This window comes from Microbacterium sp. H37-C3 (genome assembly GCF_027157935.1).
GTDB lineage: Bacteria > Actinomycetota > Actinomycetes > Actinomycetales > Microbacteriaceae > Microbacterium > Microbacterium plantarum.
Window position 1 is genome coordinate 229,302 of record NZ_JAPVLR010000003.1, and the last position, 53,647, is coordinate 282,948.

The following is a 53,647-nucleotide window of genomic DNA, read 5'->3' on the forward strand; positions in this document are numbered from 1 at the left end:
CCCCGGCGCTCCAGGGTCCAGCGTCACCGCACGTTGACGCTGGACATCCGGCTCGTCGGCCAGACCGAGCACCACGGACCCCTCGCCCCGCAGGTCGGCGAGCGCGACGCGATCCGGCAAGGGCGGCAACCAGGGCCGACGCGCGGGGGCCGCACCCGCCGCGGCTCGCGCGATCGACTCGATGGCCGGCAACGGGCACCGGCTCACCCGGATCACGTGCGGATGGACATCAGCCGGACGCATCACCAGCGCGGTCCCGCGCTCGTCGCGGCCGCCGGGAAGCATGGCGGCGTCGCCCGAACCGAGCACGGCGCGCGAATCCGCGACGTCGGTCACGCGAAGCGCGACCCGCAACGGTGCGTTCGCGAGCACCGCCTCACGGAAGCCCGCAGCACGCTGGGTCGCGAGCACGAGGTGCATCCCGAGTGCGCGGCCTCGAGCGGCGATGTCGGCGAAGACATCGTGCATCGCGGGGTGTGTCGAGGTGAGCGCGGCGTATTCGTCGACGACGACGACCAATCGCGGCAGAGCGTCCGGCACATCCGCGATGTCGCGGGCCCGGAGGCCGGCGAGAACGCGCTCGCGACGGCGCACCTCCGCGGTGAGGCTCTCGATCGCGCGCATCGCGTTGCGCTCGTCGAGATCCGTCACGACGCCGGTCACGTGGGGCAGCGACGCGAGGGCATCGAAAGCCCGACCTCCCTTGAAGTCGATGAGCAGGAAGTTCACCCGCTCGGGCGGCAGACTCCGCGCGAGGGCGGCGATCCACGTCACGAGCAGTTCGCTCTTGCCGCTGCCCGTGACCCCCACCACGACGGCGTGCGGCCCGTCGTCGACCAGGTCGATCGCCAGCGGGCCGTCGGGCCCCGCCCCGAGGACGGCAGCGAGGCCGGCCCCTCCGACGACGGGGAGATCATCGAATGACGGAGGTGCCGCCGCGTCACCACCCATCGCCTCCGCGCACTCCCGCAGCAGGGCGGTCAGCGCAGCAGCTTGCTCCCGTCCGAGCGGCTCCGGACGGATCGGCCGCGACGAACCGCTGTACGCGAGCACCGCCGCGTCGGCGTCCCCCACGCGGAGCACGGCCGCACACTGCGGCGGCGGTGCGCCGGAGCCCGCGGAGACGATGACGATGTCGGCATCGGCAGGCGGCACCCCGGTCCCCCACCACAGGCGCCGGCCGCCCGGAGTCGATGCGTGCGGGAGGTCACGGGCCCAGTCCTCAGCGGCGCCGACCACCCACACCTCACCGGGCGGGTGGACGAGGCAGATCTGCATCACGAGAGCGCGCGCGATCGCCGCTGCCGCCGCAGCCGGTCCGACGACGGCTACTCCTGCAGTCAGTGGGATCGTGACCGGTGCATCTCGGAGCACCCCTGCGGCGTGCCGGAGCTCCGGCGTCGGCTCGCCCTCGATCCGCACACACGACCGCGCATCGCCCGCTCCCATCACGAGCACATCGCGTACCGCCCTCGGGCGCCACAGCTCGTCGGGGTCGTCGAGCAGCCGCGCGACATCCGGCGTGGCACGCCAGAGCTCCGCGCGCTCGAGCGCGTGCCGCTCGTCGACCTCGAGGCGCGCTCTGTGCATGCCCGCCGCTGCGTGCTTCGCGGCCCGCCGCCGCTCCCGCCGCGCGACGCGTGCAGAATCGAGCATGGTGGCGGTGGCTACGAGAGGACCGAGCGCAGCGAACCAGAGCACTGTCGGCGAGCCGGTCACCTGCCAGAGGATCACCGCCCCGGCGATGGGGACCACCACCGCCCACAGCGGAAAGGATGATCGCCGCGCCTGCGTCTGCGTCAGCGACGTGGACAGCCGGATGGGGTCGTCGAGTCGGGCTGAGGAGTGCACGCACCCCAGTCAAGCGATGACGAGACGCCGCCGGAGAGGCGCCACGGCCCGCGGTGGAGGATCGGGCTCAGCCCTGGTTCGGGGAGGAGTCGTCGTTCGAAGCGCGCACGTGCGCGTCGAGCACGATGACCGTGACGTTGTCACGACCCCCGTTCTCCAGCGCCGCCGTCATCATCGCCGACACGGCCGCCGCCGGATCGGCGTTCTCGAGCAGGAAGTGCAGGATGCCGTAGTCCGTGAGCTCTTTCGTGAGCCCGTCGCTGCAGATCACGAAGCGATCGCCATCGACGACATCAAGGCGAACGTAGTCGGGGGTGACTCCGTCGCTCGGTCCGACCGCGCGGGTGATGACGTTCCCGTAGGGGTGCTGCTCCGCCTCTTCGGGGCTGAGCCGGCCGGCCGCCACGAGCTCCTGCACCACGGAGTGATCCGTCGTGACCTGGGCGATCGCCTGGTCGCGCAACAGGTACACCCGCGAGTCGCCGATGTTCAACGTCGTCCACTGCGGTTCGCCGTCGACGATGTCGAGGTACACGCCGGTGACGGTCGTTCCCGTTCCGTCATCCGTCGTCTCGGGGTGATCCGCGATGTCTCCGACGGCGCGCTCGAGGGCTTCTTCGATGTCTTCGGGAGTCACCACTCCGCGCTCGGCGACACCACGGAGCCGGTCGACGGCGCTCGCGCTCGCGATCTCGCCGCCGATATGTCCGCCCATGCCGTCTGCGACGATGAACAGCGGATACTGCGCAAGGACGGCGTCCTGGTTGCTGTCGCGGCGGCGTCCGGTGTCGGTCGCGGCGGCCCACCGGAGTTCGATCGCACCGGACGGGACGTCCACGATCCGGGATTGGGTCGTGGGGTCGGGCACGCTGTCACTCTTCTTTCGTCGACGGATGGGCGTGTCACACTCTAGTGGACGCACCCGCTGAGCGTGATTTCTTCACCCCGCGGCGGGGTCGGACGGCAACGGGAAGAGCGCGTCGATCGCGGCCAGCTCGGCAGCATCGGGGTGCCACGCCGAGGCGGCTGCCGCATTCGAGTGAACCTGCTCGGGTGAGGTCGCGCCGGCGATCACGCTGCTCAGGGCCGGCTGCGCCAGGAGCCAGCCGAAGGTCGCCTGCACCATCGTGATGCCGCGCTCGTCGCAGAAGGTCCGGTACGCCTCGATGGCGTCCCAGGGAGCGTTCTCCCACAGATGACGCCGTTCCCTCGCGACCCGCGAGTCGGCGGGGATGTGGTCGCGGGTGAACTTCCCGGTGAGCAAGCCGTTGTGCAGCGGGAAGTACGGGAGGAATCCCCTCCCGAAATGCCGGACGGCCGGCAGGACCTCACGCTCGGCGGCGCGTGCGAGCAGGCTGTAGTGATTCTGCGCGGAGACGAACGGCACATCACCGCGTGCACGCGCCACGGCCTCGGCCTCGGCGATCTGCCAACCCGCGAAGTTGGAGTGTCCGATGTAGCGGACCTTGCCCTCCCGTACGAGCTCCGACAGCGCGTCGAGCGTCTCTTCGATAGGCGTCTCGGGGTCGGGGGTGTGCAGCTGGTAGAGGTCGATCCAGTCGGTCTGCAGGCGCTCGAGCGAGGCCTCCACCGCACGTCGGATGTAGGCGCGAGATCCTTTCGCGCCCGGCAGCCCGAGGTCCACGGCGCTGTGACCGAACTTCGTGGCGACCACGACGCGGTCGCGACGTCCGCGCAGGGCCTCACCCATCAGCGTCTCGGACAGACCGGGCTCGCCGCCGTAGATGTCGGCGGTGTCGAAGAAGGTGATGCCGGCGTCGAAAGCGGCGTCGAGCACCGCGACCGTGCCGTCGAGAGTCTGCGTGGGAGTTCCCCGCCGCCCGAAGTTGTTGCATCCCAGCCCGACCGCCGAGACGAGCAGGCCGGAGGTTCCGAGTCGGCGGGTGTCCACTGCGTCGTCCATCCCTCCACGCTAGACCCGAATCCGAGGGGGCGGCCCCCGCTACGGCGAGGAGCCCCCGTCATACGACGAGGGCTCCTCGGATGTTCACTGCCGCGGGGCGTCCGGAGCGGGTGGCTCGGTGGACGGAGGCGTCACGGGCGGCTGTGCTGCCGGCGGCGGGTAGGCACCGGCCGGGGGCGCCGGCGGCGCGGCCGGCGGCGGGTACGAACCGGCCGGCGGCGCGGCGGGAGCCGAGGGGGGTGCGTAGCCGGCACCGGAGGCGCCGTACGCGCCGGGTGCGGGGGCCGCGCCACCGTCGGGCTGCACCGGGATGCCCTGCCAGACCGTCGTGTCGCGCAGGAACGAGGTGCGCCACGGCGAGGGCTGCACGTGGGGGTTCCACGGCGAGCTCGAGAACGCGGCGATGCCGAGCCAGATCAGCCAGCCGAGGCCGGGGATGATGTACAGCAGCACGAGCGGCCAGTCCTTGCCGAGCTTCTGCCCGACTCGGACGCTGGCCAGAGCCAGCGCGATGATCGAGAGGTAGCTGAAGATGAACCCGATCGCCGGGATGTTGCTCAGCACGGCCGTCGCGACGAGCGCGCCCAGCATGACCCAGGGAGAGATGTCACCGAGCTTCGCGAAGACCATCTCGCGGTAGACCGGCGCCCACGCGCGCCATTTTCCCTGCACGCCGGCCTTCTCGAAGATCTTCATGTAGAAGAACGAGCTGATGATGTAGCCCGCGAGCGCGATGATCAGGATGATGGGAAGAATCAGCAGGATGAGGGCGAGGAAAGCGCCCGCACCCGCACCGTCGCCGTAGTAACCCGACATGTACGACCTCCTCAGTCGCGACCCGGCACGAAGCGCTCGCGCCGTGGGTCGCCGCTCATGCTAGCGAAACACCGGGCCCGGCGTGCGACCCCGACGGCGCCGAGCATGGGGCATCAGACGACGAGCTCGAGCTCGGACGATCCGGCCGTCTCGCGCAGCACCCATCCGTGGGACGCAGCCCACGCGAGAAGGTCGTCTCGAGAGCTCACGGTCGCGGCCGAGCGGGCGAGCGAACGCGTGAACTCACCCTTCGCGTGCTTGTTGAAGTGGTTGAGGGCACGCACCGTTCCGTCGGCGCCGGCGGAGACCACGCGGACGAACGCGGAGGGCATCGCCGCGGGGACCGGAGCCAAGGCCACGTAGGCCTCCGAGCGCAGATCGAGCACGAACGGCGCCCCGGTCCCCATCAAGGCGGCCGAGCTCGCCGCAGCCCAATGCCGGCGGAGCGGCGGGATGCCCGGAAGCGCCGTGCCCGCCGCCAGCCGATACGCCGGGATGGGATCGAGCGCGGCGACGGGACCGAAGGGCGCCGACTGGATGAGCACATGCTCGCCGAGCCAGCCCCGCGCCCCGGCGTCGAGCGCGGCCGCATCGAGAGCATCGAAGAGGACGCCGGTGTACCGGTCGACGGCGGGCATCGTCGGAGAGGTCATGAGCACGGAGTTCACCGCCACCTCGCCCAGCTGACGCGCGCTGAGCTTGAGCACCCGCGCTGCGGCGTCCGGATCCGCCGACAACGCGACGAGCGCGTCTCCGGCCGCGCGGCGCTCGGGCGCCAGCTGCGGCAGGGCCAGGGCGTCGATGTCGAGCGGCGCACCGGTGCCCCCGGCGCGTTTGGTCTCGGAAGGCGGCAGCAGGAGCAGCATCCGGAAATCTCCCTTCAACGCGAGAGACCGCACCCCGGAGGGTGCGGTCTCTCGTAGACGCAGTGCGGGTCAGGCCAGCGCGGCGTTACCCGCCACGATGGTGAGCTCGTCGCCCTCCATCGACAGGAAGCCGTCCTGCGCATTGGCGACGATCTTCTCGCCGCCGGGCTGCGTGATACGCACCTGACCTTCGGCGAGGATCGCGAGCACCGGCTCGTGACCCGCCATGAAGCCGATCTCGCCCTCGACGGTCTTGGCCACGACGAGGGACGCCTCGCCCGACCAGACCTCCGCCTCGGCGGAGACGAGCGTGACCGTCAGAGCCATGTCAGCTGTTCTCCTTCTGGATCTTCGCCCACTTCTCTTCGACGTCGCCGATACCGCCGACGTTGAAGAAGGCCTGCTCGGCCACGTGGTCGAAGTCGCCCTTGACGATCGCGTCGAACGACTCGATGGTCTCCTTGATCGGGACCGTGGAGCCCTCGACACCGGTGAACTTCTTCGCCATGTAGGTGTTCTGCGAGAGGAACTGCTGGATGCGGCGTGCACGCGACACGACGATCTTGTCCTCTTCGGAGAGCTCGTCGACACCGAGGATCGCGATGATCTCCTGCAGCTCCTTGTTCTTCTGCAGGATCTGCTTCACGGCGGTGGCCACGCGGTAGTGGTCCTCACCGATGTAGCGCGGGTCGAGGATGCGGCTCGTCGAGCTCAGCGGGTCGACGGCCGGGTACAGACCCTTCGACGCGATCTCGCGCGAGAGCTCGGTCGTGGCGTCGAGGTGCGCGAAGGTCGTCGCCGGGGCCGGGTCGGTGTAGTCGTCGGCGGGGACGTAGATCGCCTGCAGCGAGGTGATCGAGTGACCGCGCGTCGAGGTGATGCGCTCCTGGAGAACACCCATCTCGTCGGCGAGGTTGGGCTGGTAGCCCACGGCCGAGGGCATACGGCCCAGCAGCGTCGAGACCTCGGAACCGGCCTGCGTGAAGCGGAAGATGTTGTCGATGAAGAGCAGCACGTCCTGCTTCTGCACGTCGCGGAAGTACTCCGCCATCGTCAGGGCCGACAGGGCGACGCGCAGACGCGTCCCCGGCGGCTCGTCCATCTGGCCGAAGACGAGGGCGGTCTTGTCGAAGACGCCCGCCTCCTCCATCTCGTGGATGAGGTCGTTGCCCTCACGGGTGCGCTCACCGACACCGGCGAACACCGACACACCACCGTGGTCCTGCGCGACGCGCTGGATCATCTCCTGAATGAGGACGGTCTTGCCGACGCCGGCACCACCGAAGAGGCCGATCTTTCCACCCTGGACGTACGGGGTGAGGAGGTCGATGACCTTGATGCCGGTCTCGAACATCTGGGTCTTCGACTCGAGCTGGTCGAAGCTCGGCGCCTGGCGGTGGATGCCCCAGCGCTCGGTGACCTCGACGGTCTCGCCCTCGGCGGCGTTGAGAACGTCGCCCGTGACGTTGAAGACCTTGCCCTTAGTGACGTCGCCGACGGGGACCGTGATAGGGCCGCCGGTGTCGCGCACCTCCTGGCCGCGGACCATGCCGTCGGTCGGCTTCAGCGAGATGGCGCGAACGAGGTCGTCGCCGAGGTGCTGAGCGACCTCGAGGGTGATCTCGGTCGACTCGCCGTCGATCGTGATCGTGGTCTTCAGCGCGTTGTAGATGTCGGGGATCGAGTCGTGCGGGAACTCGATGTCGACGACGGGGCCGGTGACGCGCGCAACGCGGCCGACGACCGACGTGGCTTCGGCAGTGACGGTAGTCATGTCTGTCTCTTTCGGTTGGTCTTACTTGCCCGACGCCAGAGCGTCGGCGCCGCCGACGATCTCGGCGATCTGCTGAGTGATCTCGGCCTGGCGAGCGTTGTTGCGCAGGCGGGTGTAGTCGGTGATGAGCTTGTCGGCGTTGTCGCTCGCCGACTTCATCGCCTTCTGCGTCGCGGCGTGCTTCGCGGCGGACGACTGGAGCAGCGCGTTGAACACGCGGCTCTGGACGTACACCGGCAGCAGCGCGTCGAGCACCGTCTCGGGGTCGGGCTCGAACTCGTACAGCGGATAGACCGGAGCCTGGTCCGCCGTCGCCGCATCGGCCTCGACGACTTCGAGGGGCAGCAGACGGACTGATTCAGGTGTCTGCGTCATCATGCTGACGAAACGGTTGTACACGAGGTGGATCTCGTCGACGCCGCCGTCTTCGCCGCCCTGAGCGTAGGCGTCGAGGAGAGCCCCGGCGACCTGCTCGGCCGTGCTGAAGTGCGGCGTGTCGGTGTCACCCGTCCACTCGCCCGCAGCCCGCATCCGGCGGAACTGGAAGTACCCGACGGCCTTGCGACCGATGAGGTAGTAGTCCACTTCCTTGCCCTGCGACCGCAGCAGCTCGGCCAGCTCGAGACCCTCGCGGAGGATCTGCGAGTTGAACGCGCCGGCGAGGCCGCGATCGGAGGCGAAGATGACGACCGCGGAACGACGGATCGTCTCGCGCTCGGTCGTCAGCGGATGCTCGACGTCGGAGTGGGTCGCCACCGCGGAGACGGCGCGCGTCACAGCTCGCGCGAAGGGAGAGGATGCGCGGACGCGTCCCATCGCCTTCTGAATGCGCGAAGCCGCGATGAGCTCCATCGCCTTCGTGATCTTCTTGGTCGTCTGAGCAGAACTGATCTTCTGCTTGTAGACCCGGAGTTGTGCGCCCATAAGTGTGTGTCGTCCTCCGCGTCAGCCGCGGCGGCCCTTGACGATCTGCTCCTGGTTCACGTCGTCGGCCTCGGCGGCAGCGGTCTCCTCGTGGCCCGGCTTGTTGATGGCCTGGCCCTTTCCGCCCTGGAACTCGAGCACGAACTCGTCGACGACCTTCTCGAGCTCGGCGACGGTGTCATCGCCCAGCACGTTCGTCTCACGCAGCGTGTCGAGGATCGACGTGTTGCGCTTGAGGTAGTCGAGCAGCTCGCGCTCGAAGGTCAGGACGTCCTCGACCTCGATCGTGTCGAGCTTGCCGTTGGTGCCGGCCCAGATCGAGACGACCTGCTCCTCGACGGGGTACGGCGAGTACTGCGGCTGCTTGAGCAGCTCGGTCAGACGCGCACCGCGAGCCAGCTGACGACGCGACGCGGCGTCGAGGTCCGACGCGAACATCGCGAACGCCTCGAGCGAGCGGTACTGAGCGAGCTCGAGCTTCAGCGTTCCCGAGACCTTCTTGATCGACTTGACCTGAGCGTCACCGCCGACGCGCGACACCGAGATGCCCACGTCGACCGCCGGACGCTGGTTGGCGTTGAACAGGTCGGACTGCAGGAAGATCTGGCCGTCGGTGATCGAGATCACGTTGGTCGGGATGTATGCCGAGACGTCGTTGGCCTTGGTCTCGATGATGGGCAGACCCGTCATCGATCCGGCACCCAGGTCGTCGGAGAGCTTCGCGCAACGCTCGAGCAGACGCGAGTGCAGGTAGAAGACGTCACCGGGGTACGCCTCGCGGCCCGGCGGACGGCGCAGCAGCAGCGAGACCGCACGGTAGGCCTCGGCCTGCTTCGACAGGTCGTCGAAGATGATCAGGACGTGCTTGCCCTCGTACATCCAGTGCTGACCGATGGCCGAGCCGGTGTACGGAGCGAGGTACTTGAAGCCGGCGGGGTCGGATGCGGGAGCCGCGACGATCGTCGTGTATTCCATGGCACCGGCGTCCTCGAGCGCGCCCTTCACCGAAGCGATGGTCGAGCCCTTCTGGCCGATCGCGACGTAGATGCAGCGGACCTGCTTGTTGACGTCGCCCGACTCCCAGTTGGCCTTCTGGTTGATGATCGTGTCGATCGCGATGGCCGTCTTGCCGGTCTGGCGGTCGCCGATGATCAGCTGACGCTGACCGCGGCCGACGGGGATCATGGCGTCGATGGCCTTGATGCCGGTCTGCATCGGCTCGTGGACCGACTTGCGCTGCATGACGCCGGGCGCCTGCAGCTCGAGCGCGCGACGACCGGTCGTGGCGATCTCGCCGAGACCGTCGATCGGGTTGCCGAGCGGGTCCACGACGCGGCCGAGGTAACCCTCGCCGACGCCGACGGAGAGCACCTCGCCGGTGCGGGTGACCTTCTGGCCCGCCTCGATGCCGGCGAAGTCGCCGAGGATGACGACACCGATCTCGTGCTCGTCGAGGTTCTGCGCGAGACCCTCCACGCCGTTGTCGAAGCGGACGAGCTCGTTCGCCATGACGCCGGGCAGTCCCTCGACGTGGGCGATGCCGTCGGCCGCGTCGACGACGGTGCCGACCTCGGTCGCGGCGGCCCCGGTGGGCTCGTACGCGGCGACGAAGTCTTTCAGCGCGTCACGGATGACATCCGGGCTGATGGACAGTTCTGCCATGGTGTTCCTTCGGTCCTGAGTCTGAGGGTCCGGATGCATCCGGCCGGTGCGCCCCTGCGGGCGGTGAGGTGGGTCAGCCCGCCAGTCGCTGGCGGAGATCGGAGAGGCGAGAGGCGACGGTCGCGTCGATCACGTCGTCGCCGATCTCGATGCGCAGCCCCCCGACGACCGCGGGGTCGACGACGAGGTTGAGCGCGACGGGCGTGCCGTAGCGGTTCGAGAGGGTCTCGGCGAGGCGGGCGCGCTGCTGATCGCTGAGAGCGGTCGCCGTGCGAACGCTCGCGACGACGCGGCCGCGCTGGTCCGAGACGATGCGGATCGCCCGCTCGAGCAGCTGCCGCACACGGCGCTCACGCGGACGCTGCACGATCGACGAAGCGATGAGACGCGTCGCGGCACCGAAACGCCCGTCGAGAAGGCGCTCGATGAGAGCCCCCTTGGCCGAGGCCTCCCCCAGCCTGCTGCCGAGAGCGAGCTCGAGCTCGGGGTTCGCCGACACGGTGTGCAGCACACCGAACAGCTCGTTCTCGAGATCGCCCTGATCGGCGACGGCGGCGGCGCGGATCGCCAGTTCCTCGACGGCGTCGACGAAGTCGTCGACCGAGGACCAGCGCTGCGCGACGGCTGTGCGCAGCAGCGATACGGTCTGCGCCGCGAAGGCCGGACCGAACACGTCGCCGACGACCTTGTCGCGAGCCTGCGGCGAAGCCGCGTTGTCCGTCAGCGCGCCGCTCAGCTGCGGCGAGTCCGCCAGAGCCCGCGCGGCGACGAACAGCTCACCGGACACGTCGAGCGTGAGCCCGGGGGTCTCGGCGATGGCCGCCGTCGTCGCGACGAGTGCCTGAGTGGTCGCGCTGCCCATCAGTTCGACGCCTTCTCAGAGGCTTCGAGCTCGCTGAGGAAGCGGTCGACGACGGCCTGCGCCTTCTGGTCGTCGGACAGGGTCTCGCCGATGACGCCGCCGGCCAGGTCGAGAGCGAGCGTGCCCACCTCGCTGCGCAGCGACACCACGGCAGCCTGGCGCTCGGCCTCGATCTGCGTGTGCGCGGCAGCGGTGAGACGCTCGGCCTCGGCCGATGCGTTCTGCTTCGCCTCGCTGACGATCTTGCGACCGTCCTCGCGAGCGGCGTCGCGGATCTCACCGGCCTCCTTGCGGGCCTCGGCCAGCTGAGCGGTGTACTCCTCGAGCGCTGCCTCCGCCTTGCGCTGCGCCTCGTCAGCCTTGGCGATGTTGCCCTCGATGGCCGCGCTGCGCGCGTCGAGCACCGTGGTGACACGGGGCAGCGCGTAGAAGACGACGACGAGAACGATGATGACGAAGCAGACGCCCGACCAGATGATGTCGTAGTAGGCGGGCAGCAGCGGGTTGCCGGAGCCCTCTTCGGCGGCGACGGTGAGCAGTGCGTCGACCATCATGCCTCCCTCTTGGTGAATGACGAGCGGATCAGAGCGCGTTGAAGATGAACGGCGTGGCGATGCCGATCAGCGCGAGGATCTCGATGAGGCCGATACCGATGAACATCGTCACCTGGAGGCGACCGGCGAGCTCGGGCTGACGGGCCGTCGACTCGATGGTCTTGCCGATCATGATGCCGAGGCCGATGGCCGGACCGATGGCGGCGAGGCCGTAGCCGACGGTTGCGATGTTTCCGGTGACGGCGGCAAGGATCGTCGTAGCGTCCACTGGATTTTTCCTTTCGTAGGGCGAGCAGCCGGGTGGCTGATCGTCAGTGCTCTTCGGCGACAGCGAGCTGGATGTAGACCGCTGTCAGGATGGTGAAGATGTATGCCTGCAGGGCGGCAACGAAGATCTCGAACAGGGTGAAGGCGAAACCCATCGCGAGGGTACCGGCCGACAGGATCGAGAACCAGTTGAAGCTCATCAGGAAGAACTGGGTGGCTGCGAAGAACAGCACGAGCATGAGGTGGCCGACCATCATGTTGGCGAGCAGTCGCAGGAACAGCGAGAAGGGCCGCGCGACGAAGATCGAGATGAGCTCGATCAGGGCGATCAGCGGCACGATCACGATCGGCACACCGCTCGGCACGAGCGAGTTCTTCAGGAAGCGACCGAGCCCGTGCTTCTTGAGGCCGGCGTAGACGAAGACGACGTATGCGACCAGCGCGAACATCAGCGGAGCGCCCGCGACCGCGGTGCCCGCGATGTTGAGGAACGGGATGATGCCCGTGAGGTTCAGGAAGAGGATCCCGAAGAACAGCGACGTCAGGATCGGAAGGAACCGCTTGCCGTCCTTCTCGCCCAGGACCTGATAGGCGACCTGCTCGCGCACGAAGCCGAAGCCCAGCTCGAGCACGCTCTGGAAGCGTCCCGGCACGACGGTCATGCGCCGTGCGCCGATCACGAGGATGAGCACCAGCACCGCGGTGGCGATCAACTGCACCATCGAGATCCGCGTGAACGCGAACGGAGTGCCTTCGAAGAGCAGGACCTCAGGGAAGAAGTCGCTGATGGAGGGCGGGTGGAATTCGTTGTCGGCCGCCATGGCGATCATTGCCGCTTGAGTCAACGGGTTGGCTCCAGCTTCTCGTGCCAGCGTGAACCAGCTCGGTAAGTATGAGAAGAGATCTCCACGGGGCCTCAGCGTCGCCGCTGCCCACCATCCGTGAAGTGCTGTGTCAGCCTATCAAACAACCGGGCACTGCCCGTCATCCGAATGCCTGGACGTCAGACTTCGGGGTTCGTCTCCGGCAGCGTCGTGTCCGACACGTGCGGCAGTCGCATCCGCGCCATCACGACGAGATCGACGGTGATCGCGCCGATCGCCGCAGCCACCAGGGCGAAGAAGAACATCGGCGACACGATCCACTCGATGCGGCTGATGACCAGGAGCGCCACGAGCACGAGGGCGAACTTGACCACCCAGCCGCCCATCACGATGCCGAAGTAGATCGGCAGGAACGTGTCCTGCCCGTACCACCGGTTGGCGATCAGGATGCTGAGCGCGGTGAGTGCGGGGAAGATGACTCCCACCGCCGCACCGATCACTCCGCTCCACGCACCCTCGGGTCCGGCGACGACCGCGCCCGCGACGGCGGCGACGACAGCGACGACGGCACCGACGATGAGGCCCCAGGTGAGCGCGGCACGCAGGATCGGCGTGCTCGAGAGGGTCTTCTGATTCATGAGTTCTCCACGGGTGAGGCATCCCGCGCGGACCGGGCGGGGATCAGGGTGACGACGAGGCACGCGGCGACGCCGAGGATGAGGAAGCCGAGGCCGAAGAGGTAGTCCCCCGGCCAGGCGGCGGTCGTGCCGATGTACATCAGCAGCACCGAGAGGCTGACGACCGTGGTCCAGGCGTAGAAGATCAGGACGGCGTCGCGGTCGCTGTGACCCATGTCGAGCATGCGGTGATGGAGATGCTTGCGGTCGGGCGAAAACGGCGACTTGCCCCGGGACATGCGGCGGATGACCGCCATCCCGAAGTCGAGCAGCGGCAGGAGGACCACGACGACCGGCAGCAGGATGGGGATGAACGCACCCAGCAGCTGCGAGCGGCCGAACACGTCGTTGTCACCCGTGGCCGGGACGAGGGTGCCCGTGACGAGGATGGCCGAGCAGCTCATGAGCAACCCGATCATGAGCGCTCCGGAGTCGCCCATGAACAGCTTCGCAGGGTTCCAGTTCAGCGGCAGGAAGCCCGCGCAGACCCCGAGCAGCACCACGGCGAGGAAGGAGGCGAGGTTCGCGTAGCTGCTCGCACCGAAGTCGCGACCGAGCAGGTAGGTGTAAGTGAAGAACACCCCGTTCGCGATCAGTGCCACGCCCGCCACGAGGCCGTCGAGACCGTCGATGAAGTTGACGGCGTTCATCACGACGACGATCGAGAAGACCGTGATCGTGAAGCTCGCGGCGCTCGAGACGACAGTCTGCCCGCCGAGCGGGATCGTGTACATCTGCACGCCCCCGAACCCGACCACGATCGCTGCGGCGCCGAACTGCGCGCCGAGCTTGATGAGCCAGTCGAGGTCCCACAGGTCGTCGGCGACGCCGACGACGACGATGAGGGCGGTCGCCGCCAGGATGGCCCAGATGGGCTCGGGTTTGGCCCAGAAGATCGAGAAGAAGGGAATTTGCGACGAGGTCAGGATGACGGCGGTGGCGCCGAGGAACATCCCGACGCCGCCGAGCCTCGGTGTCGGTGTCTTGTGGACGTCGCGCTCGCGGATCTCCGGATAGAGCTTGTAGCGCAGACTCACCCTCAGCACGAGCCAGGTCAGCCCGAAGGTGACGAGGGCCGTGACCACGAAGGTGGCCAGGTAGAGCCTCACGCGACGCTGCCGCCGGCGGTCTCTCCGCCGGTGACACCGGCCGAGCCCGACTCCATGGGCGTGCGATTCGCCGCCTCGGCATGCTCCGGCTCGACGTCGGGCTCGAGCAGGTCGCCGAGGACGTCGCGCAGAGCCTCACGTGTAACCGCCCCGTCACGCAGCACCCGCACCGGGGCGGGGTCGGGGCCGATGAGGGGCGTCGCGTCGATGATCGTCGATGCGACGCCGGTCGCCGCGGGGCCGCCGTCGAGATAGACCGACACGCTGTCGCCCAGCATCCGCACCGCGTCGTCGATCGTGACGGCGGCGTTCATCTTGGTAAGGTTCGCACTCGAGACCGCCAAGGGCCCGCACTCCTCCAGGAGCTCCAGGGCGAACCTGTCGGCGGGCATGCGCACGGCGACGGTCCCGCGGGTCTCCCCCAGATCCCACGACAGCGACGGCTGTGCCGGGAGGACGATCGTCAGGCCGCCGGGCCAGAAGGCCTCGACGAGCCGCTCGACGGCCTCGGGCACCTCGGCCACGAGCGCGCGCATCGTCGCGATGCCCGCCACGAGGACCGGAGGCGGCGACTGGCGACCCCGTCCCTTCGCGGCGAGCAGCTTGGCGACGGCCGAGGCGCTGAAGGCGTCGGCGGCGACACCGTAGACGGTGTCGGTGGGCAGGACGATGAGATCGCCGCGACCGATGGCCTGGCGCGCCTGGCGCATGCCGGGGAGGACCTGGGTCTCGTCGCGGCAGTCGAAAACGGGAGACATGACCGCTCCAGTGTACGGCGGACCCCGGCCGCACTCAGGAGCGGACGGCCGTCGTGGTGCGGTCGCGCATCGTGAGGTCGGGATGCGTCGCGGTCGCCGACCACCCGTCGGCGGCCAGGATGCCGCGGATCGCGGCCCCCTGCAGCTCGCCATGCTCGATGACGATGCTGCCCCCGGGGTGCACCAGGCGGAGCCCGACGCGCGACAGGGTCCGCACGACGTCCAGGCCGTCCGCTCCGCCGTAGAGCGCCGCCGGCGGGTCCCACAGCCGCACTTCGGGATCGCGCGGGATCGCGTCGTCGGGCACGTACGGCGGGTTCGACACGAGCACCGAGACGGTGCCGTCGAGCTCCGGGAACGCGCGCTCGAGGTCGATGAAGGCGAGTCGGGCGTTCGGAGCCCCGACGAGGGCGAAGTTCTCCTTCGTCCAGATGAACGCGTCGACGGAGTTCTCGGCGGCGTAGACGCGTGCGTGCGGCACCTCTGTCGCCAGCGCCAGGGCGATCGCTCCCGAACCGGTGCCCAGGTCGACCGCGACAGGCTCAGGGCTGGCCGCCGCGCGCAGCAGGTCGATCGCGATCTGAGCGACCGACTCCGTCTCGGGGCGCGGCACGAACACACCGGGGCCGACGCGGAGCTCGAGGTGGCGGAACGGCGCGACGCCGGTCAGATGCTGCAGGGGCTCGCGCGACGCGCGACGCGCGACCAGTTCGGCCAGTCGCGCGGCATCCTCGGCGCTGATCGCATCGCCGCGGAAGACGGCGGCCGACAGCTCGCCGCGGCCGACTCCCAGGACGTGTGCGGCGAGGAGCTCGGCGTCGACCTGCGGGGTCGGGACGAAGGCGGCCTCGAGCTCGGCGGTCGCGGCACGCAGAACCTCGGTCAGGGTCGGTGCGGGAAGGGGCGCGGTGCTCATGGCGCCGACAAGCCTAATCACGAGTGCGGATTCGTCACATTCGGCTCCCGTGGCGAAGGGCGACAATAGGCTGGGGCGACGATCCCGCCGCGACGCGGCATCCGCTCGAAAACCCGAAAGGCAGACATGTCCGACCCGGTCACTCACGGCATCCACCCCGACATCACCACCGCGTACGGCAACACGCCTCTCGTGCGGTTGAACCGCGTCAGCGAGGGCCTGCCGGGCACGGTGCTCGCGAAGCTCGAGTTCTACAACCCCGCGTCATCCGTCAAGGACCGTCTCGGCATCGCCATCGTCGATGCGGCCGAGAAGGCCGGTGCTCTGCAGCCCGGCGGCACGATCGTCGAGGGCACGAGCGGCAACACCGGCATCGCCCTGGCGATGGTCGGCGCGGCGCGGGGCTACCGCGTCATCCTCACGATGCCGTCATCGATGTCGATGGAGCGTCGCCTCCTGCTCAAGGCCTACGGCGCCGAGCTCGTGCTCACCGACCCGTCGCTGGGCATGAAGGGCGCCGTGTCGGAGGCGGAGAAGATCGCCGCCGAGACGCCGGGCGCCGTCCTCGCGAAGCAGTTCGCCAACGAGGCCAACCCCGACATCCACCGCCGCACGACCGCGGAGGAGATCCTTCGCGACACCGATGGCCAGGTGGGCTACTTCGTCGCCGGCATCGGCACGGGCGGCACCATCACCGGCGTCGGCCAGGTGCTCAAGGAGCGCGTCGCCGATGTGAAGGTCGTCGCGGTCGAGCCGAAGGACTCGCCGCTGCTGACGGAGGGGAAGCCCGGCCCCCACAAGATTCAGGGCATCGGGCCCAACTTCATCCCGCCGATCCTCGACCAGGGCGTCATCGACGAGGTGCAGGACGTCACCTTCGACGACGCTGTCCGCGTCGCGCGCGAGGTGGCGCAGAAGGAGGGCATCCTCGTCGGCATCTCGTCGGGAGCCGCCGTCTGGGCCGCGCTCCAGGTCGCGGCACGCCCCGAGTCCGAAGGCAAGAACATCGTCGTGATCATCCCCTCGTTCGGTGAGCGCTACCTCTCGACCCCGCTGTTCGAGGACCTGCGCGAAGACTGATGGGAACGCTCCGAGCACGCATCCGCGAAGACCTGGCCGCCGCGAAGCTCCGCGATCCCGCGGCTCGCAGCGGCCTCGAGATCGCGCTGCTGTACCCGGGGCTGCACGCGGTCTGGTCGTACCGCATCACGCATCGGCTGTGGCTCCGGCGCGCGCGTTTCCTCGCGCGCGCCGGGTCGCAGCTGACCCGCTGGCTCACGGGGGTCGAGATCCACCCGGGGGCGCGCATCGGCCGCCGGTTCTTCATCGACCACGGCATGGGCGTCGTGATCGGCGAGACCGCCGTCGTCGGTGACGACGTCATGCTGTACCACGGGGTGACCCTCGGCGGCCGCACTCGTCACGCCGGCAAGCGGCATCCCACCCTCGAGGACGGCGTCGCCGTCGGCGCGGGCGCGAAGATCCTCGGTCCGATCACGATCGGTGCCCGGAGCGTCGTCGGCGCCAACGCCGTGGTCACGAAGGACGCCCCCGCCGACTCGGTGCTGGTCGGCGTGCCCGCGCGGCCGCGTGCCCGCCGCGAGGGCGAGGACACCCGCGCGGTGCTCACCGCCCCCGAGTACCACATCTGACTGCCCCTCCCCCTCTGCCCCGTCGACTCGCCAGAAACGGCGAGTGCGGGGCCAGCCGGATCCGCAGATCCTGGCGAGTCGACGCGCCGGCGGGAGGAGGGGCGGGGCTCAGTCGTCGGCGAGGGCCGCCAGGCGGGCCTCTTCGTCGGCGGCGATGCAGCTGTCGATGACCGGCGCGAGGGCGCCGTCCATCACCTGGTCGAGGTTGTACGCCTTATAGCCCGTCCGATGATCGGCGATGCGGTTCTCGGGGAAGTTGTACGTGCGGATGCGCTCGGACCGGTCCATCCCGCGGATCTGCGAACGGCGGGCGTCGGATGCCGCGGCATCCCGCTCCTCCTGCTGCTTCGCGAGCAGTCGCGCGCGCAGAACGCGCATACCGGCCTCGCGGTTCTGCAGCTGGCTCTTCTCGTTCTGCATCGAGACGACGATGCCTGTCGGCACGTGCGTGATGCGCACCGCCGAGTCGGTCGTGTTGACCGACTGCCCGCCCGGGCCGGAGGAACGGAAGACGTCGATCTTCAGGTCGTTCGGGTCGATGGTGATCTCTTCGGGCTCATCGACCTCGGGAAAGACGAGCACCCCGGTCGTCGAGGTGTGGATGCGCCCCTGCGACTCGGTGGCGGGCACCCGCTGCACGCGGTGCACCCCGCCTTCGTACTTCAGGTGCGCCCACACCCCCTGCGACGGGTCGGACGACGATCCCTTGATGGCGACCTGCACGTCTTTGTAGCCGCCGAGGTCGGACTCGTTGCGCTCGAGCAGCTCGGTCTTCCACCCGCGCGAGGCGGCGTACTGCATGTACATCCGCAGGAGGTCGGCGGCGAAGAGAGCGGACTCCGCTCCCCCTTCGCCCTGCTTGATCTCCATGATGACGTCGCGGGCGTCGTCGGGGTCGCGCGGGATGAGCAGACGGCGAAGCCGCTCCTGCGCCTCGCGCAGCCCCTCCTCGAGCGCGGGCACCTCCGCGGCGAAGGCCTCGTCCTCGCGGGCGAGCTCGCGAGCCGCCGCGAGATCGTCGGATGCCGCGACCCACGCGTCGTGGGCCGCGACGATCCGCGACAGCTCGGCGTACCGCCGGTTCACGCGCTTCGCGCGCGCAGCGTCGGCGTGCACCGCGGGGTCGGAGAGCTCCTCCTGAACCGCGCGGTGCTCGTCGAGCAGCCCCCGGACCGACTCGAACACGATCAGCGGATGCTGTTGTCGTGCCCGCCGGAGTGCGTGGTCGGCGCCGGGATCGACTTCTGCATCTGCACGAGGAACTCGACGTTGGACTGCGTCTCCTTGAGCTTGTCGAGGATGACGCCCAGCGCGTGCTGCTGGTCGAGACCCGCGAGGGCACGGCGCAGCTTCCACGTGATCTTGACCTCGTCGGAGGAGAGCAGCATCTCTTCACGTCGCGTCGAGGAGGCGTTGACGTCGACGGCCGGGAAGATGCGCTTGTCGGCCAGCTGACGCGACAGGCGCAGCTCGCTGTTGCCCGTGCCCTTGAACTCTTCGAAGATGACCTCGTCCATCTTGGAGCCGGTCTCCACCAGCGCCGTCGCGAGAATCGTGAGCGAGCCGCCGTTCTCGATGTTGCGCGCTGCGCCGAAGAAGCGCTTCGGCGGGTACAGTGCCGAAGCGTCGACACCACCGGTCAGGACGCGGCCCGACGTCGGGGCCGACAGGTTGTAGGCGCGACCGAGGCGCGTGATCGAGTCGAGCAGCACGACCACGTCGCGGCCGAGCTCGACGAGACGCTTGGCGCGCTCGATCGCGAGCTCGGCGACGGTCGTGTGGTCCTCGGCGGGACGGTCGAAGGTCGAGGCGATGACCTCGCCCTTCACCGTGCGCTGCATGTCGGTGACCTCTTCGGGCCGCTCGTCGACCAGCACGACCATGAGGTGGACCTCGGGGTTGTTCTGCGCGATCGCGCCGGCGATCTGCTGCAGCACGATCGTCTTGCCGGCCTTGGGCGGTGCGACGATGAGACCGCGCTGGCCCTTGCCGATGGGAGCGACGAGGTCGATGATGCGCTGGGTCAGCTTCTCGGGGCCGGTCTCGAGGCGCAGACGCTCCTGCGGGTACAGCGGCGTCAGCTTGCCGAACTCGACCCGGTCGGCGGCGTCCTCGACGGACAGGCCGTTGATCGAGTCGACCTTGACCAGCGCGTTGTACTTCTGACGGCTCGACTGCTCGCCCTCGCGCGGCTGCTTGATCGCGCCGACGACCGCGTCACCCTTGCGCAGGTTGTACTTCTTCACCTGTCCGAGCGAGACGTAGACGTCCTGCGTACCGGGGAGGTAGCCGGTCGTGCGCACGAAGGCGTAGTTGTCGAGCACGTCGAGCACGCCGGCGATCGGGATGAGGACGTCGTCCTCGTTGATCTCGGTCTCGAACTCGTCGCCACCGCCCTGGCCGCGGCGCTTGTTGCGCTGACGGCCCCGACCGTTCTGTCCCGAGGCGTCGTCATCATCGGCGGCGTTGTTGTTGCCGCCCTGGCCGTTACTGCCCTGATTCTGGTTGCCGCCCTGGTTCTGGCCGGCCTGGCCCTGGCTGCCCTGCGCGTTGTCCTTGTTGCGGTTACGGTTGCGGCTGCGCGAACGGCTGCGCGAACGGCCGGTCGACTCGCCTTCGCCCTCGCCGGAGTCAGACTTCGACGAGTCGTCGGAGGAGGCGTCGGCGTCCGGCGCCTGCTCGGCGGCAGCGTCGACGGCACCCTCCGCAGACGGAGCGTCAGCGGATTCGGTGGCCGCATCGCCCGCGGGGGCTGCTTCAGCCTCGGCCTCGGCCTCCTTCTTGGCATTGCGTCCGCGGCCACGGCCTCGCGCCGGCTTCTTCGGCGCCTCCGCGGGCTCCGCCTCGACGGCCTCGGCCGTGGCGTCAGACGCGCTCTCATCCGCGGCCGGCTGCGCGTCGGCGCCGACGGCGTCGGCTGCGGGAGCATCGGCGGTGGCCGGCGCATCGGTGGCGGCGGAGAGCTCCGCTGCTGCCTCGGAGGCGGCGGCCGGGGTCTCGTCAGCGGCCGCCGCAGGCGCGGCATCCGTGCTCTTCGCGCGACGGGGTGCTCGCTTGCGCGGCGCCTTCGCCGGCTTCTCGGCGGGCTCAGCCGCCTCAGCGGGCTCGGCCACCTCGGCGGGGGCGGCCACCTCGGCGGGCGCCTGCTCGACGGGCGCCTGCTCGGCAGGCGCCTCTTCGACAGGGGCGGCCTCCTCAGCGGGGGCAGCGTCCTCGACGGGGGCGGCCTCCTCAGCGGGCGTCTCGACGACGTCATCCTGCTGCTCGGCCGCCTCTTCGGCTGGGGCGTCGACGGTCTCGTCGACCGTCGGGTTCTCGGAGTTGGACTCCACGAGTGCTCCTCTTAAACGGTGGATATGACAGAACCGCGTCCAGCGCCGTCCACGGCGGGCGCCATCCACCTGCCACACGCGTCCGGCCGACGGCACGGGGTATGGATCAGGGGTGTTCGCGGTGATTCGCAGAATTGCGACGGAGGCTCAGATCACAAAGGTGTGGAACCCTCCGTATGGTCCCTCACCATACCACCGCGCACATCGACCGCCAGCATCCGCGCGTCCCACGGGGTGTCTGTGGTATGCGCGGCCACCTCGGCGGCCGCAAGACGCTGCCCCGGCCCGTCGGCGAGCACCAGGACGCTGGGGCCGGCACCCGACACGACCGCCGCGAACCCCTCAGCACGCAGAGCCCGGACGAGCTTGTCGGTCTCGACCATCGCCTGGGCGCGGTACGACTGGTGGAGCTTGTCCTCGGTGGCCGCGAACAGCAGGTCAGGGCTCTGCGTGAGAGCCGCGACGAGCAGCGCCGAACGCGAGAGATTGAAGATCGCGTCTTCGCGCGTGACCTGCAGAGGGTCGAACCCCCGCGCCACCGAGGTCGACATCGTGAAGTCGGGCACGAACACCAGCGGCGCGACGCCGCGGTGGACGAGCAGCTTCTTGTGCTGCGGGCCGTGCTCGTCGACCCAGGCGATCGTGAGGCCGCCGAACAGGGCCGGCGCGACGTTGTCCGGGTGGCCCTCGAGCTCTGTCGCGAGGCGCAGCAGCGCGTCGGCGCCGATCTCCACGTCGCCCGCGAGGAGGCCCTTCGCCGCGAGGAGTCCCGATACGGCTGCGGCGCCCGACGAGCCCATCCCCCGCCCGTGCGGGATCGCGTTGACGGCTTCGAGGCGCACGCCGGGCATCGTCCGCCCGAACGCCTCGTACGCGTAGGCCATCGCCCGCACGACGAGGTGCGAGGCGTCCGTCGGGACGTCGGTGGCTCCCTCGCCGGAGACGGTGATCTCGAGGCCGGGTGCCGGCAGCTCCGTGACGATCAGTTCGTCGTAAACGCTGAGCGCGAGACCCAGGGTGTCGAAGCCGGGACCGAGGTTGGCGCTGGTCGCGGGAACACGCACCTGAACCGAGCGGGTCATGCCGTCGCCTCCGGCGCGACGTCGAGACGGTCGGCGAACTCGCGCAGGACCCCCTGCCACACGTGTGCCATGTCAGTCTCCCTCGACCCGGAGCACCGAGACGACGCGCTTGACGACGCCGCTCTCGCCGAGCGAGGCGACAGCGTCGCTGAGGTCCTGCTCGCGGGCGGTGTGCGTGCCGATGACCAGGCGGGCCGTCTGCACGTCGCCGTCGGCGACGATCGTCTGCTCGAGCGTCGCCACCGAGACGTTGCCGTCGCTGAGCAGCCCCGCCACCGCGGCGAGGACGCCCGAGCGGTCGTCGACCTCGAGGGTGATCTGGTAGCGCGTGGTGACGTGACCGATCGGGACGACCGGCAGGTTCGCCCGCGTCGACTCCCCCACGCCCACACCGCCGGCGATGTGGCGGCGGGCCGCCGATACAACGTCACCCAGCACAGCCGACGCGGTCTGCACCCCGCCCGCGCCCGCGCCGTAGAACATGAGGTCGCCCGCGGCCTCCGCCTGGACGAACACGGCGTTGTTGGCTCCGTGCACGCTCGCGAGCGGGTGCTCGCGCGGCACGAGCGCGGGGTAGACGCGCACCGAGATCGTCTCGCCCGACGGCGACACCTCGGCATCGGCGAGGCGCTCGCACACGGCGAGGAGCTTGATGACGAAGCCGGCCTTGCGCGCGGCATCCATCATGTCGGCGTCGATCTGGGTGATGCCCTCGCGGTGCACCGCATTCAGCGGCACGGCGGTGTGGAAGGCGAGCGACGCGAGGATCGCGGCCTTCTGAGCAGCGTCGTACCCCTCGACGTCGGCGGTCGGGTCGGCCTCGGCGTACCCGAGCGCTTGCGCGTCGGCCAAGACGTCGGCGAAGTCCGATCCCTCGCGGTCCATGCGATCGAGGATGTAGTTCGTCGTTCCGTTGACGATGCCCATGATGCGCTGCACCCGGTCGCCGGCGAGCGAGTCGCGCAGGGGGCGGATGATCGGGATGGCGCCGGCGGCCGCAGCCTCGTAGTAGATCGACGCGCCCACCTGGTCGGCCGCTTCGAACAGCTCGGGTCCGTGCGTGGCGAGCAGCGCCTTGTTCGCCGTGACGATGTCGGCTCCGGCGCCGATGGCCTTCAGGATGCTCGTGCGCGCGGGCTCGATCCCGCCCATCAGCTCGATGACGATGTCGGAGCCGACGAGGAGCGGCTCGGGATCGGTGGTCAGCAGCTCGCGCGGCAGCTCGACGTCTCGCGGCGCGTCGATGTCGCGCACCGAGATGCCGACGAGGTCGAGGGCGGCTCCGGCGCGATCGGCCAGTTCGTCTCCGTGCTTGAGCAACAGGGCGGCGACCTGCGAGCCGACGGCGCCGGCTCCGAGCAGGGCCACGCGCAGGCGGCGGTAGTCCGTCATTCGGCTCCTTCTGTGGGGATGCCCGCGTCGCGGGCGAGCAGGTCGTCGATCGTCTCTCCGCGGACGATCACCCGGGCTACGCCGTTCGAGACGGCGACGACGGGCGGGCGCGGGACGTAGTTGTAGTTGCTGGCGAGCGAGTAGCAGTAGGCACCCGTCGCCGGGACAGCCAGCAGATCGCCCGGAGTGACGTCGGCGGGCAGGTATTCGGCGTCGACGACGATGTCGCCCGATTCGCAGTGCCGACCCACGACACGCGAGAGCGCGGCGGGCGCGTCGCTGCGACGGTTCGCGACTCGTGCCGAATAGGCCGCGCCGTACAGGGCGGGCCGTGCGTTGTCGCTCATGCCGCCGTCGACGCTGACGTACAGGCGCTCGAGCTCGTCGCTGACGCGGACCGGCTTGATGGTGCCGACCTCGTACAGGGTCACCCCGGCTCGGCCGACGATGGCCCGACCGGGCTCGAAGGCGAGCATCGGCAGCGGGATGCCGTGGGCTTTGCACTCGCGGGCGACGGCCGCGACGATCCCGTCGGCCAACTTTTCGATCGGGGTCGGGTCGTCGACGCTGGTGTAGGCGATGCCGAAGCCGCCGCCGAGATTGAGCACCGGCACGTCGCCGCCGCCGAGAAGGCGGGCGTGGACGGCCACGAGCCGCGACGCCGACTCGGCGAAGCCCGCCGTACCGAAGATCTGCGATCCGATGTGGCAGTGGAGCCCCACGAAACGCAGTGAGGGCAGCTCGCGGATGCGAGCGACCACGGCCTCGGCATCCGTAAGCGCGAAGCCGAACTTCTGGTCCTCGTGGGCCGTCGCGAGGAAGTCGTGGGTCTCGGCGTGCACGCCGCTGTTGACCCGGACCAGCACGGGCTGGACCGCCCCGCGTGCGGCGGCGATCTCGGCGAGCCGGTCGATCTCGACGAGGCTGTCGACGATGACGGACCCGACTCCGAGCTCGACGGCGCGCGCGAGCTCGAGGCGCGACTTGTTGTTGCCGTGCAGTCCGATGCGCGCCGGATCCGCTCCCGCAGCCAGGGCGACGGCGAGCTCACCGCCGGTCGCGACGTCGACCGCGAGCCCTTCCGCCGTCACCCATCGCACGATCTCGGTGCTCAAGAACGCCTTGCCGGCGTAGTACACCCGAGCGCTCGTGCCGTGGCGTGCGGCGGCGTCGTCGAATGCCTGACGGACGCGACGCGCCTGCGCCACGACGGCATCCTGGTCGAGCACGTAGAGCGGCGTGCCGAACTGAGCGGCGAGGTCGGTCGTCGCGATGCCACCGATGGACAGCGCACCGAGGTCGTCGCGCTCGGCGCGGGGCGGCCAGACGGCTTCGACCAGCTCGTTGACGTCAGCGGGAGGGAGCAGCCATTCCGGTACGGCAGGGCGGACGTCGGACGCGGACACGGGAACACCAATCGGGAGAGACGCTGACCGTCCGGCAGACGGGGCCGCGACGGTGCCGCCAGTCTAGGACACCCGCCGCGCGGGCCCCGCCGGTGTGACCGCCCGCGACAGACGCGGCCGTGAGCCCGCTCACGAGAGCGACGAGGGCGCGTCCTCTTCCGCGAGCCGGGCGACGGCCCGGCGGATCCGCGCCGCCCGCGCAGCATCCGACGGCGCGCTCAGGACAGGATGCAGGACGGAGTACCGCTCGGCGGCGCGGAGCGCGGCGAACCGGCAGGATGCCGCGGGCGACGCCGCGAGCGCAGCCTCGAGGTCCGCCGGCACCGCGGCCCCGGCCTGGCCTGCGTAAGCGCCTTCCCAGCGCCCGTCGGCCTGCGCACGCTCGACCTCCATCCGGCCGCGGGGACGCATGCGCCCCTCCGCGACCAGCCGCTCGATGATCCCCACATTGCGCAGCGACCAGATCGAACGGGCGCGGCGCGGCGTGAAGAGCTGCAGGAAGGTGGCCTCATCGCGGGAGTTGCGCCGCCCGTCGATCCAGCCGCTGCAGAGCGCCTCGTCGAGCGCCTCGGCGTACGTCAGCGACGTCGGCTCCGTCACGTTCTTCTTCGCGAGCACCAGCCGCACGCCGTCGGAGTCGGACTCGTGCGCGTCGAGCCAGGCTCGCCACGCGGCCGCATCCGAGACGACGAGGAGAGCCGGGCCTCCGTCGTCCGCTGTCATGAGCACTCCACGCTTGTAGCCTGGCGCAGGAGGCGATGATGGGCAATGGAACGCGCGAACCGGCCGGACTCGACGAGCGTATCGGTGCGCTGAAGGAACGCATCTATGCGACGGTGACCGGGCTGGCGATCCTGGCGGGACTCCTCACGGCCGAGCACGTCACGGTCACCGAGTCGATCTTCGCCCTCGCGGTCGGCATCTTCGCGATCGCGGCCGCCGGCTTCGTCGCCGAAGTCATCGCCCATCAGATCGGGCATCGCCAGTTCCCGAGCGCACGAGAGCTGGCGGTCATGGCGCGCACGGCCGTGGTCGCCCTCGGAACCGCGTCGCTCCCGCTGCTCGCGCTGCTGCTCGCCCTGCTCGACCTCATCGACCTCGACACGGCGCTGATCATCGGGATCATCGCGGACGCGGCGGTGCTGGTCGGCGTCGTGCTGCTCGCCAGTGCGCGCACGGGCCTGACCGCGCTGCAGCGCCTGGTCGCATCCGCGCTGCTGCTCGGGCTGGTCGCGGCGGTCGCCGTCGCGCTTCTCCTCGCTCACGGCCACTGAGCCGGGGCAGGCGTCCGGGTGGGGCGGCCGGCTCAGGCGCAGGTGCCGTCGGCCTGAAGCGCCGGATCGCGGATGATCGCTCCGTCGACATCGACCTCGGCCACCAGCGCGCCGGGTTCCACGCGCACCTCGCGCAGCGTCAGCCCGGCGGGAAGGCGATCACGGATGCAGATCGGGTAGTCGCGCAGCACGCCGTCGGCGGCCGAGCCGAATCGCTGGCGGAGATCGTCGCCGGTCAGAGCCGCGCCACCGAGCCGGACAGCAGTGGGCGTCAGGACGATGTCGCCGTCTGCAGCGCTCGGCGTCAGGTCGAGCCCGAGCGGAACCGAGAGGGCGAACAGCGGCATCTCGACGTCGACCGTCACGTTCGGCGGATCCAGCGTGACCCCCGCGCCTGAGACGCCGGAGACCTGCGAGAGCAGGGTCTCGAGCTGGTCCTCCGCGAAGACCACCGTCGCCTCCGCCGATCCGATGTCGCCTCCGTCGGCTCGAACGGGAACATCGGTCGCGCGCACCGACACGTCGGCCACGACGTCGCCGAGCGGGATCCCGTCGCTCGCCACATCGAGACGGTCGAGCCGGCCCCCGATGACCTGGGGCAGCACCGGCTCGTCGAAGCCGACGTCGATCTGCTGGTCCTCGGGCAGTGCGAGCCGGGTGATCACCTGCTCGCGCACGGTGTTCGTGAGGATGCTGCGCGTGATGCTCTCGGCGACGAACCACGCGGCGATCGCAAGGCCGACGACCACGACGAGAGCGATGATCCACGGCAGCGCCCGCCGCCGTCGCTTCGGCGGCACGGCGACAGCCTCGGGCAGCGGAAGGGTGGGCTGAGTGGCACCGCTCACGTCGGTCACATCCGTTCGGGGGCGCTGACACCCAAGAGGTCGAGCCCGTTGCGCAGCACCTGCCCGGTGGCGTCGTTGAGCCAGAGGCGGGTGCGGTGGAGGTCGGTGACCTCTTCGTCGCCGAGCGGCGTGACACGGCAGGTGTCGTACCAGCGGTGGTAGAGGCTCGCGAGCTCCTCGAGGTACCGGGCGACCCGGTGCGGCTCGCGCAGCTCGGCAGCGAACGCCACGATGCGCGGGAACTCCTGGAGCGCGCCGAGGAGAGCCGACTCGGTCTCGTGGTCGAGCAGCTCCGGGGCGAACGCATCGCGGGTGACCCCGGAGTCGGCGGCGTTGCGCGCGACGTTGTGCGTGCGGGCGTGTGCGTACTGCACGTAGAACACGGGGTTGTCGTTCGTGCGCTTCTGCAGGATCTCGGGATCGAGGGTCAGCGGCGAGTCGGCGGGGTAACGCGCGAGCGAGTAGCGCAGCGCGTCGGTGCCGAGCCAGTCGCGCAGGTCGTCGAGCTCGATGACGTTTCCCGCACGCTTGGACAGGCGGGCGCCGTTGATCGAGACGAGCTGACCGATCAGCACCTCGATGTCCTTCTCGGGGTCGTCTCCGGCGGCGCCGGCGAGGGCCTTGAGACGGTGGACGTACCCGTGATGATCGGCGCCCAGCAGGTAGATCTTGTGCGCGAAACCGCGATCACCCTTATTCAGGTAGTAGGCGGCGTCGGCGGCGAAGTAGGTGTACTCGCCGTTGGAACGGCGGATGACGCGGTCCTTGTCGTCGCCGAAGTCGGTCGTCCGCACCCACACGGCGTCGTCCTGGTCGAAAACGTGCCCCTGCGCGCGCAGCCGGTCGACGGCCTGGTCGACGAGGCTCGGTCCGCCGTCGGCGGGGGTCGCGTGCAGCAGCCGCTCGCTGAAGAAGACGTCGAAGTGCACGTTGAACTTCTCGAGCGAGTCCTTCAAGTCGGCCATCTGGAGCTCGTATCCGAGGTCGAGAGCGACCTGCTCCTGCTCCTCGGGGGCGAGGCTCAGCAGATCCGGGCGCGCCGACAGCACCCGCTGGGCGAGGTCGTCGATGTACGCGCCCGGGTAGCCGTCTTCCGGCGTGGGCTCGCCCTTGGCGCTCGCGAGCACCGAGCGGCCGAAGCGCTGCATCTGCGCTCCCGCGTCGTTGATGTAGAACTCGCGGACGAGCTCGGCCCCACTGGCGAGCAGGAGACGGGCGATCGCGTCGCCGAGCGCCGCCCAGCGCGTGTGCCCGATGTGCATCGGACCGGTGGGGTTCGCGCTCACGAACTCGAGATTGATCGAGTTTCCGGCCTGGCTGTCGTTGCGGCCGAACGCGGCCCCCGCCTCGACGATCTCGCGGGCGAGCGCGCCTGCGGCGGCGGCATCCAGGCGGATGTTGATGAACCCGGGGCCGGCGACCTCGACGGATGCCACACCCGGCGTCTCGGCGAGCGCCGCGGCGATCTCGGCGGCGAACTCACGCGGGTTCGCACCGACACGCTTGGCCAGCTTCATCGCCGCGTTGGACGCCCAGTCGCCGTGGTCCCGGTTCTTGGGGCGCTCGAACACGAAGTCGGCGGCGGTGAGACCATCGCTCGAGCCGGGGCGTCGCGCCTCGGCGAGCGGGGCGACGACGGACAGGAGGGCTTCGGCAAGAGCATCGGGATTCATAGCCCTCCGATTCTAGGCGGGCGGCCGCAGGCCTGATGCTGGACGTCTCGCGGACGGCATCACGCGAGGGTGATGAAAGCCTCGTGATCGTCTTGGGCGGGATCGTCGACGGCGGCGTCTCCCCCGACGACCTCGGCATCGACCCGCAGATGCGTGAGCGCGACGTTGCCGCCGTAGTAGCTGAGGAACGCGCAGTCGGCGGCATCCCGGCCGGTCGCGATCCGGACGAGCCCGCGGCGGTTCGACAACCGGGTCGCGTCGATCACGTGCCAGGCGCCGTCGACGTACGCCTCGGCGACCGCGTGGAAATCCATCGGGCGAAGCCCCGGCGCGTAGCAGGCGGCATAGCGCGCGGGAACGTCCATCGCCCGCAGCAGCGCGATCACGAGGTGGGCGTAGTCGCGGCACACCCCCTGTCCGGTCGCGAGGGTCGTGACCGCGGAGTCGGTGCCGAGGCTGAGACCCGGCGCGTAGGTCGTGTTCGTGGCCACGAAGTCGCTGATCGCCGAGACCAGTTCGCGCCCCTGCAGGCCGCGGAACTGCCGACGCGCGTGCGCGAACACCTCGTCGGACTGCGCATAGCGGCTCGGCCGCAGGTACGCGATGGTGTCGAGCTCGCTCGTCGGCGACGGGGCTGCGGAGCCGTCGACGACAGCGCGGTACCGAACCGAGATCGTGCCCGCTTCTCCCGCGAGGCGATGGATGCGCGTGCCCGCGGGAGACGCGGGCGGGTCGACGATCTCGGAGACGGACAGCGAGCGGCAGGCGAGCGTGACGCTCAGTTCTTCGTTGCGGAAACACGCCGCGCGCGACGCGGCGATCTGCAGGATGACGTCGACGGGACCGGTCAGCTGGAGGTCGAGTTCGGCCGTCAGGATGCGCTGCACCGGGTAATCCTCGCACGCAGCGAAGCGCCGTCGGGCCGCTCCCGGCGGTGATCGGATCGGCCGCGATGAGAGGCTGCCTGGGAGGTGGTGCGCGACGCCTTCGGAGACCACGACGTGCCCAGCACGCTGATGGGCGTGACGGTGCTCGGCTACGACGATCAGCTCGTCGAGATCGAAGCCGTCGCCGCCGTCCGCGACTGAGGGGTCGAGCCCCGGGCCGCGCGGTCTTGCCACGCAGGCGTCCCGGCACCCCGTCCGATGACGTACCCTCAGCGTGTGCGAACCCGAAACGCCCGTCCCCGCCGCAGAAGCGTGTGGGCCGTCTCGGCGATCTCGGCCGCCGTCGTCGCGCTGGCGCTGACGGCGTTCCTGCGGCCCTGGGCGGCTCCCACGGCGGCACCGGTGGCGGCGGGACCCGGCGCGGTCGCGAGGATCGAGGCGCCGCCGCTCGCGCTTCCCACGGGGGCTCGCGTTCTGATCTTCGGCGACTCGTGGACCTACGGCTCCGCGGCATCCGATCCGACCCTCGGATACGCCTATGTCGTCGCCCAGCGAACCGGGTGGACGACGATCGTGGACGGCGTCCGCGGCAGCGGCTACCTCAAGCCGGGCATCGACGGTCCCGCGTTCGGCGACCGAATCGCCGCGCTCGACCCCGCACTCGATCCCGACCTCGTGATCATCCAGGGGTCGATCAACGACCGCAAGCAAGGTGCCGCCGGGTACCGCGACGCCGTGAACGCGGCGTGGGACGATCTCGCGGCGACCTACCCCGAAGCGCGCATCGTCGTGCTGGGCCCCGCACCACAGGTGCTCCCGGCCGAGAGTGAGACGGCCCGCATCGACCGGGATCTTGCCGAGCTCGCCGGCGCCCGCGGCTGGTGGTACCTCTCCCCCATCGCCGAGGGTTGGATCACCGACGCCAACTACAGCGACGTCATCGACACCAGTGCCACGGGGCGCGACCACCCATCGACAGCGGGGCACGCGTATCTCGCCGATCGCCTCGCAGCCGACGTCGCGGCGATCACAGATGCACCGGCCGTCGCCGCCGAGCCCGTTCCCGAGCCGCTCGTCCCCTGACCCGCTGGTCTCGCCGCCTAAGCGCCGCTGTGGGGCGAAGGCCCCGCGCTGAGGTGCTCGTGCACGAGGCGCCAGCCCGAGCCGGTGCGGTGGAAGACGTTGGTCGCCCGACCGCGACCGCTTCGGGCCTGTCCGTCGATGTGTCCGCTCCAGCGATACGTGTAGACGGCCACCGCCGCGTCGGCGGCATCCACAACCCACTCGACGTCCTCCGCCCCGTAGACCTCATCGGGGATCAGCACCCAGGTCCGCTCGAAGTAGGTACGGACCGCCGCGAGACCGACGCAGGTGGCATCGCCGAAGTAGTACACCGCGCTCGGGTCGAGCACCTGTTCGACCTCGTCGAAGTCGTGGGTGTTGGTCGCGGCGATGTAGCGGGCGAGCGTCTCGGATGCGGTCATGTCTTGGTCCTTTCCTTCATCGGAGCGGCGGCGCCGACGACGGCGCTCATGCTCCACACCGGTGGCGCGTCCCGCGGTTCGACCCGCGAGACGACCGAGAAGCCGTGTCGTTCGTAGAGCCGGACGTTGCGCTCGTCCGACGTGTCGAGCGCGAATCGGTCGGCACCCCGTCGCCCGCCCTCCGCGAGCGCGAACCGGATGAGGTCGGATGCGAGGCCCTGCCCCTGACCGGCGGGCACGACGCCGACCGTCTCGATCCGCCACGAGTCCGGCTCGGACGGCGTGTCAGCGGCGTCGCCGAGTCGTCCGAGTCGGTCGCCGTGCAGCTGAACGATGCGGTCGACGACGGCCGGTGCCGGGTCGGGCGCATCCGGCGGGAGCACGGCGATCACTCCGTCAGCGGGCCCCGTGACCCCGACGAAGCCGTGGGCGTGCGCGTGCCGCAGGTAGACGAGCTGCAGCTCACGGAGCCGCCACGCGTAGTCATGGTCGGGGATGACATGGCGTGTCCACGCGTAATGCTCGAACGCCTCCGCGAGAGCGTCGGCGGCGGCATCCAGTTCGTTCTCGGCGGCAAGACGAGTGAAAAGTGTCATGCCGGTGCGTCCTTGGGTTGCTTGCGGTCGGATGCCGGTGCTGTCGGCGTCGCGGAACCGGATTCGACGATCGCCTGCAGCGTCGCCAGGTGGCGGGCGAACGCCTCGCGACCGGCATCCGTGATGCCGACCCATGTTCGCGTCCGCCGACCGACGGCTTCTTTCCTGACTTCGACGAGCCCCGCGTCGGCCAGCACGGTGAGCGTCTGCGACAGGGTCGAGTCGCTCACCTCGAGCAGGTCGGCGAGGAAGCGGAAGTCGACGTCCTCGAGATTGCGGAGCGCAGCGAGCAGCGAGAAGCGCACGGGCGAATGGATGAGGGCGTCGATGTCCTTGCGCGGGTGACTCATCGGCGTGAGCTCGGGAAGAGGCAGGCGAAGATCGGAGAGATTGACACGACTCCCGCGAGAACCCACCACCACGGCGACGAGAGCTGGAGCAGTTGGAGCGCCGGGTCGAGCATCAGCGTGTAGAGCGCGAACCAGGTCGCGACCGCGATCCCCATGTTCCGCAGTCCGTTGCGGGGCACCGACCGCTGGTAGCGGAACGCGATGGTCCAGATGCAGAGCGTGGCGAGGAGGAAGGGTGCGAAGGCCTTCCAGTAGCCGACGCCGGCGACGTCGATCGACAGGGTGAACGCGAGCGCGTACGCGGCCTGCGCCACGACGAAGATCCGGAACCAGCGCGTCGCGCGACGCGCATCCCTTCCGGCCTTCGCCCCGACGGCGACCATGCGGGCTGCGTCATCGTATGCGAAGCTGTTTTGCGTCATGCAATGACTTTAACAGTTGTAAAGCGAATGCTGCCACCTCTCCCGCGGTCGTTCCGGTCGCCTCCGCGGTGATAGTCTCGATCGGCACGCCTCCGTAGCTCAGGGGATAGAGCGTTGGTTTCCGGTACCAAAGGTCGCAGGTTCGATTCCTGTCGGGGGCACCAGTGAGCAGAAGGGCAGTCGAGGATTCGGCTGCCCTTCCGTGTACCCAGAGGTGTACCCATCGCGGGCACGGGCCGGCTCAGTCGGCGAGGTGGATGCCGAAGTCGGTCCGGCCGGGATGGATGTCGCTACGCAACGACCGGGTGCCGCGGTAGTCACCGTCGCGGAGCGCGCGGTAGCGACGCGGCGTCTCACTGTCGAGCCCGGCGATGCGGGCACGCAGACGTTCGGCCTCGCGGTCGACGCCCGCGGCATCCAGCCCGTCGGCGTCGTAGACGACATGCAGGTCGAGCGTCTCGATCCCCACGTACCAGAGCGCACCGTGGGTGAGCGGGAACAGGAGCGAGTCGAGGTCGCCGCTGATCCCGCGTTCGCCGATCGAGCGCTCGTCCTCACCCACGGTCACCACGACGAGTGCCCGGCGTCGGGTGAGACCGCCGTCGCCGTAACGCCTCGGCACGCCGAGCTCGGGGTCCATGTCGCCGTAGGCGAACCCGTTCGTGAACACCCGGTCGATCCACCCCTTGAGGACCGCGGGCGGCCCGTACCACCACAGCGGGAACTGCAGCACGAGTAGCTCCGCGGCGGCGAGCTTGCGCTGCTCCTCGAGCACGTCGTCGGGGAAGGGGACGCGACCGTACTCGCCCCCGGCCGGGCCCGACGCCCGGCCGAGCGTCACGTCGAGCTCGCTGTCGGGGAACACGGGATCGAACCCCTGGGCGTACAGGTCGGATGTCGCGACGCTCCGCGTCCGCGACAGCTCGGCGACCCCCTCGCGGAAGAGCCGGGCGTTGAATGAGGTCGATCGCGGATGAGCGAGCACCCAATGAGCGACGCCCGGCGTGGGCTCGTGCGAGATGGTCATGATTCCTCCGGTTCGGTGGCTGGTGTCACGAGGGCGTACAGGACGCGCGTGAGGGTGGACCGCGCCGCCGCGGGGCTCACGCGCCCGCCGAGCGCTGCCCGCGACAGGCCATCGCCGGCGCCGACGAGGGCACGCGCACCGGCGTCGTCGAGACGTCCACCGCACGAGGCGAGCACGTCGTCGCACAACGCGAGGTAGGCGCCTTCCGCCTCGCGCCGCACCTCGACGAGCATCGCGGATCCATCGAGCGCCGAGACGACGTCCGCCAGCTCGCGCCCCTCGGCCAGCGAGCAGTCGATGTAGGCTCCCGCGACGGCGCGGCACACGGCATCGAGCGCGAGCGGCTCGTCGGCGAGCGCGGCGGTGAGAGCCGCCCGCTGCTGCTCCTCGAACTCGCGGTAGAGCTCGGCCAGAGCGCCCGCACGGTCGCCGAAGTGGTCGTACACGACAGGCTTGGTCACCCCCGCGCGCTCGGCGAGCCGACCCAGCGTGAACTCGTCGGTCCCTCGCTCGCGGATCAGCTCGCGAGCGACGGCCAGCAGCTGCGCGCGTCGTTCGTGTCGCGGCATCCGCTGCCGTCGCACACCGTCGCCCATTGCGCCTCCCCCACTAAGTTACTACTAGTAGCTTAGTGGGGTTTCCGGTGTGGTCGGCGTTCACCTGGCAGTTCCCGCCGCCACAGCAGGTGGGAGGCGGCGGGAACTGCCAACTGAGCGAGCGCTCCGCGTCAACTCGCGGGCGCCACCAACTCCGCCTCAGCGGCGCCAGGCAGCACCTCGCGCAGCAGGTCGTCCAGTGTGACGACGCCGAGCAGACGGTCACCGTCGACGACCGTCGCGAGCTGCACGTGTCCGCGGCGCATACGCGCGAGCGCGTCGTAAGCCGACGCATCGGGCGCGAGCACGAGCGCGTCACGGGCGATCTCGAGCGCCGGCGTCTCGGGAGCCACCGCGAGCGTGTCGCGAACGTGCGCGACGCGGCTTGAAGACCCCTCCCCCACGAGGATGCGCAGGTGCGCAGAGGATGCCGCGGCCGCCTGCACATCGGCGGCGGTGGCCGTCGCCGGCACCGCGGTGGGCACCCGATCGGTACGGACGATGTCGCCGACCGTCAGCGACCCGAGGGCGATGGCGCGTGCGATCGGCTCGGAGTACTGCTCCTCGAGCGTTCCCGCGGCGCGCGAGTGCGCGACGATCTCGCGGATGGTGTCGGCGTCCTGACCGCCCGCGGCAGCCTTCTCGACGGGCTCGACACCCGAGGCCTTCACGAGCCGGTTGGCGATGTGATTGATCCACAGCAGGAAGGGACGCAGCGGCCAGGTCAGCGCACGGGCGGTGATGCCCGTCGCCTTAGCGGCCACCTCGGGGTGGGCGATCGCCCACGACTTGGGCGCCATCTCGCCGATGACGAGGTGCAGGAACGTCACCACGATGAGCGCCAGCATGAACGCGATGATGTCGGCGAGCACGTAAGGAAGTCCCCACTGCTCGAACACCGGAGCGAGCGCGTAGTCGATCGCGGGCTTGGTGATGGCACCGAGCAGGAACGTGCACGCCGTGATGCCGAGCTGGGCGAACGCGAGCATGACGGTCAGCTCGTTGACGCCGCGGAGAGCGGCACGCGCGGACGCGCTGCGGTCGGCCTCCTCTTCCAGGCGGTGGCGCCGAGCCGCGAGCAGCGCGAACTCGACGATGACGAAGAACGCGCTCGCCAGGATGAGCGCGATCGTGATGATCGTGACGACCCACCAGCTCATCGGGTGACCTCCTCGGTCGCGCCAGCCGCGACGACGGCATCGACGCCGATCTCGGGACCGGCTTCAACGGCATCCAGATCCACCTCGTGCAGACGCACGACGAGCTCGGAGGGCACGAGACGGGCGACCTCGGCGACCTCGACATCCAGCCAGCGCTGCATCCGCAGCCCCTGCACCGTCTCGGACGCCCGCTCGGGCAGATCGATGCGCACGACCGCGCCCTCGGGCGGCAGGTCACCGTGCTCGCTGATGATGAGACCTGCGATGGTCTCGGCGTCGTCGCGCGGCAGGTCGAAGCCGATCAGGCGCTCGACCTCGTCGAGATGGACGTCGCCGGGCAGACGCCAATGGTCCTCGCCGACGTTCACGATCTCGTGGACCTCGAGGTCGTGTTCGTCGGAGATCTCGCCGATGACCTCCTCGGTCAGATCCTCGATGGTGAGGATGCCGTCGAAGTTGCCGTACTCGTCGACGACGCAGGCGAGCTCGTTGCGCGTCTGCCGCATGCGGTCGAGGGCGACCGGCAGCTGCATCGTCGTCGGCAGCACGACCGCCTCGCGCATCATCGTCGAGACGGGCGCGTCGTCGTCGTGGCGGCCGCGGAGCAGGTCGATGAGCTCGACGACACCGACCGGGTCGTCCTCCTCGCCGATGACGGGATAGCGGGTGTGGCCGGTCGCCATGAGCGCGCGCACCTCTCCGACGGTCGTGTCGGGCGAGATCGAGTCGATGCGCGAGCGCGGGACCATCGCGTGCTCGACGTCGCGCTGCGGGAAGTCGAGGATGCGGTCGATGATCATCGACAGATCGTCGGGCAGATCGCCGCTCGCGCGGGACTCCTCGATGATCGCTTCGAGGTCGCGCGCGGTCGCGCTCTCGTCGACGTCTTCGAGCGGCTCGATGCGCAGCAGCCGCAGCAGGGCGTTCGCGGCGACATCGAACACCGTGATGAGCCAGCCGAAGAGCATCAGGTAGATGCGGGTCGGAACCGCGAGGGCGCGGGCCAGGGGCTCCGGGCTGGCGATGGCGAGGTTCTTGGGATACAGCTCGCCGAAGATCATCGTCACGATGGTGGCCAGCAGCAGCGCGCCCACCGTTCCGATGAGCACCGAGACAGCCGGATCGATGCCGACGCCGCCCAGCAGCGTGCCGATGGACTCGCCGATGAGGGGCTCCGCGACGTAACCGATCAGCAGGCCGGTGACCGTGATGCCGAGCTGCGCGCCCGAGAGCATGAACGACGTGCGCTTGGTGATCGCGAGCACACGTGCCGCCTGGGCGTCGCCCTTCTCGGCACGGGCGGTCATGCGCGACCGGTCGACGGACATGTACGCGAACTCCTGCGCGACGAAGAAGCCGCAGGCGGCGATGATCGCCAGTGTCAGCAGGATTCCCAACAGCAGCGTCAGGACTGCTTCGATCATTCGGATTCACCCCCTCTCTCAGCGAGGGGGTACGAAGATCGACCCTCCTGGTCGGTGGAGGAATGGCGATTGCTCACGGGTGTTCTTTCTCGATAGGGCACGGGTGGGCACTCACAGGATAGCGGGCCGTCGGCGAGACCGGGCCGAGGCCTACGCGGCACGGGGCACCGGAACCCGCGCCGAACGATCCGCAGCACGAAGCGTCGCGGGCATGCGCGAAGAGGCCACAGCTACAGTGACGGGCATGTCCGGGAAAAGGGTCGGTCGCCCGCGCGTCGAGGACATCACCGAGGAACTTCTCCGGGAAGGCGAGCGGGTCCTCGCCGAGGAGGGCTTCTGCGCTCTCACGGTCGACGGCCTCGTGAGCCGGGCCGGGTCGACGCGCCCCACCTTCTATCGGCGGTTTCGAAGCACGGCCCACCTCGCCGTCGCCGTCTTGTCTCGCCGATTCGAACCGGGGCCGCTGCCCGATACCGGCTCGCTTGCCGGCGACCTTCGGGCGGTCCAGCGGGAGGGGATCGCTGTGCTCTCCGACCCGGTCGCTCGAAACAGCGTGGTCGACCTCGTGGGGGTCGCAAGGACGGACGAAGATCTCTCGGCGCTGCTCGACGCGGAGTTCATCCGCCCGCGCCGCGCCCGCGTGAAGCAGGTGATCGATGCCGCCTTTGCGCGACGAGAGACCGAGCCCCCGGACGTGGATGCCGATCAGGTCTACGACCTGCTGATGGGCCCCCTCATCACACGCATGTTCTTGCCGCCGTACGCCCCGCCCGACGACGCTCTCGCCGAGAGCAGCGTTCGTTCCGCGCTCACTCGGCTCGGGTCGGACGACCTCGCCCGCCCGTGAGTCGCGCCGGCCTGGGGGTCAGTCGCGGGTGAGCCCGCTGCCGTCAGCCGACATCCGGAACGACGCGCTCTCGTAGTCGGTCTCGAGTGAGAAGTTGATCTCGACGGGCCCCGACTTCTCTCCGGAAGACACCGCTTCGGCGCCGCCCCACGTGCGCATGACCGTCGCCCCCGCGTCATCGACGGGGAGCCCACTCTGGGACGCGGCCTCTTCCATGGCCGGAAGAATGCGTGCAAGATCGACCTCCTCCCATGAGAAGGCCTCCGTGGCCGACTTCGGTTGGATCGACACGGCGCCGGAATGCTCGACCTGACCGCCGCGGTACATCCACCTGTCAGTATGCGTGGTGCCGGCGGTGACGGGAGCCTCGACGATGACGAAATCCGGGGTGACGTAGATCGAGCTCACGCGGTCGTGGCCGATCTCGCGTTCGAGAGCGGCTTGGGCCTGGGCAAGCGGGCCGGGCTGACGCATGTCGACGTGCGCCCTGCCGTCGAGCACCGCCTCGACGGTCTGTGCCACGGCCTCCCGATAGGGCGCGACGACAGCGACGGCCACCGCGACGGCGACAGCCGTGAACACGAGCAGGCGCAGCAGCCGGCCGCGTCTGCCCACGCCGATCAGCGGCCCCTTGCGGCGCCCGCCGGAGATGCGGGTGTGGCTCGCGATGGGGACGAACCCAACCGACGACCGATCGGGGACCGTGAGGTTGCCGACCTCAGACGGTGAGAGCTCACCGTCGACGAAGGCGACCTCGGGTCCGCCGTCGAGAAGGATGGCGACCTGGCGCTGAACTCCGGGCTGGAACGCGGGAAGCTGCGTCAGGGCGACGACGGTGCGCAGAGTGGTCGCGTACGCCTCCCCCTGGATCGGCCGCACGGTCAGGTCGATCTCGCACAACGGCTGATCGTTGATCTGGGTACCGGTCTGCCGGATCGCATCGACGCGGGCGAGGCCGAGCCGCCGCGAGTCGAGAGCGCGACGGAGATCGTCCTTCGATACCGCCACTCCCCCGGCCATCGATCGGCCGATGAGGATGAACGTCCCGCTGATGATCGCGACTGGAAGCGCGATGCTGATGATCGCCCAGCCGGCATCCGGCGGTCCGACGTACTCGACCACCGCGCCACCGAGGAGCGCGCCGACAGCTGCGAAGAAGATCAGGCGGAGCACCATCCGACCCTATCGGCGGGGCGCGAGCCGCGGAGAAACGTCCCAGCGGCGGGAGGGGGGAGACCGAACCTCGGCAGGATCTCAGCCTCCTGTTAGGTTCTTCTCGTGTCGACGGACGAGAACGAGACCCCGCGAGCGCTCAGCCGCCGGGCGGTGCTGCTCGGATCCGTCGCGGCTGGCTCTTTGGTGCTCGCCTCTGCGACACCCGCCCGAGCCCTGACCTACAGCGTGAAGACGCCTGCCGAGCATGCCGCGCTTCCGATCGTCTGGGGATACCCCTTCGCCAGCCGCGCGACACGCGGATCCGGCGTCGACGGATACCCCGGGCAGACGTACAGCGGCCACATCGGCGCCGACTACTACGTGACCCCCCGAATCGGAACCACGATCCTCGCGGTCGCCGACGGCACGGTGACCGCTGTCGGTGACGACGGCGATGTGAGCCGCGGCGTGTTCGTGGTCGTCCAGCACGCTGCGGGTGTGCGCTCTGAGTACCTGCACATGGAACGTGGCAGCCCCATGGTGAGCGTCGGCCAACGCGTGTTCCGATGGACCCCGCTGGGCCGAACGGGGAACACAGGAGACGTGCGACCGCGCACGGAGGCCAACGCTCACCTCCATCTGGCGATCTTCTCGGGCCCCCACCGCACCGGAACGGTCTGGAACCCCGCGTGGCTCATCGAGGGAGCGCCGCTGCCGGCGACGTCGCCCACAGCGGCGACTCCGGTTTACCGGTTCTGGAGCGCTCGCTACCAGGGACACTTCTATACGGCGAGCTCGGCCGAGCGCGATGGCATCGCAGCTCGCTGGCCCGACATCTGGTCGTATGAAGGAACCGCCTATCGGGCGTTCACGACTCAGGTTTCCGGCACGGTGCCGCTCTTCCGCTTCTGGAGCACCCAGTATAACGGCCACTTCTATACGACGGATGCCGGCGAGCGGGATGCGGTCATCGCTCGTTGGCCTGATATCTGGTCGTACGAGGGCACCGCGTTCTTCGTCTATCCAGCCGGCTCGTCCGTGCCCGATACGGTGACCGTCGCCCGGTTCTGGAGTCCGTCCGCACGGCACCACTTTTATACCGCGCGCGCGGAGGAGCGCGACGGCGTGATCGCGCGCTGGCCTGACATCTGGCAATACGAGGGAGACAGCTTCCGCGTGCCCGCAAGCGTCGAGAACTGAGAACGAGGAGTACCCATGACCGGCATCGTCCTTCGGCGTCGCATCAGCGTGCCAGCCATCCTCGCATTCGCGCTGCTCACCGCGGGGTGCGCCACCCCGGGCATCGGCGGCGCGGCAGCACCCTCGCCATCGCCGACCCCGAGCGAGACCCTGTCACCGACGACTCAGCCGGAACCGTCCGCGAAGCCGGACTCGACGACGCCCCCGGTCTCCTCGCCGGCACCGTCCCTGTCGACATCCGATCTGCTCGATGCGTGCCTCGTCGCGGTCAGAGACGGAAACGCTCCGGCGTCCGAGCAACTCGATCGTTCCACGGTCGAGAGCGGTAGTGCCCGATCCGCGCTCCGCCCGGATGGCCTCTGGTACGTCGTCGTCCCCGTCACCGATCCCACGGTCGATGCGCCGCTCGAATACGCGTGCCTGCTGAACGCCGACATGACCGTCGATGCGAGCTGGGGTCGACTCGCCCCGGACGCGGATGACTTCGATCAGTGGTCCACGGCTACGGAGCCTGCTGACGGCTTGTGACTCTGTGAACGTCGCGTCGTCCAGACAAGAACACCCCGGTTGACGCGAAAATGCCCGGAGAGCAGGTCTCCGGGCACATCGATCGGGTCAGGACTTCTCGTCTTCTTCCGGTTCGAAAGTCGAGGCGGTTCCGGTGTGTCCGGCCGCGACGCCGTCCGGGTTGCTCGGGATGGTGCCGTCCTTGCCGAGACCTCCCGGCTCAGGCGTGCCGTCGCCGTCGGTGTCGGCCGTGGAGACCTCGACGTCGGGACCCTCGTACGCGCTCTCGTCGGTGTCACGACGGGTGTCATCGTTGCTCATGGCGTTCTCCTTCTCTTCGGCGACGGCCGATGCCGTCCGGTCTCAGATGAACGGAGCCAGTGCTCCGGCGGTCAGGGCGAGTGCACCGGCGACAGCGCCCGAGGCGGTGGCCGTCATCCGCAGATGACGACGTGCGCGGGACTTCCGGGCCCGGTTTCCCGGCGCCTCGGTCGTCAGAAGCGAGTGCTGCGCTTCCTTCAGCGTCGCGAAGCGGCCGATGGGAGTGGCCTGACCGTCGAACGCGATGAAGTGCCCATCGGGAGAGGTGTCGACGGATCCGACGAACTCGCCGTCGGTGGAGGCGACGTAGAAACCGGGGGCGACCGTCGACCAGGTGATCGTGCGCGCAGTGAGGATGCGCGGCGCTTCGGGGGCGCGCTCGAGCAGGCTCATGCTGCGGTCGCCAGCTCGCTCGGAGCGGCCGCGATGGTCTCGGCAGCGGCGGGAGCAGCGGCGATCGGTGTCGCCGGAGCGACGTCGAACTCCGCGAAGTCGACGACGAGGCCGGTCGACGAGGTCGCCGCGCGTGCCATCTCGGTGAGGAGCGCCGAGTCGAGCTTCTCCATCTCCGCCCCGCCGAAGACGAAGCGAAGCGGGATCGCGGGCTGCAGCCAGATGGTCTGACGTCCCGCGGCGATGTCGGCGCCGTGACGCCAGGTGAGCGTGAAGCTCTCGGAGCGACGGAGCTTCGTCGCGGTCAGCACCTTGAGGTGCGCGAGCAGGCGGTCCGGGATCTCGATCGACTCGGTCGCGTTGCCGTAGAACAGCTGGCCCATTGTTGCTCCTCACAGATGCTGGATGACTTGTTCGGAACGCTACTAGGTGGACAAGTATCTCGTCAAGTTAGATATCTGGTAAGGTAAAACTCACCGGCCACGAACGCGGAGGTGTGCAGATGAGCGGCTTCTTCTACAACGACGAGCGTCAGCGCGCGACCAGCGCGCTCGAGGCGTTGCGTCTCTACCAGGCGGCCGAGGCGGCGATGCGACGCCGCACGCGCGAGTCGATGTCGATGGGCGAGAACGAGCTGCTGGTCATCCGCCAGCTTCTGCGCGCGCAGTCGCGCAACGTTCCCGTGAAGCCAGGGGACGTCGCTAAATACCTCGGCATCTCCACGGCCAGCACGACGAGCCTTCTCGACCGCCTCGAGTCCGCCGGCTACCTTCGTCGCGTGCCGCACCCGAGCGACCGGCGCAGCGTCTATCTCGAACCGACCGAACGCGCAGACGACGAGGTCCGTTCCACACTGTCGGCCATGCACGACCGTATGCATCAGGTGGCCGATGAGACCACGCCCGAGGCGACCGCGGCCGTGATCGACTTCCTCTCGCGAATGCAGGATGCGGTCGACTCCGTCGAGCCGGCCCCCGGTCTGCAGCGCCAGCGCGGAGCAGCGCCGGCCGGCTGATCCGTCAGCTTCGGCGCGGCTGGCAGGCGGGGCACCACCACGTGCGTCGTCGTCCCGGATCACCCGTGACCTCGGCGCGCACGAGGATGCGCGTCCCGCACCTGAGGCACGGCTTGCCGGCGCGGCCGACCACCCAGTGCGCGCTCCCCCGACGCGCGGTGCCGGTGGTCACCTGATACATACCGGGCACTGTCGCGGAGAGGCGCAGAGCGCGCGCGGCACGGGCGACGAGCGACTCGAGGTCAGCGATCGCAATGGGGTCGAACGGGTGGACGCCCGAGAGGAACGCGAGTTCGTTCACCCAGAGGTTTCCCAGCCCCGCGATGTTGCGCTGATCGAGCAGAGCGCCGGCGAACGTCCGATCCGGACGGGCACGGAGCCGCCGAACGGCCTCGACGGCATCCCAGTCGTCGCGCAGCGGGTCCGGCCCCAGGTGACCGAGCGCGGTCGCGACGCCGTTCGCGCGCAGCAGTTCGACGACGGGCATATCGATGCCCCACAGCGTCGCGCCGTCGTCCAACTCGGCTCGCACACGCACGGCCGGCTGCACGCGCACGGGAACGACGCGCCCCGAACGGGTGACCGTCCACGACCCCTGCATCAGAAGATGCGTGTGGAGTGCGAAATCGGGATCGAGCCAGGTGATGAGATGTTTGCCCCAGGTCTCGAGCCCCGCGATCCGCCAACCGTCCAGAGATGTCCCGGCCGCCGGGCCAGAGCGCAGTTCTCCGGACAAGATCGTCCGATCCACGACCTGAGGCCGGAGCCGGGCTGCCATGCGGAAGACGCTGTCACCTTCCGGCACGGGCTCCCCCGAACATCACGCCGACCTCATTCCTCCAGTCTGCCGCGGGCGCCTAGCCTCGGCTCCGAGAACCGTCAACTGCTCGAAAAACGCTTCGGATGCGATGACGATGTGGTCATGACTGAGATCACCGCCCACAAGGGCCTCTTCAACGACATCGAGCTGCACGTCGACGACACCGGCGGATCGGGTCGCCCGGTCGTGCTGATCCACGGCTGGCCGCTGTCGGCGGAATCGTGGTCCGAGCAGATTCCCGCGCTCACTGCCGCCGGGTACCGCGTCGTCGCCTACGACCGCCGCGGCTTCGGACGCAGCGACAAGCCTCGCTCGGGCTACGACTACAACACGTTCGCTCAGGACCTGGCATCCGTCCTCGACACCCTCGACCTGCGCGACGCGACCCTGGTCGGCTTCTCGATGGGAGGCGGCGAAGTCGCCCGTTATGTCGCCAATCACGGCCAGGACCGGCTGCGGAGCGTCGTGTTCGCCGCCGCGGTGCCGCCGTACCTCGCGCAGACGCCCGATAACCCGGAGGGCCCGCTCACACAGGAGGCCGCCGACGAGATGGAGAACGGCCTCCGCGCGGATGAAGCGACCTTCTACGACGGCTTCACGACCGCCTTCTTCTCCGTCGACGGCGAGCTCAAGGTCACGGAGGAGCAGCGCCAGGAGGCCCTCGCGCTCGCGCGCCAGGCCGACCACCACGCGGCACTGAAGTCGATGGAGGCGTGGGCGACGACCGACTTCCGCCGCGATCTGGCCGCGGTGACCGTGCCCGCGCTGATCATCCACGGCGACGGCGACGGCACCGTCCCCTTCGAGGGCTCGGGCAAGCGGACCCACGAGCAGCTTCCAGGCAGCGAGCTGGCGCTCATCGAAGACGCACCTCATGGCCTCAACGTGAGCCACGCCCGCGAGTTCAACGACGCCCTGCTCGCCTTCCTCGCGAAGTAGGACTGCTCCGCTCTACGACGATGGGCCGTCCCGCAGCAGCGGCGACGGCCCATCGTGGCGTAGAGGCCCGCAGACTCAGAGGTCCAGCTTCTCGTTGCGGCCCTCGTAGGTCTCTCCGGTGATCTTCGACTTGATCAGGCCGATGGCGGTCGCGATGCGTCCGCCGGCACTGCTCCAGTACTCCCCCGAGATCGCGTCGACCCGCAGCAGCGTGATGCTGGGGTCGTCCGGGCCGTCGGGGAACCAGGCCTCGAGAGTGCTCGACCAGTAGTGTTCGAGGCGAGCGCGGTCGTCGACGATGGTCGCCTCACCGGCGAGCGAGACCCACGCGTCGTCCTTGCTGAGGGCGACGCCGACGGCGGGCCGCGAGGCCACGTGCGTCGCGACGGACGATCCGCGGTCGACGACGAACCAGAGGTCTCCGTCGAACTCGGCCTCCTGCACCGTCAGCGGCCGCGCTGTGAGCTTCCCCGATTCGTCGACCGTCGTCACCATGGCGAACCGGAACTCGGGCAGCAGCTCCGCCAGGATCGCGCGGGGGTCTTCGTTGTCACTCATCGTTTCTCCTTCGATCCGGCGTGGTCGTCATCCGTGGGTCCAGGCTCGCACCGAGACCGGCCGTCGGTCGCCGTCTTGACAGCCGACTGGATACGCGACAGTCGCGCGACCCCTCAACCGCCCGAGGGGTTCTCGAGCGGCTGACCGTCGCCATTGGTCGTCGTGTCGGCATCTCCGCCATGGCCCTCCGGTGCGGGCTCGTCGGGCGCCGCGCTCGGAGCCCCCGGAAAGGCCGATGCCCCGCCGGTGGCGGTTCCGGTCTCGATGTCGTCGCCGGGGATGTCGGGACGCTGTCGGTCGCTCATGTGTTCGTCCTCTCGTCGTTGCGTGACCGCGACGCTACGCACCGAGCCGGCGCGGACCGAGGGTATTGACACACGTGAGGCACGGATCATCCCGCAGGGGGATGCTTCTCAGCCGATCGACCGACGCGTCGCAGGGCCACCGCTTCGTAGCGTCGAACTGTGACCGCCGCTCCCCTCTCTCCCCTCGACCGCATCCACCTCGCCGCCGGCCGCGGTCGCGCCCTCGTCGGCTCGATCCTGGGCAACATCGCCATCCTCGGCATCATCGCCCTAGCCGCGCTCGTCGTGCCGATCGCCGCCGCTCTCGTCTTCGGTCCCGCGCTCCTCGCTCGGCTGTGACCCCCGCGCCGCAGGCCTGGTCGTGGCCGGAACGAGCTTCAAGCCGATGACAGCGACCACGATGCCGGCGATGAAGACCACCTTGCCCGGAGCGAACGCTTCTGCGCCCGTCGCGATCGACCAGGTCACGGTCAGCGCCGCGCCCACCCCCACCCAGACCGCGTAGGCCGTACCGATCGGAATGTGCTTCATAGCGCGTCCGAGCCCGAGCATGCTGAGCAGCAGACCGATGGCGAACACGACACTCGGCACGGGGTGGCGTAGCCCGTCCGATTCGCCCAGGGCCGTCGCCCAGACAGCCTCGCAGACCGCGCTGGCGAGCAGGATCGTCCATGCACGCGTCATGTCAGCTCACCACCTTGAGGCCGACGACGCAGGCGACCAGGAGCAGAAGCAGGAGGATGCGCGCGGTCGACGCGCGCTCGCGACGGGTCACCATCGCCCACACGACAGTGAGCGTCGCTCCGACCCCGACCCAGACGGCGTAGGCGGTGCCGGTCGGCAGCTCGGTCATCGCGTATGCGAGGCCCGCCATGCTCGCGGCGAGCGCGACGACGAAGAGCGACGCGGGCCGTTTGCGGCGGAATCCCTCGGATGCCGCGAGCGCGGCAGCCCATACCGCCTCGAGGACGCCGGCTGCGATCAGGATCACCCATGCCATGACAGACCTGTCCGAGTCAGTCTTGTCCGTTGCGGGTACTGCTCCCTCGTCCGCGGGCCCCGCGTCGGGGCCCCACGACCCAGCGTAGCCGCGGGTCAGGGCGCCGGGACGAGGAACAGCGCGTCGAGGAGACCCGGATTGTGCGCGTGGACGAGCACGCCGAAGACGACCGCGTCGAAGAGCAGGTGCACCGTCACGACATAGGTGAGCGACCGCGTACGCAGGAAGATGTAGCCCTGCAGGAGCGCGAACGGGATGGTCAGCACGGGTCCCCAGGCGCGGTACCCGAGCTCCCAGAGGAATGAGACGAACACGATCATCTGCAGGACGTTGGCCGAGACATCGGCGAAGTGCCGCCGCAGCAGCGCGAAGCAGGTGCAGATGAAGAACAGCTCGTCCCAGATGCCCACGGCGCCGACGCCGACGAAGAGGCGCGCGATGAGGTCGGGGGTGTCGACGACGGGCCAGTTGGTGTAAACGCCCGACGTGATGAAGTAGAACGGCAGGATCAGCCAGCCGAGCACGAGGACCGCGGCGAGCCAGACCCACTGGAAGGTGGTCCAGCGCCCTCCGCCGCGCCAGGGGAAGCGGATGGCGTGATCGCGATACACGAAGCGCGAGACGAGGTACGGCAGCAGCACCGCCCCGCCCAGCGCGAGGGTGAAGCGCAGCATCGCGAGATTGTCGAGCTCGGCCTTCAGGTCGATGAGGCTCACGACGACGAGACCGAGGGCGATCAGGGAGAGATCGCGCGCCAGCGAGGGCCGCGTCTCCTCGCCCACCCGCCAGCGGTCGACGCCGAGAGCCGAGACGAGCCCCAGGACCAGGAGCGTCCACCCGAGCCAGGGCTGCAGCAGCACGAAGAACGCCGGCGCCGCCAGGCAGACCAGAAGGGCGGGCACGGTGCTCGCCGAGACGACGGGGCGGGCGGCCAGTCCCGGGTGCGTCTTCACGGCGTCCGCCCTCCGTCAGACCGCGTCGGTGCGGCGATAGGCGAGGTCGCGGATGTCGCGCCCCTTGGCGATGCCCTTCCGCTCGAAGGCCGTCATCACGCGGCCCTCGAAACGCGGCGCCCAGTCATCCTCGAAGTCGGGGACGAAGCCCGCGGCATCCCCCATCACCTCGCGCATCTGGCGCGCGTAGTCCTCCCAGTCGGTCGCGAGTCGGAGCACGCCCCCGGGCTTGAGCGCCCGCGCCGCCAGCGGCGTGAAGTCGGGCGAGATGAGGCGCCGCTTCGTGTGACGCGTCTTGTGCCATGGGTCGGAGAAGAAGATCCAGAGCTCGTCGACGGATGCCGCGGGGAGCAGGTGTTCGAGCACCTCGGGCGCGTTCGCCTCGACGAGGCGGAGGTTCCGCACGCCCGCACGATCGGCGTCGAGCATGGTGCGGGCGAGCCCCGCCCGGAACACCTCGACCGCCAGGAAGTCCGTCTCCGGCGCGGCCTGTGCAGCCGCGACGATCGCGTGCCCCTGGCCCGAGCCGATCTCGACCACGAGCGGCGCGCTGCGACCGAACAGTGCGGCGGGGTCGACCTCCGAGCCCGGCCGGACGCTCAGCACAGCCTGATCCCGTTCGACGGGGACGTTGTAGAAGTCGCCGAGCTGGTTCCAGGCGCGCTCCTGTCCGTCGCTCATCCGCCCGCTGCGGCGGGCGAACGACACGGGCCGCTCGCGGTAGCGGGGTTCGTCACCGGTGTCGGGCGCGTCGGTCTGCGGCATGAGTCCAGGGTATCGAGCGACGGGAGGTGCGCCGAGCGGACCCGGGGCGTCAGGCCGTGACGAAATCGATGAGCTCCTCGACCCGGCCCAGCAGCGCAGGATCCAGGTCGCGGTACGTCCGAACCGATCCGAGAATGCGCTGCCAGGCATGCGCGATGTCGGCCTGGTCCTCGGCGGGCCAGCCGAGCGCCCGGCAGACGCCGGTCTTCCACTCGATACCGCGCGGCACCTGCGGCCACGCACGGATGCCGACGGCCTCGGGGCGCACGCACTGCCAGACGTCGATGTGGGGGTGCCCGACGATCCTGAGGTGGGCACCGTGCGGACCACGCAGGATCTGCTCCGCGATGCGGGTCTCCTTCGAGCCCGCGACCAGGTGGTCCACGAGCACCCCGTAGCGACGCTCGGCAGAGGGCGGCTCGTCTCGGAGGAGGTCCTCCAGGAGGTCGATCCCCTGCAGGTACTCGACCACGACGCCCTCGACGCGGAGGTCGGCGCCCCACACCTTCTCGACGAGCTCGGCGTCGTGTCGTCCCTCGACCAGGATGCGCGACGCGCGTGCCACGCGCGCCCGTTGCTGCGGCGCGACGAACGACCCCGAAGCGGTACGCAGCCGACCCGCGGGCTGTGCGGCCTTCGGAGCGACGAGCTTGACGGGCTCGCCGTCGACGAGGAAGCCGCCCCCGAGCGGGAACAGACGCACCTTGCCGAGGCGGTCCTCGAGTTCCACGTTCCCGCCGCGGACGGCCACGACCGCTCCGCAGTAGCCGTCGGCCGCCACCTCGACGACGAGATCTGGATCGGCGGGCACCTCCGGCACCACCTTGCGTCCGGCATCGCGCCATCCGGCTGCGAGCACATCGGTGCCGTATCTGTCGTCCATGGTTCCTCCCGCCTCGCGCCCCGTCGGGCCGCGGGTCAGCGTAACCGCGGCCGTTCCCGTCGCCGGGTATCCGCGCCGCGATTCCGCTGGCCGCTGATTCACAGTCCCGGCATAGGCTCAGGCACGACGCCCTCAATAGAGTGGAGACGAGGCCGGTCCTCCGACCTCGGAAGGGGAACGGATGCGCGTGCTCCGAGCGGTGACGCTCTCGATCCTGGCGAGCCTGATGTTCGTCGCGGGCGGCTCCGCTGCGGCCTGGGCGACCGACCCGGTCGACCTCGGCTCGGGACGCGTCGTGGATCAGGCCGACGCGCTGACGCCAGGCGAAGCGCGTGCCGTCGACGAGAGGCTCACCGCGTTGAGCTCGGAGGCGGGCATCGACCTGTGGGTCGTGTACGTCGACGCGTTCACCAGCCCGTCCGACGCCGAGGGCTGGGCCAACGCGGTCGCCGAGCGCGGCGGCCTCGGCGTGGACCAGTACGTACTGGCGATCGCGACCGAGCAGCGCAACTTCTACCTGTCGGGCGACACCAACGGCCCCGTCGACGGCGAGACGCTCGGCGACATCGAGACGCGCGACATCCTTCCAGAGCTCCGGTCGGAGGATTGGGGCGGCGCCGCGTTCGCCGCCGCCGGCGGACTCGCGGCGGCGGTCGGTGGATCCGGCGGCGCGACGGGCGGCTCGGGCATCTCGGGCCTGACGATCGTCCTCGGAATTCTCGCGGTCGGTGCCGTGATCACCGTCATCGTCGTCCTGGTGCGCCGTCGTCGGGCGGGCGCCGGCACCGGCTCCGCCCGTGGCGCGGCCGCCGAGCCGATCGAGGAGCTCGCCCGGCGCTCCGCCAGCGCGCTCGTGGCAGCCGACGACGCCATCCGGACGAGCGAGCAGGAGCTCGGCTTCGCGACGGCGCAGTTCGGCGACGAGGCGGCAGCCGCTTTCGCCGAGACCCTGGCGCAGGCACGCCGAGACCTCGACGAGGCGTTCACGCTGCAGCAGCGCCTCGACGACGATCAGCCCGACACCGAGGCGGACGTCCGCGCGGTCCACACCCGCATCCTCGAGCTGTGCGCACACGCCGACTCCGAGCTCGACGCGCGCGCCGAGGAGTTCGACCGTCTGCGCGACCTCGAACAGAACGCCCCCGAAGCGCTCGTTCGCATCCAGCAGGAACGCGGCGCCGCCGGAACCGGGCTCGACGGAGCGGTCGCCTCTCTCCAGCGGCTTCGATCGGCGTACGCCCCCGAGGAACTCACGACCATCGGCGACAACCCCGAGCAGGTGCGCAGCCGCCTCGACTACGCCGACGAGCAGCTCGCGACGGCGCAGCGTGCGATCGCGGCGGGCGACGGCGCTGCGGCGGCCGTGTCATTGCGTGCCGCCGAAGGAGCCGTCGCGCAGGCCGCTCAGCTGGAGGCCGCGGTCGAAAAGGTCGCCGCGGATCTCGCCACCGCCGAGCGCGACGCTGCGGCGCTCATCACGGACCTCGAACAGGACGTTGCGGCAGCGGTCGGCGTACCCGACCCCGACGGCACGCTCGCCGCGGTCGCCTCCGCCACCCGGCAGCACATCGACGCCGCCCGTTCCCAGCTGACCGGCGAGCACCGTCGCCCGCAGGCCGCGTTGTCCACGCTGCTGGGCACGAATTCGGCGATCGACGCCGCGCTGGCCGGAGCCCGGGATGCCGCGCAGCGAGCCGCCCGCGCGCGACAGACGCTCGAACACCAGCTGCAGCAGGCGCGGGCGCAAGTATCGGCCGCCGAGGATTACATCGGCACGCGACGCGGAGCCGTCGGCGCCACGGCACGCACGCGCGTCGCGGAAGCTCGCGCGTCGCTCGACCGGGCGGAGGCGACCGCGCAGATCGAACCCGAGCGGGCACTGGCCGACGCGACGCGCGCGACCCAGCTGAGCGGGCTCGCCATCGACGCGGCACGCACCGATGTCGGCGGCTTCGCAACCGGCTCCCCCGGCTCGAACTCGAACGGCATGATGGGTGCCATGATCGGCGGCATGGTGCTGAACTCGCTCCTCGGGGGCGGGTCGTCCGGACGCCGCTCGTCGGGCTTCGGCGGCAGCGGCTTCGGCGGCGGCTTCAGCGGATCGCGCGGCGGGTTCGGCGGCGGTTCACGCGGCCGTAGCGGCGGCGGCGGGTTCGGCGGCGGCCGCTCTCGCCGCGGCGGCGGCCGCTTCTGACGACTTCTCCCCCTTCCAGACCACCCACGAAAGGAACCCCGATGGCAAAGCAGTCCATCTTCGGTCGCATCTCGACGCTCGTGAAGGCGAACATCAACGCCCTCCTCGACCAGGCCGAGGACCCGCAGAAGATGCTCGACCAGCTCGTGCGGGACTACACCAACTCGATCGCCGACGCGGAGTCGGCGATCGCCGAGACGATCGGCAACCTGCGCCTTCTCGAACGTGACCACCAGGAAGACGTTCAGGCCGCGGCCGAGTGGGGCAACAAGGCCCTCGCAGCGAGCCGGAAGGCCGACGAGCTGCGTGCGGTGGGCAACACCGCCGACGCCGACAAGTTCGACAATCTCGCGAAGGTCGCGCTGCAGCGTCAGATCAGCGAGGAGAACGAGGCCCGGGCCATCGCGCCGACGATCGCGACCCAGACCGAGGTCGTCGAGAAGCTCAAGGACGGCCTCAACGGCATGAAGGTCAAGCTCGACCAGCTCCGCGCGAAGCGCTCCGAGCTGCTCGCGCGCGCCAAGACGGCCGAGGCGCAGAACCGCGTCCACGACGCCGTCAAGTCGATCGACGTGCTCGACCCGACGAGCGAGCTCGGACGCTTCGAAGACAAGGTCCGCCGCCAGGAGGCTCTCGCCGCCGGCAAGCAGGAACTCGCCGCCTCGAGCCTGGACGCGCAGTTCGAGAGCCTCGAGGACGTGGGCCAGCTCACCGAGGTGGAGGCGCGGCTCGCCGCACTGAAGACGGGCGGAGCCGCCGGCGCCATCGAGCGCTGAGTGCCGATGTCGACGCCCGGGCCGGCTCTGCCGCCCGGGCGTCGACGCTCGAACCGCTGAGAACGCCCGACGAAGGACGAAGGAATGACCCGATTCATCGTGGTCCCGCAATGGCAGGGCTCGCCCTCGACTCGATCGATGACGCTGATCGACGGCGCTGACGCGATCGCGGGCGACCTCCCGCGCAGCGCGACCGTCCGGGTCGACGTGCCGATCGAGGCCGGCGAGGCGCTCGGCAGCGGCATCCGGCGGTTCAGCTCGCTCCAGCGCACCCGCGACCTGGTCACGGCCGCCCTCACCGAGGCCGACGGTGCCGCGGACGGCGCGAGCCCGAGCGGCCACGTGCTGGTCGTCGGCGGCGACTGCGGAGTGGCCGTGCCGGCGATCGCGCACGCGGCCGCGCTGCATCCCGACATGGCCGTCGTCTGGTTCGACGCGCACGCCGACCTGCATACCCCCGAATCGTCCTCCTCGGGTGCGTTCGCGGGGATGGCCCTGCGCTCGGTGTTCGAGACGACCCCGTTGTCACCGGATGCCGCGGTGCCCGCCGATCGCATCGTCCTTGCGGGCGCCCGCGAGTTCGACGATGCAGAGACCGATGCGGTGAAGATCGCGGGTCTGACGCATCTCGGCGTCGATGATCTGGCCGATCCCGCCCGTCTGGCGGACGCGGTCGCTGCCACCGGCGCCGGCTCGGTCTACGTTCACGTCGATCTCGACGTCCTCGACCCCGCGGCGATCACGGGCGTGAGCGCGGCCGTGCCGTTCGGAATCGACATTCCTACCCTCACCAACGCGATCGGCATCCTGCGCGGGCGGTTCTCGTTCGCCGGGGCTTCCGTCTCCGGGTTCGCTCCGCCGCATCCCGAGGCCGTCGTGGACGACATGGGTTCCGTGCTCCGGGTCGTCGGAGCGCTGGCGTGAGCGGCGTCCGCATGCCGCCCGCCGGATGGCGGCAGCGAGCCGACGCGGCGGTCGCACGAGGCGCGGCGGTGGACCGGCTCATCCCTCGGATGCTGCTGGACTCCCCCCTCAGCGAGTTCGGCGCCCGGGCGGGCACCGCCTTCGGGTTCATCTGGGGCACGCTGTGGTCGACCGGCCGCGTCGAGCGACGTCAGGGGCTGTGGGTCTTCCGCGGGATGCCGGAATGGACGTTCGGCCGCGGGGGCGTCTGCGTCGGGTCGTGCTTCCTGACCGGCGACCGTGAACCGAGCGAGCGGATCCTCACGCACGAGGCCGTGCACGCTCGGCAGTGGCGGCGATACGGGCTCCTCATGCCGTTGCTCTACCTGATCGCGGGCCGCGATCCCCTGCGCAACCGATTCGAGATCGACGCGGGACTGGCCGACGGCAACTACATCCCGCGGCACGCCGAGAGCCGCTGACGGACCTCAGCGGGCGGTCGCGAGCCCGAAGCGCTCGGGCGTGTGAATCGACGCGGCGGTCATTCCGCAGCGCGCGGTGAGGTGATCGACGATGTCGACCGTGCCGAGGAACCCGCCCAGCAGGTGAACGCTCGTCGCCTTCGCGGCGTCCGTGCACAGCATCTCGTCGGCCCACGCGGTGACCGCGCGAGAGAGCGCCTCGCCCGACCCGCAGCCCCGGCCCGAACCCGGAGCACCGGTTCGGCGTGAACGGTCGAGCCAGGTCACGACCATGCGGGCCGGCGCCGACACGGTGCCGATCCAGGCGGCGTCGGGCACCTCGATGAAGACCCGGCCGGTCGAGCACAGCGGCAGGGTGGCGAGGAGCGCCTCGAGCTCGGCGAGCGAGTGCTCGTCGGCCGTCACCAGGTGCTGCACCCGGACGTGCTTCGAGGCGCGGCAGGCGGCGGCGCTGTGGAGCTCGGTCATGATGACTCCACTATACCCGCGGTGTAGGCATGCCTTACCTACGTAACCGAAACCGGATGGCCCCCCGAGGTCTCACATCAGGATGATGCGGCGCAGCTCGGCGAGCTCGTCGTCAGCGAGTCCCTGCGACCGGAGGTAGTCGGCCGGGGAACCGAATCGCTCGCGCAGGTCGGCCAGGAGCGCGCGCATCACCGGCGCCGGCGACCGCGTGGCCAGGTCGACCAGCTGCGGGGCGTCGGGGTGGTGCGCGCGGAGATACGCGAGGATCGGCGCGTTGCGCTCGGCCGGCAGCAACGTCTCCGTGCGGGCGTAGTCGTCGACGACGGCATCCTCGTCTACTCCCGCTGCCGCGAGGATCATCGCGATCGTCACTCCGGTGCGGTCCTTGCCGATCGTGCAGTGCACGAGCACCGGCTGATCGGCGATGACCCCGCGGACGACCTCGAGCACGCGCGGAGCCGAGTCGTCGATGAGCGAGCGATACATCGACTCGAGCGACATGTCGGCGCGGAACAGCGAGGCGACCGACCCCAGGAACAGCGGCACCCGCTGGGTCTCGATGGAGAGATCTCCGAGCACCGTGGGCTCGGAGCGCACCTCGTCGTCGTCGCGCAGGTCGATGATGCGACGCAGCCCGAGCGCGCCGAGAGCGCGGCGCCCGGCGTCGTCGACGCGGAAGAGGTTGCCCGAACGGTAGAGCACGCCCGATCGTGTCGAGGTGTTTCCCGCCCGCAGCCCGCCGGTGTCGCGGAAGTTCAGGGCTCCCGGCACCGA

62 protein-coding genes, 1 tRNA gene, 1 pseudogene and 1 riboswitch (2 of these 65 only partly in view) are annotated in these 53,647 nt (G+C 69.9%); of the genes and pseudogenes, 16 read left to right on the forward strand and 48 right to left on the reverse strand.

All coding sequences use genetic code 11. The annotated features are described in order from the left end of the window. The 17 genes from O1W71_RS10105 to prmC form a co-directional block, all read right to left on the reverse strand. Positions 1-1,851, reverse strand: the 5' portion of a protein-coding gene (locus O1W71_RS10105) for an FtsK/SpoIIIE domain-containing protein (protein WP_269267726.1). The gene continues 891 nt to the left of window position 1, outside the view; 1,851 of the gene's 2,742 nt are visible here — the first part of the coding sequence; the start codon lies at positions 1,849-1,851; its stop codon lies off the left edge, out of view. A 67-nt stretch (positions 1,852-1,918) separates the two neighbouring features. Continuing rightward, complete coding sequence (locus O1W71_RS10110; RefSeq protein ID WP_114588455.1) at positions 1,919-2,719, reverse strand: PP2C family protein-serine/threonine phosphatase; 801 nt, start codon at positions 2,717-2,719, stop codon at positions 1,919-1,921. A 72-nt stretch (positions 2,720-2,791) separates the two neighbouring features. Next, positions 2,792-3,775, reverse strand: a complete 984-nt coding sequence (locus tag O1W71_RS10115; RefSeq protein WP_269267727.1) for an aldo/keto reductase — start codon at positions 3,773-3,775, stop codon at positions 2,792-2,794. A gap of 84 nt (positions 3,776-3,859) precedes the next feature. Continuing rightward, positions 3,860-4,591, reverse strand: a complete 732-nt coding sequence (locus tag O1W71_RS10120; protein ID WP_269267728.1) for a large exoprotein — start codon at positions 4,589-4,591, stop codon at positions 3,860-3,862. 113 nt (positions 4,592-4,704) lie between these two features. Further along, positions 4,705-5,457, reverse strand: a complete 753-nt coding sequence (locus O1W71_RS10125) for a YaaA family protein (RefSeq protein ID WP_269267729.1) — start codon at positions 5,455-5,457, stop codon at positions 4,705-4,707. Positions 5,458-5,526: 69 nt separating this feature from the next. Further along, positions 5,527-5,784 carry a F0F1 ATP synthase subunit epsilon gene (locus tag O1W71_RS10130; protein ID WP_023955192.1) on the reverse strand — a complete coding sequence of 86 codons (258 nt, stop codon included), beginning with the start codon at positions 5,782-5,784 and terminating at the stop codon, positions 5,527-5,529. A gap of 1 nt (position 5,785) precedes the next feature. Next, positions 5,786-7,231, reverse strand: a complete 1,446-nt coding sequence (gene atpD / locus O1W71_RS10135; RefSeq protein WP_091502862.1) for a F0F1 ATP synthase subunit beta — start codon at positions 7,229-7,231, stop codon at positions 5,786-5,788. A gap of 21 nt (positions 7,232-7,252) precedes the next feature. Continuing rightward, positions 7,253-8,155 (reverse strand): F0F1 ATP synthase subunit gamma, encoded by a 903-nt coding sequence (locus O1W71_RS10140; RefSeq protein WP_112617262.1) that lies wholly within the window; start codon positions 8,153-8,155, stop codon positions 7,253-7,255. A gap of 21 nt (positions 8,156-8,176) precedes the next feature. Further along, positions 8,177-9,817, reverse strand: coding sequence for a F0F1 ATP synthase subunit alpha (atpA, locus tag O1W71_RS10145; protein WP_023955198.1), 1,641 nt, complete (start codon positions 9,815-9,817; stop codon positions 8,177-8,179). 73 nt (positions 9,818-9,890) lie between these two features. Next, the gene (locus O1W71_RS10150; RefSeq protein ID WP_112617263.1) at positions 9,891-10,679 is read right to left on the reverse strand and encodes a F0F1 ATP synthase subunit delta; all 789 of its coding nucleotides are present in this window, start codon (positions 10,677-10,679) and stop codon (positions 9,891-9,893) included. After that, positions 10,679-11,230, reverse strand: coding sequence for a F0F1 ATP synthase subunit B (locus O1W71_RS10155; RefSeq protein ID WP_112617572.1), 552 nt, complete (start codon positions 11,228-11,230; stop codon positions 10,679-10,681). The genes O1W71_RS10150 and O1W71_RS10155 overlap by 1 nt, the downstream gene beginning before the upstream one ends. A 31-nt stretch (positions 11,231-11,261) precedes the next feature. Next, on the reverse strand, positions 11,262-11,501 hold the full coding sequence (gene atpE, locus O1W71_RS10160) for a F0F1 ATP synthase subunit C (protein ID WP_091502856.1): 240 nt from the start codon (positions 11,499-11,501) through the stop codon (positions 11,262-11,264). 43 nt (positions 11,502-11,544) lie between these two features. Next, positions 11,545-12,321, reverse strand: a complete 777-nt coding sequence (gene atpB / locus O1W71_RS10165; protein WP_309300110.1) for a F0F1 ATP synthase subunit A — start codon at positions 12,319-12,321, stop codon at positions 11,545-11,547. 182 nt (positions 12,322-12,503) lie between these two features. Further along, positions 12,504-12,962 (reverse strand): hypothetical protein, encoded by a 459-nt coding sequence (locus tag O1W71_RS10170; protein ID WP_112617265.1) that lies wholly within the window; start codon positions 12,960-12,962, stop codon positions 12,504-12,506. After that, on the reverse strand, positions 12,959-14,110 hold the full coding sequence (locus O1W71_RS10175) for an MraY family glycosyltransferase (protein ID WP_114588459.1): 1,152 nt from the start codon (positions 14,108-14,110) through the stop codon (positions 12,959-12,961). Before O1W71_RS10175 ends, O1W71_RS10170 begins: the two co-directional genes overlap by 4 nt. Continuing rightward, positions 14,107-14,868: an L-threonylcarbamoyladenylate synthase gene (locus O1W71_RS10180; protein WP_269267730.1), complete on the reverse strand. Its 762-nt coding sequence runs from the start codon at positions 14,866-14,868 to the stop codon at positions 14,107-14,109. The genes O1W71_RS10175 and O1W71_RS10180 overlap by 4 nt, the downstream gene beginning before the upstream one ends. Positions 14,869-14,902: 34 nt before the next feature. Next, complete coding sequence (prmC, locus tag O1W71_RS10185) at positions 14,903-15,784, reverse strand: peptide chain release factor N(5)-glutamine methyltransferase (RefSeq protein ID WP_269267731.1); 882 nt, start codon at positions 15,782-15,784, stop codon at positions 14,903-14,905. A gap of 126 nt (positions 15,785-15,910) precedes the next feature. Here prmC and cysK point away from each other — a divergent pair, with 126 nt between their 5' ends. Both cysK and epsC read left to right on the forward strand, forming a co-directional pair. Then, a complete protein-coding gene (gene cysK / locus O1W71_RS10190) occupies positions 15,911-16,864 on the forward strand; it encodes a cysteine synthase A (protein ID WP_269267732.1) in 954 nt (317 codons plus the stop codon). After that, complete coding sequence (gene epsC / locus O1W71_RS10195) at positions 16,864-17,436, forward strand: serine O-acetyltransferase EpsC (protein WP_269267734.1); 573 nt, start codon at positions 16,864-16,866, stop codon at positions 17,434-17,436. The genes cysK and epsC overlap by 1 nt, the downstream gene beginning before the upstream one ends. A 108-nt stretch (positions 17,437-17,544) precedes the next feature. Here the strand turns inward: epsC and prfA are convergent, their stop codons facing one another. The 6 genes from prfA to O1W71_RS10225 all read right to left on the reverse strand — a co-directional run bounded on the left by prfA (position 17,545) and on the right by O1W71_RS10225 (position 25,371). After that, entirely contained in the window at positions 17,545-18,621 is a 1,077-nt protein-coding gene (prfA, locus tag O1W71_RS10200) for a peptide chain release factor 1 (protein ID WP_112617271.1), read from the reverse strand. A gap of 2 nt (positions 18,622-18,623) precedes the next feature. Beyond that, positions 18,624-20,768 carry a transcription termination factor Rho gene (gene rho / locus O1W71_RS10205; RefSeq protein WP_269267736.1) on the reverse strand — a complete coding sequence of 715 codons (2,145 nt, stop codon included), beginning with the start codon at positions 20,766-20,768 and terminating at the stop codon, positions 18,624-18,626. 152 nt (positions 20,769-20,920) lie between these two features. Beyond that, complete coding sequence (gene thrB, locus O1W71_RS10210) at positions 20,921-21,850, reverse strand: homoserine kinase (protein WP_269267737.1); 930 nt, start codon at positions 21,848-21,850, stop codon at positions 20,921-20,923. 72 nt (positions 21,851-21,922) lie between these two features. Continuing rightward, on the reverse strand, positions 21,923-23,242 hold the full coding sequence (locus tag O1W71_RS10215) for a homoserine dehydrogenase (protein ID WP_269267739.1): 1,320 nt from the start codon (positions 23,240-23,242) through the stop codon (positions 21,923-21,925). Next, entirely contained in the window at positions 23,239-24,648 is a 1,410-nt protein-coding gene (gene lysA / locus O1W71_RS10220) for a diaminopimelate decarboxylase (RefSeq protein ID WP_269267740.1), read from the reverse strand. The genes O1W71_RS10215 and lysA overlap by 4 nt, the downstream gene beginning before the upstream one ends. A 129-nt stretch (positions 24,649-24,777) precedes the next feature. After that, positions 24,778-25,371, reverse strand: coding sequence for a YdeI/OmpD-associated family protein (locus O1W71_RS10225; RefSeq protein WP_269267741.1), 594 nt, complete (start codon positions 25,369-25,371; stop codon positions 24,778-24,780). 35 nt (positions 25,372-25,406) lie between these two features. On the opposite strand from O1W71_RS10225, the gene O1W71_RS10230 reads away from it, so the two are divergent. After that, positions 25,407-25,922 carry a hypothetical protein gene (locus tag O1W71_RS10230; RefSeq protein WP_269267742.1) on the forward strand — a complete coding sequence of 172 codons (516 nt, stop codon included), beginning with the start codon at positions 25,407-25,409 and terminating at the stop codon, positions 25,920-25,922. A gap of 32 nt (positions 25,923-25,954) precedes the next feature. Here O1W71_RS10230 and O1W71_RS10235 read toward each other — a convergent pair whose 3' ends face one another. Genes O1W71_RS10235 through O1W71_RS10245 form a run of 3 tightly spaced genes read right to left on the reverse strand, consistent with a single transcriptional unit; the run spans position 25,955 to position 29,330 of the window. Continuing rightward, positions 25,955-26,770, reverse strand: coding sequence for an LmeA family phospholipid-binding protein (locus tag O1W71_RS10235; protein ID WP_269267743.1), 816 nt, complete (start codon positions 26,768-26,770; stop codon positions 25,955-25,957). Between the two features lie 5 nt (positions 26,771-26,775). Next, the gene (locus O1W71_RS10240) at positions 26,776-28,443 is read right to left on the reverse strand and encodes an arginine--tRNA ligase (protein ID WP_269267744.1); all 1,668 of its coding nucleotides are present in this window, start codon (positions 28,441-28,443) and stop codon (positions 26,776-26,778) included. Between the two features lie 59 nt (positions 28,444-28,502). Next, positions 28,503-29,330 (reverse strand): transglutaminase-like domain-containing protein, encoded by an 828-nt coding sequence (locus tag O1W71_RS10245; protein WP_269267745.1) that lies wholly within the window; start codon positions 29,328-29,330, stop codon positions 28,503-28,505. Positions 29,331-29,402: 72 nt separating this feature from the next. Between O1W71_RS10245 and O1W71_RS10250 the strand changes: the two are divergent. Continuing rightward, positions 29,403-29,531 (forward strand): annotated as a pseudogene (locus O1W71_RS10250) (RidA family protein); the annotation flags it as partial. A gap of 75 nt (positions 29,532-29,606) precedes the next feature. Continuing rightward, positions 29,607-30,413: an SGNH/GDSL hydrolase family protein gene (locus O1W71_RS10255; RefSeq protein WP_269267746.1), complete on the forward strand. Its 807-nt coding sequence runs from the start codon at positions 29,607-29,609 to the stop codon at positions 30,411-30,413. A gap of 17 nt (positions 30,414-30,430) precedes the next feature. Here the strand turns inward: O1W71_RS10255 and O1W71_RS10260 are convergent, their stop codons facing one another. Genes O1W71_RS10260 through O1W71_RS10275 form a run of 4 tightly spaced genes read right to left on the reverse strand, consistent with a single transcriptional unit; the run spans position 30,431 to position 32,182 of the window. Beyond that, entirely contained in the window at positions 30,431-30,814 is a 384-nt protein-coding gene (locus O1W71_RS10260) for a YybH family protein (protein ID WP_269267747.1), read from the reverse strand. Beyond that, positions 30,811-31,410 (reverse strand): GNAT family N-acetyltransferase, encoded by a 600-nt coding sequence (locus O1W71_RS10265; RefSeq protein ID WP_269267748.1) that lies wholly within the window; start codon positions 31,408-31,410, stop codon positions 30,811-30,813. The genes O1W71_RS10260 and O1W71_RS10265 overlap by 4 nt, the downstream gene beginning before the upstream one ends. Then, on the reverse strand, positions 31,407-31,760 hold the full coding sequence (locus tag O1W71_RS10270; protein WP_114588473.1) for a transcriptional regulator: 354 nt from the start codon (positions 31,758-31,760) through the stop codon (positions 31,407-31,409). Before O1W71_RS10270 ends, O1W71_RS10265 begins: the two co-directional genes overlap by 4 nt. After that, positions 31,757-32,182, reverse strand: a complete 426-nt coding sequence (locus O1W71_RS10275) for a hypothetical protein (protein WP_269267749.1) — start codon at positions 32,180-32,182, stop codon at positions 31,757-31,759. Before O1W71_RS10275 ends, O1W71_RS10270 begins: the two co-directional genes overlap by 4 nt. Before the next feature lie 88 nt (positions 32,183-32,270). On the opposite strand from O1W71_RS10275, the gene O1W71_RS10280 reads away from it, so the two are divergent. Next, positions 32,271-32,346: transfer RNA gene (locus O1W71_RS10280), tRNA-Arg, on the forward strand. Positions 32,347-32,423: 77 nt separating this feature from the next. On the opposite strand, the gene O1W71_RS10285 is transcribed toward O1W71_RS10280, so the two are convergent. From O1W71_RS10285 to O1W71_RS10300, 4 genes are all read right to left on the reverse strand, one after another. Continuing rightward, positions 32,424-33,209: an NAD(P)H-dependent oxidoreductase gene (locus O1W71_RS10285; RefSeq protein ID WP_269267750.1), complete on the reverse strand. Its 786-nt coding sequence runs from the start codon at positions 33,207-33,209 to the stop codon at positions 32,424-32,426. Continuing rightward, positions 33,206-33,805, reverse strand: coding sequence for a TetR/AcrR family transcriptional regulator (locus tag O1W71_RS10290; RefSeq protein ID WP_269267751.1), 600 nt, complete (start codon positions 33,803-33,805; stop codon positions 33,206-33,208). The genes O1W71_RS10285 and O1W71_RS10290 overlap by 4 nt, the downstream gene beginning before the upstream one ends. A gap of 131 nt (positions 33,806-33,936) precedes the next feature. After that, positions 33,937-34,965 (reverse strand): CNNM domain-containing protein, encoded by a 1,029-nt coding sequence (locus O1W71_RS10295; protein ID WP_269267752.1) that lies wholly within the window; start codon positions 34,963-34,965, stop codon positions 33,937-33,939. Beyond that, on the reverse strand, positions 34,962-36,389 hold the full coding sequence (locus tag O1W71_RS10300; RefSeq protein WP_269267753.1) for a hemolysin family protein: 1,428 nt from the start codon (positions 36,387-36,389) through the stop codon (positions 34,962-34,964). Before O1W71_RS10300 ends, O1W71_RS10295 begins: the two co-directional genes overlap by 4 nt. 244 nt (positions 36,390-36,633) lie before the next feature. Between O1W71_RS10300 and O1W71_RS10305 the strand changes: the two genes are divergently transcribed. After that, on the forward strand, positions 36,634-37,236 hold the full coding sequence (locus tag O1W71_RS10305) for a TetR/AcrR family transcriptional regulator (RefSeq protein ID WP_269267754.1): 603 nt from the start codon (positions 36,634-36,636) through the stop codon (positions 37,234-37,236). Between the two features lie 18 nt (positions 37,237-37,254). On the opposite strand, the gene O1W71_RS10310 is transcribed toward O1W71_RS10305, so the two are convergent. Then, positions 37,255-38,412, reverse strand: coding sequence for a hypothetical protein (locus O1W71_RS10310; protein ID WP_269267755.1), 1,158 nt, complete (start codon positions 38,410-38,412; stop codon positions 37,255-37,257). Positions 38,413-38,514: 102 nt separating this feature from the next. Between O1W71_RS10310 and O1W71_RS10315 the strand changes: the two genes are divergently transcribed. Next, the gene (locus tag O1W71_RS10315) at positions 38,515-39,591 is read left to right on the forward strand and encodes a peptidoglycan DD-metalloendopeptidase family protein (RefSeq protein ID WP_269267756.1); all 1,077 of its coding nucleotides are present in this window, start codon (positions 38,515-38,517) and stop codon (positions 39,589-39,591) included. Between the two features lie 15 nt (positions 39,592-39,606). Beyond that, positions 39,607-40,119 carry a hypothetical protein gene (locus O1W71_RS10320; protein WP_269267757.1) on the forward strand — a complete coding sequence of 171 codons (513 nt, stop codon included), beginning with the start codon at positions 39,607-39,609 and terminating at the stop codon, positions 40,117-40,119. 87 nt (positions 40,120-40,206) lie between these two features. Here O1W71_RS10320 and O1W71_RS10325 read toward each other — a convergent pair whose 3' ends face one another. From O1W71_RS10325 to O1W71_RS10335, 3 genes are read right to left on the reverse strand one after another with little or no spacing between them, the layout of a single operon-like run. After that, positions 40,207-40,419 carry a hypothetical protein gene (locus O1W71_RS10325; protein ID WP_269267759.1) on the reverse strand — a complete coding sequence of 71 codons (213 nt, stop codon included), beginning with the start codon at positions 40,417-40,419 and terminating at the stop codon, positions 40,207-40,209. A 42-nt stretch (positions 40,420-40,461) separates the two neighbouring features. Further along, positions 40,462-40,812: a peptide ABC transporter permease gene (locus O1W71_RS10330; RefSeq protein WP_112617290.1), complete on the reverse strand. Its 351-nt coding sequence runs from the start codon at positions 40,810-40,812 to the stop codon at positions 40,462-40,464. Further along, positions 40,809-41,195, reverse strand: a complete 387-nt coding sequence (locus O1W71_RS10335) for a DUF7882 family protein (protein ID WP_240309725.1) — start codon at positions 41,193-41,195, stop codon at positions 40,809-40,811. Before O1W71_RS10335 ends, O1W71_RS10330 begins: the two co-directional genes overlap by 4 nt. 119 nt (positions 41,196-41,314) lie before the next feature. Between O1W71_RS10335 and O1W71_RS10340 the strand changes: the two genes are divergently transcribed. Continuing rightward, positions 41,315-41,827, forward strand: coding sequence for a MarR family winged helix-turn-helix transcriptional regulator (locus O1W71_RS10340; RefSeq protein ID WP_269267761.1), 513 nt, complete (start codon positions 41,315-41,317; stop codon positions 41,825-41,827). Positions 41,828-41,831: 4 nt separating this feature from the next. Here O1W71_RS10340 and O1W71_RS10345 read toward each other — a convergent pair whose 3' ends face one another. Further along, positions 41,832-42,632, reverse strand: coding sequence for a DNA-formamidopyrimidine glycosylase family protein (locus tag O1W71_RS10345; protein ID WP_269267762.1), 801 nt, complete (start codon positions 42,630-42,632; stop codon positions 41,832-41,834). A 117-nt stretch (positions 42,633-42,749) separates the two neighbouring features. On the opposite strand from O1W71_RS10345, the gene O1W71_RS10350 reads away from it, so the two are divergent. Next, positions 42,750-43,586: an alpha/beta fold hydrolase gene (locus O1W71_RS10350; protein WP_269267763.1), complete on the forward strand. Its 837-nt coding sequence runs from the start codon at positions 42,750-42,752 to the stop codon at positions 43,584-43,586. Between the two features lie 75 nt (positions 43,587-43,661). On the opposite strand, the gene O1W71_RS10355 is transcribed toward O1W71_RS10350, so the two are convergent. Both O1W71_RS10355 and O1W71_RS10360 read right to left on the reverse strand, forming a co-directional pair. Next, positions 43,662-44,144 carry a pyridoxamine 5'-phosphate oxidase family protein gene (locus O1W71_RS10355; protein ID WP_269267764.1) on the reverse strand — a complete coding sequence of 161 codons (483 nt, stop codon included), beginning with the start codon at positions 44,142-44,144 and terminating at the stop codon, positions 43,662-43,664. A gap of 113 nt (positions 44,145-44,257) precedes the next feature. Next, the gene (locus O1W71_RS10360; RefSeq protein ID WP_269267765.1) at positions 44,258-44,449 is read right to left on the reverse strand and encodes a hypothetical protein; all 192 of its coding nucleotides are present in this window, start codon (positions 44,447-44,449) and stop codon (positions 44,258-44,260) included. A 159-nt stretch (positions 44,450-44,608) separates the two neighbouring features. Here O1W71_RS10360 and O1W71_RS10365 point away from each other — a divergent pair, with 159 nt between their 5' ends. Continuing rightward, positions 44,609-44,788 carry a hypothetical protein gene (locus O1W71_RS10365; RefSeq protein WP_023955275.1) on the forward strand — a complete coding sequence of 60 codons (180 nt, stop codon included), beginning with the start codon at positions 44,609-44,611 and terminating at the stop codon, positions 44,786-44,788. On the opposite strand, the gene O1W71_RS10370 is transcribed toward O1W71_RS10365, so the two are convergent. From O1W71_RS10370 to O1W71_RS10390, 5 genes are all read right to left on the reverse strand, one after another. Then, on the reverse strand, positions 44,720-45,133 hold the full coding sequence (locus tag O1W71_RS10370) for a DMT family transporter (protein ID WP_269267766.1): 414 nt from the start codon (positions 45,131-45,133) through the stop codon (positions 44,720-44,722). The two genes, O1W71_RS10365 and O1W71_RS10370, sit on opposite strands and share 69 nt — an antisense overlap. A gap of 1 nt (position 45,134) precedes the next feature. Beyond that, positions 45,135-45,449, reverse strand: a complete 315-nt coding sequence (locus O1W71_RS10375; RefSeq protein ID WP_114588482.1) for a DMT family transporter — start codon at positions 45,447-45,449, stop codon at positions 45,135-45,137. A 10-nt stretch (positions 45,450-45,459) separates the two neighbouring features. Then, positions 45,460-45,525: riboswitch (guanidine-III (ykkC-III) riboswitch) on the reverse strand. Positions 45,526-45,544: 19 nt separating this feature from the next. Continuing rightward, positions 45,545-46,402, reverse strand: a complete 858-nt coding sequence (locus O1W71_RS10380) for a CPBP family intramembrane glutamic endopeptidase (RefSeq protein ID WP_269267768.1) — start codon at positions 46,400-46,402, stop codon at positions 45,545-45,547. Between the two features lie 15 nt (positions 46,403-46,417). Next, positions 46,418-47,167 (reverse strand): tRNA (guanosine(46)-N7)-methyltransferase TrmB, encoded by a 750-nt coding sequence (trmB, locus tag O1W71_RS10385; RefSeq protein ID WP_112617298.1) that lies wholly within the window; start codon positions 47,165-47,167, stop codon positions 46,418-46,420. A 49-nt stretch (positions 47,168-47,216) separates the two neighbouring features. After that, complete coding sequence (locus tag O1W71_RS10390) at positions 47,217-48,050, reverse strand: DUF3097 domain-containing protein (RefSeq protein ID WP_269267769.1); 834 nt, start codon at positions 48,048-48,050, stop codon at positions 47,217-47,219. Between the two features lie 181 nt (positions 48,051-48,231). Here O1W71_RS10390 and O1W71_RS10395 point away from each other — a divergent pair, with 181 nt between their 5' ends. The 4 genes from O1W71_RS10395 to O1W71_RS10410 all read left to right on the forward strand — a co-directional run bounded on the left by O1W71_RS10395 (position 48,232) and on the right by O1W71_RS10410 (position 52,405). Next, a complete protein-coding gene (locus O1W71_RS10395) occupies positions 48,232-50,244 on the forward strand; it encodes a TPM domain-containing protein (protein WP_269267770.1) in 2,013 nt (670 codons plus the stop codon). 41 nt (positions 50,245-50,285) lie between these two features. Further along, positions 50,286-51,020 carry a PspA/IM30 family protein gene (locus O1W71_RS10400; protein ID WP_023955282.1) on the forward strand — a complete coding sequence of 245 codons (735 nt, stop codon included), beginning with the start codon at positions 50,286-50,288 and terminating at the stop codon, positions 51,018-51,020. 84 nt (positions 51,021-51,104) lie between these two features. Then, on the forward strand, positions 51,105-51,944 hold the full coding sequence (locus tag O1W71_RS10405) for an arginase family protein (RefSeq protein ID WP_269267771.1): 840 nt from the start codon (positions 51,105-51,107) through the stop codon (positions 51,942-51,944). 11 nt (positions 51,945-51,955) lie between these two features. Beyond that, positions 51,956-52,405, forward strand: coding sequence for a Fe-S oxidoreductase (locus tag O1W71_RS10410; protein ID WP_442924324.1), 450 nt, complete (start codon positions 51,956-51,958; stop codon positions 52,403-52,405). Between the two features lie 6 nt (positions 52,406-52,411). Here the strand turns inward: O1W71_RS10410 and O1W71_RS10415 are convergent, their stop codons facing one another. Both O1W71_RS10415 and O1W71_RS10420 read right to left on the reverse strand, forming a co-directional pair. Next, positions 52,412-52,873, reverse strand: a complete 462-nt coding sequence (locus O1W71_RS10415) for an SIP domain-containing protein (protein WP_269267773.1) — start codon at positions 52,871-52,873, stop codon at positions 52,412-52,414. A gap of 72 nt (positions 52,874-52,945) precedes the next feature. Further along, positions 52,946-53,647, reverse strand: the 3' portion of a protein-coding gene (locus O1W71_RS10420) for a tyrosine-protein phosphatase (protein ID WP_269267774.1). 21 nt of this gene lie beyond the right edge of the window; 702 of the gene's 723 nt are visible here — the last part of the coding sequence; its start codon lies off the right edge, out of view; the stop codon is at positions 52,946-52,948.

Excerpts from the sequence above, each read along its gene's own strand:
- O1W71_RS10155 (WP_112617572.1), bottom strand. The coding sequence starts at position 11,230 with ATGGTCGACGCACTGCTCACCGTCGCCGCCGAAGAGGGCTCCGGCAAC.
- atpD (WP_091502862.1), bottom strand. The coding sequence starts at position 7,231 with ATGACTACCGTCACTGCCGAAGCCACGTCGGTCGTCGGCCGCGTTGCG.
- O1W71_RS10350 (WP_269267763.1), top strand. The coding sequence starts at position 42,750 with ATGACTGAGATCACCGCCCACAAGGGCCTCTTCAACGACATCGAGCTG.
- O1W71_RS10180 (WP_269267730.1), bottom strand. The coding sequence starts at position 14,868 with ATGTCTCCCGTTTTCGACTGCCGCGACGAGACCCAGGTCCTCCCCGGC.
- prmC (WP_269267731.1), bottom strand. The coding sequence starts at position 15,784 with ATGAGCACCGCGCCCCTTCCCGCACCGACCCTGACCGAGGTTCTGCGT.
- O1W71_RS10360 (WP_269267765.1), bottom strand. The coding sequence starts at position 44,449 with ATGAGCGACCGACAGCGTCCCGACATCCCCGGCGACGACATCGAGACC.
- O1W71_RS10115 (WP_269267727.1), bottom strand. The coding sequence starts at position 3,775 with ATGGACGACGCAGTGGACACCCGCCGACTCGGAACCTCCGGCCTGCTC.
- O1W71_RS10310 (WP_269267755.1), bottom strand. The coding sequence starts at position 38,412 with ATGGTGCTCCGCCTGATCTTCTTCGCAGCTGTCGGCGCGCTCCTCGGT.
- O1W71_RS10390 (WP_269267769.1), bottom strand. The coding sequence starts at position 48,050 with ATGGACGACAGATACGGCACCGATGTGCTCGCAGCCGGATGGCGCGAT.
- O1W71_RS10410 (WP_442924324.1), top strand. The coding sequence starts at position 51,956 with ATGCCGCCCGCCGGATGGCGGCAGCGAGCCGACGCGGCGGTCGCACGA.
- O1W71_RS10335 (WP_240309725.1), bottom strand. The coding sequence starts at position 41,195 with ATGGGCCAGCTGTTCTACGGCAACGCGACCGAGTCGATCGAGATCCCG.
- O1W71_RS10355 (WP_269267764.1), bottom strand. The coding sequence starts at position 44,144 with ATGAGTGACAACGAAGACCCCCGCGCGATCCTGGCGGAGCTGCTGCCC.
- O1W71_RS10340 (WP_269267761.1), top strand. The coding sequence starts at position 41,315 with ATGAGCGGCTTCTTCTACAACGACGAGCGTCAGCGCGCGACCAGCGCG.
- O1W71_RS10275 (WP_269267749.1), bottom strand. The coding sequence starts at position 32,182 with ATGACGCAAAACAGCTTCGCATACGATGACGCAGCCCGCATGGTCGCC.
- O1W71_RS10215 (WP_269267739.1), bottom strand. The coding sequence starts at position 23,242 with ATGACGGACTACCGCCGCCTGCGCGTGGCCCTGCTCGGAGCCGGCGCC.
- O1W71_RS10125 (WP_269267729.1), bottom strand. The coding sequence starts at position 5,457 with ATGCTGCTCCTGCTGCCGCCTTCCGAGACCAAACGCGCCGGGGGCACC.
- trmB (WP_112617298.1), bottom strand. The coding sequence starts at position 47,167 with ATGCCGCAGACCGACGCGCCCGACACCGGTGACGAACCCCGCTACCGC.
- O1W71_RS10120 (WP_269267728.1), bottom strand. The coding sequence starts at position 4,591 with ATGTCGGGTTACTACGGCGACGGTGCGGGTGCGGGCGCTTTCCTCGCC.
- O1W71_RS10320 (WP_269267757.1), top strand. The coding sequence starts at position 39,607 with ATGACCGGCATCGTCCTTCGGCGTCGCATCAGCGTGCCAGCCATCCTC.
- O1W71_RS10370 (WP_269267766.1), bottom strand. The coding sequence starts at position 45,133 with ATGACGCGTGCATGGACGATCCTGCTCGCCAGCGCGGTCTGCGAGGCT.
- O1W71_RS10150 (WP_112617263.1), bottom strand. The coding sequence starts at position 10,679 with ATGGGCAGCGCGACCACTCAGGCACTCGTCGCGACGACGGCGGCCATC.
- O1W71_RS10295 (WP_269267752.1), bottom strand. The coding sequence starts at position 34,965 with ATGAGCTGGTGGGTCGTCACGATCATCACGATCGCGCTCATCCTGGCG.
- O1W71_RS10290 (WP_269267751.1), bottom strand. The coding sequence starts at position 33,805 with ATGGGCGACGGTGTGCGACGGCAGCGGATGCCGCGACACGAACGACGC.
- O1W71_RS10225 (WP_269267741.1), bottom strand. The coding sequence starts at position 25,371 with ATGACAGCGGACGACGGAGGCCCGGCTCTCCTCGTCGTCTCGGATGCG.
- O1W71_RS10305 (WP_269267754.1), top strand. The coding sequence starts at position 36,634 with ATGTCCGGGAAAAGGGTCGGTCGCCCGCGCGTCGAGGACATCACCGAG.
- O1W71_RS10415 (WP_269267773.1), bottom strand. The coding sequence starts at position 52,873 with ATGACCGAGCTCCACAGCGCCGCCGCCTGCCGCGCCTCGAAGCACGTC.
- O1W71_RS10270 (WP_114588473.1), bottom strand. The coding sequence starts at position 31,760 with ATGAGTCACCCGCGCAAGGACATCGACGCCCTCATCCATTCGCCCGTG.
- O1W71_RS10300 (WP_269267753.1), bottom strand. The coding sequence starts at position 36,389 with ATGATCGAAGCAGTCCTGACGCTGCTGTTGGGAATCCTGCTGACACTG.
- epsC (WP_269267734.1), top strand. The coding sequence starts at position 16,864 with ATGGGAACGCTCCGAGCACGCATCCGCGAAGACCTGGCCGCCGCGAAG.
- O1W71_RS10265 (WP_269267748.1), bottom strand. The coding sequence starts at position 31,410 with ATGACACTTTTCACTCGTCTTGCCGCCGAGAACGAACTGGATGCCGCC.
- O1W71_RS10330 (WP_112617290.1), bottom strand. The coding sequence starts at position 40,812 with ATGAGCCTGCTCGAGCGCGCCCCCGAAGCGCCGCGCATCCTCACTGCG.
- O1W71_RS10285 (WP_269267750.1), bottom strand. The coding sequence starts at position 33,209 with ATGACCATCTCGCACGAGCCCACGCCGGGCGTCGCTCATTGGGTGCTC.
- O1W71_RS10230 (WP_269267742.1), top strand. The coding sequence starts at position 25,407 with ATGATGGGCAATGGAACGCGCGAACCGGCCGGACTCGACGAGCGTATC.
- atpA (WP_023955198.1), bottom strand. The coding sequence starts at position 9,817 with ATGGCAGAACTGTCCATCAGCCCGGATGTCATCCGTGACGCGCTGAAA.
- O1W71_RS10170 (WP_112617265.1), bottom strand. The coding sequence starts at position 12,962 with ATGAATCAGAAGACCCTCTCGAGCACGCCGATCCTGCGTGCCGCGCTC.
- O1W71_RS10260 (WP_269267747.1), bottom strand. The coding sequence starts at position 30,814 with ATGACCGCATCCGAGACGCTCGCCCGCTACATCGCCGCGACCAACACC.
- O1W71_RS10140 (WP_112617262.1), bottom strand. The coding sequence starts at position 8,155 with ATGGGCGCACAACTCCGGGTCTACAAGCAGAAGATCAGTTCTGCTCAG.
- O1W71_RS10325 (WP_269267759.1), bottom strand. The coding sequence starts at position 40,419 with ATGAGCAACGATGACACCCGTCGTGACACCGACGAGAGCGCGTACGAG.
- O1W71_RS10395 (WP_269267770.1), top strand. The coding sequence starts at position 48,232 with ATGCGCGTGCTCCGAGCGGTGACGCTCTCGATCCTGGCGAGCCTGATG.
- O1W71_RS10405 (WP_269267771.1), top strand. The coding sequence starts at position 51,105 with ATGACCCGATTCATCGTGGTCCCGCAATGGCAGGGCTCGCCCTCGACT.
- atpB (WP_309300110.1), bottom strand. The coding sequence starts at position 12,321 with ATGGCGGCCGACAACGAATTCCACCCGCCCTCCATCAGCGACTTCTTC.
- O1W71_RS10400 (WP_023955282.1), top strand. The coding sequence starts at position 50,286 with ATGGCAAAGCAGTCCATCTTCGGTCGCATCTCGACGCTCGTGAAGGCG.
- cysK (WP_269267732.1), top strand. The coding sequence starts at position 15,911 with ATGTCCGACCCGGTCACTCACGGCATCCACCCCGACATCACCACCGCG.
- thrB (WP_269267737.1), bottom strand. The coding sequence starts at position 21,850 with ATGACCCGCTCGGTTCAGGTGCGTGTTCCCGCGACCAGCGCCAACCTC.
- O1W71_RS10130 (WP_023955192.1), bottom strand. The coding sequence starts at position 5,784 with ATGGCTCTGACGGTCACGCTCGTCTCCGCCGAGGCGGAGGTCTGGTCG.
- O1W71_RS10240 (WP_269267744.1), bottom strand. The coding sequence starts at position 28,443 with ATGAATCCCGATGCTCTTGCCGAAGCCCTCCTGTCCGTCGTCGCCCCG.
- O1W71_RS10375 (WP_114588482.1), bottom strand. The coding sequence starts at position 45,449 with ATGGCATGGGTGATCCTGATCGCAGCCGGCGTCCTCGAGGCGGTATGG.